Source organism: Comamonas sp. SY3, assembly GCF_041730275.1.
Classification (GTDB): domain Bacteria; phylum Pseudomonadota; class Gammaproteobacteria; order Burkholderiales; family Burkholderiaceae_C; genus Comamonas; species Comamonas sediminis.
This window is the reverse complement of the sequence record NZ_JBGTYN010000019.1, coordinates 1-57,671: the sequence shown is the minus strand read 5'-3', so window position 1 is coordinate 57,671 and position 57,671 is coordinate 1. Positions and strand designations below refer to the sequence as shown.

At 64.7% G+C, this 57,671-nt stretch carries 43 protein-coding genes and 1 tRNA gene (1 of these 44 running past the window's edge); 16 read left to right on the top strand and 28 right to left on the bottom strand.

Annotated features, from left to right (window positions below):
* The 8 genes from fabF to ACCQ08_RS19765 form a co-directional block, all read right to left on the bottom strand.
* On the bottom strand, positions 1–1,154 hold the 5' portion of the coding sequence (fabF, locus tag ACCQ08_RS19800; protein ID WP_373450755.1) for a beta-ketoacyl-ACP synthase II. The gene continues 91 nt to the left of window position 1, outside the view; the window shows 1,154 of its 1,245 coding nt (coding positions 1–1,154); it begins with the start codon at positions 1,152–1,154; its stop codon lies beyond the left edge, outside the window.
* A gap of 84 nt (positions 1,155–1,238) precedes the next feature.
* Positions 1,239–1,478, bottom strand: a complete 240-nt coding sequence (gene acpP / locus ACCQ08_RS19795; protein WP_021027954.1) for an acyl carrier protein — start codon at positions 1,476–1,478, stop codon at positions 1,239–1,241.
* A 105-nt stretch (positions 1,479–1,583) separates the two neighbouring features.
* A complete protein-coding gene (gene fabG, locus ACCQ08_RS19790) occupies positions 1,584–2,330 on the bottom strand; it encodes a 3-oxoacyl-ACP reductase FabG (protein ID WP_313331008.1) in 747 nt (248 codons plus the stop codon).
* Positions 2,327–3,271: an ACP S-malonyltransferase gene (gene fabD / locus ACCQ08_RS19785; RefSeq protein WP_373450754.1), complete on the bottom strand. Its 945-nt coding sequence runs from the start codon at positions 3,269–3,271 to the stop codon at positions 2,327–2,329. Before fabD ends, fabG begins: the two co-directional genes overlap by 4 nt.
* Before the next feature lie 66 nt (positions 3,272–3,337).
* Positions 3,338–4,318 carry a beta-ketoacyl-ACP synthase III gene (locus ACCQ08_RS19780; protein ID WP_312461755.1) on the bottom strand — a complete coding sequence of 327 codons (981 nt, stop codon included), beginning with the start codon at positions 4,316–4,318 and terminating at the stop codon, positions 3,338–3,340.
* Between the two features lie 5 nt (positions 4,319–4,323).
* Positions 4,324–5,376, bottom strand: a complete 1,053-nt coding sequence (gene plsX / locus ACCQ08_RS19775; protein WP_239810965.1) for a phosphate acyltransferase PlsX — start codon at positions 5,374–5,376, stop codon at positions 4,324–4,326.
* Between the two features lie 129 nt (positions 5,377–5,505).
* Entirely contained in the window at positions 5,506–5,688 is a 183-nt protein-coding gene (gene rpmF, locus ACCQ08_RS19770; RefSeq protein WP_021027949.1) for a 50S ribosomal protein L32, read from the bottom strand.
* A gap of 155 nt (positions 5,689–5,843) precedes the next feature.
* On the bottom strand, positions 5,844–6,401 hold the full coding sequence (locus ACCQ08_RS19765) for a DUF177 domain-containing protein (protein WP_239810964.1): 558 nt from the start codon (positions 6,399–6,401) through the stop codon (positions 5,844–5,846).
* A gap of 26 nt (positions 6,402–6,427) precedes the next feature.
* Here ACCQ08_RS19765 and ACCQ08_RS19760 point away from each other — a divergent pair, with 26 nt between their 5' ends.
* Both ACCQ08_RS19760 and ACCQ08_RS19755 read left to right on the top strand, forming a co-directional pair.
* Positions 6,428–7,024, top strand: coding sequence for a Maf family nucleotide pyrophosphatase (locus tag ACCQ08_RS19760; protein WP_373450753.1), 597 nt, complete (start codon positions 6,428–6,430; stop codon positions 7,022–7,024).
* Positions 7,021–7,803 (top strand): SAM-dependent methyltransferase, encoded by a 783-nt coding sequence (locus ACCQ08_RS19755; RefSeq protein ID WP_373450752.1) that lies wholly within the window; start codon positions 7,021–7,023, stop codon positions 7,801–7,803. The genes ACCQ08_RS19760 and ACCQ08_RS19755 overlap by 4 nt, the downstream gene beginning before the upstream one ends.
* An 87-nt stretch (positions 7,804–7,890) precedes the next feature.
* Here the strand turns inward: ACCQ08_RS19755 and ACCQ08_RS19750 are convergent, their stop codons facing one another.
* Genes ACCQ08_RS19750 through ACCQ08_RS19735 form a run of 4 tightly spaced genes read right to left on the bottom strand, consistent with a single transcriptional unit; the run spans position 7,891 to position 11,074 of the window.
* Entirely contained in the window at positions 7,891–8,925 is a 1,035-nt protein-coding gene (locus ACCQ08_RS19750; RefSeq protein WP_239810961.1) for a S49 family peptidase, read from the bottom strand.
* A gap of 1 nt (position 8,926) precedes the next feature.
* On the bottom strand, positions 8,927–9,304 hold the full coding sequence (locus tag ACCQ08_RS19745) for a Rieske 2Fe-2S domain-containing protein (RefSeq protein WP_312461751.1): 378 nt from the start codon (positions 9,302–9,304) through the stop codon (positions 8,927–8,929).
* 60 nt (positions 9,305–9,364) lie between these two features.
* The gene (locus ACCQ08_RS19740; protein WP_373450751.1) at positions 9,365–10,021 is read right to left on the bottom strand and encodes an HAD-IA family hydrolase; all 657 of its coding nucleotides are present in this window, start codon (positions 10,019–10,021) and stop codon (positions 9,365–9,367) included.
* 21 nt (positions 10,022–10,042) lie between these two features.
* Positions 10,043–11,074 (bottom strand): RluA family pseudouridine synthase, encoded by a 1,032-nt coding sequence (locus ACCQ08_RS19735; protein WP_373450750.1) that lies wholly within the window; start codon positions 11,072–11,074, stop codon positions 10,043–10,045.
* Positions 11,075–11,661: 587 nt separating this feature from the next.
* Between ACCQ08_RS19735 and ACCQ08_RS19730 the strand changes: the two genes are divergently transcribed.
* The 4 genes from ACCQ08_RS19730 (at position 11,662) to queF (ending at position 17,367) form a co-directional block, all read left to right on the top strand.
* Positions 11,662–14,697 (top strand): Rne/Rng family ribonuclease, encoded by a 3,036-nt coding sequence (locus ACCQ08_RS19730; protein WP_373450749.1) that lies wholly within the window; start codon positions 11,662–11,664, stop codon positions 14,695–14,697.
* 64 nt (positions 14,698–14,761) lie between these two features.
* On the top strand, positions 14,762–15,538 hold the full coding sequence (gene yaaA, locus ACCQ08_RS19725; RefSeq protein ID WP_312417293.1) for a peroxide stress protein YaaA: 777 nt from the start codon (positions 14,762–14,764) through the stop codon (positions 15,536–15,538).
* A gap of 38 nt (positions 15,539–15,576) precedes the next feature.
* A complete protein-coding gene (locus ACCQ08_RS19720; RefSeq protein WP_239810955.1) occupies positions 15,577–16,455 on the top strand; it encodes a 2OG-Fe(II) oxygenase in 879 nt (292 codons plus the stop codon).
* Positions 16,456–16,509: 54 nt separating this feature from the next.
* Positions 16,510–17,367: an NADPH-dependent 7-cyano-7-deazaguanine reductase QueF gene (gene queF, locus ACCQ08_RS19715; RefSeq protein WP_373450748.1), complete on the top strand. Its 858-nt coding sequence runs from the start codon at positions 16,510–16,512 to the stop codon at positions 17,365–17,367.
* Positions 17,368–17,374: 7 nt separating this feature from the next.
* Here queF and ACCQ08_RS19710 read toward each other — a convergent pair whose 3' ends face one another.
* The 4 genes from ACCQ08_RS19710 to ACCQ08_RS19695 form a co-directional block, all read right to left on the bottom strand.
* Entirely contained in the window at positions 17,375–18,604 is a 1,230-nt protein-coding gene (locus ACCQ08_RS19710; RefSeq protein WP_239812635.1) for a DNA polymerase IV, read from the bottom strand.
* Positions 18,605–18,749: 145 nt separating this feature from the next.
* A complete protein-coding gene (locus tag ACCQ08_RS19705; protein ID WP_373450747.1) occupies positions 18,750–20,093 on the bottom strand; it encodes an MFS family transporter in 1,344 nt (447 codons plus the stop codon).
* Positions 20,094–20,193: 100 nt separating this feature from the next.
* The gene (locus tag ACCQ08_RS19700) at positions 20,194–21,105 is read right to left on the bottom strand and encodes an EamA family transporter (RefSeq protein ID WP_373450746.1); all 912 of its coding nucleotides are present in this window, start codon (positions 21,103–21,105) and stop codon (positions 20,194–20,196) included.
* 142 nt (positions 21,106–21,247) lie between these two features.
* The gene (locus tag ACCQ08_RS19695; RefSeq protein WP_256460954.1) at positions 21,248–22,417 is read right to left on the bottom strand and encodes an alpha-hydroxy acid oxidase; all 1,170 of its coding nucleotides are present in this window, start codon (positions 22,415–22,417) and stop codon (positions 21,248–21,250) included.
* 528 nt (positions 22,418–22,945) lie between these two features.
* Here ACCQ08_RS19695 and ACCQ08_RS19690 point away from each other — a divergent pair.
* Positions 22,946–24,607, top strand: coding sequence for an L-lactate permease (locus tag ACCQ08_RS19690; protein WP_369459062.1), 1,662 nt, complete (start codon positions 22,946–22,948; stop codon positions 24,605–24,607).
* A 51-nt stretch (positions 24,608–24,658) separates the two neighbouring features.
* Here the strand turns inward: ACCQ08_RS19690 and ACCQ08_RS19685 are convergent, their stop codons facing one another.
* The 4 genes from ACCQ08_RS19685 to xdhA form a co-directional block, all read right to left on the bottom strand.
* Complete coding sequence (locus ACCQ08_RS19685) at positions 24,659–25,294, bottom strand: YbhB/YbcL family Raf kinase inhibitor-like protein (RefSeq protein ID WP_373450745.1); 636 nt, start codon at positions 25,292–25,294, stop codon at positions 24,659–24,661.
* Positions 25,295–25,415: 121 nt separating this feature from the next.
* Positions 25,416–26,717 (bottom strand): NCS2 family permease, encoded by a 1,302-nt coding sequence (locus tag ACCQ08_RS19680; RefSeq protein WP_373450744.1) that lies wholly within the window; start codon positions 26,715–26,717, stop codon positions 25,416–25,418.
* Positions 26,718–26,814: 97 nt separating this feature from the next.
* Entirely contained in the window at positions 26,815–29,238 is a 2,424-nt protein-coding gene (gene xdhB / locus ACCQ08_RS19675) for a xanthine dehydrogenase molybdopterin binding subunit (protein WP_373450743.1), read from the bottom strand.
* 1 nt (position 29,239) lies between these two features.
* A complete protein-coding gene (gene xdhA, locus ACCQ08_RS19670; protein WP_373450742.1) occupies positions 29,240–30,841 on the bottom strand; it encodes a xanthine dehydrogenase small subunit in 1,602 nt (533 codons plus the stop codon).
* A 197-nt stretch (positions 30,842–31,038) separates the two neighbouring features.
* Between xdhA and ACCQ08_RS19665 the strand changes: the two genes are divergently transcribed.
* Entirely contained in the window at positions 31,039–32,313 is a 1,275-nt protein-coding gene (locus tag ACCQ08_RS19665; protein ID WP_373450741.1) for a lytic murein transglycosylase, read from the top strand.
* Between the two features lie 18 nt (positions 32,314–32,331).
* A complete protein-coding gene (locus tag ACCQ08_RS19660) occupies positions 32,332–32,652 on the top strand; it encodes a heavy metal-binding domain-containing protein (RefSeq protein WP_373450740.1) in 321 nt (106 codons plus the stop codon).
* A gap of 52 nt (positions 32,653–32,704) precedes the next feature.
* On the opposite strand, the gene pbpC is transcribed toward ACCQ08_RS19660, so the two are convergent.
* The 4 genes from pbpC to argH all read right to left on the bottom strand — a co-directional run bounded on the left by pbpC (position 32,705) and on the right by argH (position 43,600).
* Positions 32,705–34,972 (bottom strand): penicillin-binding protein 1C, encoded by a 2,268-nt coding sequence (pbpC, locus tag ACCQ08_RS19655; protein ID WP_373450739.1) that lies wholly within the window; start codon positions 34,970–34,972, stop codon positions 32,705–32,707.
* Entirely contained in the window at positions 34,969–40,938 is a 5,970-nt protein-coding gene (locus ACCQ08_RS19650; RefSeq protein WP_373450738.1) for an MG2 domain-containing protein, read from the bottom strand. Before ACCQ08_RS19650 ends, pbpC begins: the two co-directional genes overlap by 4 nt.
* 175 nt (positions 40,939–41,113) lie before the next feature.
* Positions 41,114–42,100, bottom strand: coding sequence for a Bug family tripartite tricarboxylate transporter substrate binding protein (locus ACCQ08_RS19645; RefSeq protein ID WP_312531452.1), 987 nt, complete (start codon positions 42,098–42,100; stop codon positions 41,114–41,116).
* A 42-nt stretch (positions 42,101–42,142) separates the two neighbouring features.
* The gene (gene argH / locus ACCQ08_RS19640; RefSeq protein ID WP_230772600.1) at positions 42,143–43,600 is read right to left on the bottom strand and encodes an argininosuccinate lyase; all 1,458 of its coding nucleotides are present in this window, start codon (positions 43,598–43,600) and stop codon (positions 42,143–42,145) included.
* A 122-nt stretch (positions 43,601–43,722) separates the two neighbouring features.
* On the opposite strand from argH, the gene ACCQ08_RS19635 reads away from it, so the two are divergent.
* Both ACCQ08_RS19635 and ACCQ08_RS19630 read left to right on the top strand, forming a co-directional pair.
* Positions 43,723–44,757: a sensor histidine kinase gene (locus ACCQ08_RS19635; RefSeq protein WP_239810944.1), complete on the top strand. Its 1,035-nt coding sequence runs from the start codon at positions 43,723–43,725 to the stop codon at positions 44,755–44,757.
* A gap of 65 nt (positions 44,758–44,822) precedes the next feature.
* Positions 44,823–45,611, top strand: a complete 789-nt coding sequence (locus tag ACCQ08_RS19630; RefSeq protein WP_373450737.1) for a LytR/AlgR family response regulator transcription factor — start codon at positions 44,823–44,825, stop codon at positions 45,609–45,611.
* A gap of 21 nt (positions 45,612–45,632) precedes the next feature.
* On the opposite strand, the gene ACCQ08_RS19625 is transcribed toward ACCQ08_RS19630, so the two are convergent.
* Together ACCQ08_RS19625 and polA are read right to left on the bottom strand one after the other, a co-directional pair.
* Positions 45,633–46,604 (bottom strand): ZIP family metal transporter, encoded by a 972-nt coding sequence (locus ACCQ08_RS19625; protein WP_312417269.1) that lies wholly within the window; start codon positions 46,602–46,604, stop codon positions 45,633–45,635.
* Positions 46,605–46,837: 233 nt separating this feature from the next.
* Entirely contained in the window at positions 46,838–49,639 is a 2,802-nt protein-coding gene (gene polA / locus ACCQ08_RS19620) for a DNA polymerase I (RefSeq protein ID WP_373450736.1), read from the bottom strand.
* Between the two features lie 52 nt (positions 49,640–49,691).
* On the opposite strand from polA, the gene ACCQ08_RS19615 reads away from it, so the two are divergent.
* From ACCQ08_RS19615 to ACCQ08_RS19605, 3 genes are all read left to right on the top strand, one after another.
* A complete protein-coding gene (locus tag ACCQ08_RS19615; protein ID WP_239810940.1) occupies positions 49,692–50,066 on the top strand; it encodes a hypothetical protein in 375 nt (124 codons plus the stop codon).
* Positions 50,067–50,190: 124 nt separating this feature from the next.
* Positions 50,191–51,147 (top strand): homoserine kinase, encoded by a 957-nt coding sequence (locus ACCQ08_RS19610; protein ID WP_312417264.1) that lies wholly within the window; start codon positions 50,191–50,193, stop codon positions 51,145–51,147.
* A gap of 137 nt (positions 51,148–51,284) precedes the next feature.
* Entirely contained in the window at positions 51,285–52,082 is a 798-nt protein-coding gene (locus ACCQ08_RS19605) for a BPSS1780 family membrane protein (RefSeq protein ID WP_312462799.1), read from the top strand.
* A 50-nt stretch (positions 52,083–52,132) separates the two neighbouring features.
* Here the strand turns inward: ACCQ08_RS19605 and ACCQ08_RS19600 are convergent, their stop codons facing one another.
* Complete coding sequence (locus tag ACCQ08_RS19600; protein ID WP_373450735.1) at positions 52,133–53,266, bottom strand: FUSC family protein; 1,134 nt, start codon at positions 53,264–53,266, stop codon at positions 52,133–52,135.
* 311 nt (positions 53,267–53,577) lie between these two features.
* Entirely contained in the window at positions 53,578–56,031 is a 2,454-nt protein-coding gene (locus ACCQ08_RS19595) for a UvrD-helicase domain-containing protein (protein ID WP_373450734.1), read from the bottom strand.
* Positions 56,032–56,324: 293 nt separating this feature from the next.
* Between ACCQ08_RS19595 and ACCQ08_RS19590 the strand changes: the two genes are divergently transcribed.
* On the top strand, positions 56,325–57,302 hold the full coding sequence (locus ACCQ08_RS19590) for a GMP reductase (protein ID WP_312417258.1): 978 nt from the start codon (positions 56,325–56,327) through the stop codon (positions 57,300–57,302).
* A gap of 171 nt (positions 57,303–57,473) precedes the next feature.
* Positions 57,474–57,549 (top strand) — tRNA-Lys (locus tag ACCQ08_RS19585).
* Positions 57,550–57,671 lie beyond the last annotated feature (122 nt).

Genomic DNA, 57,671 nt, shown 5'->3' with positions numbered 1-57,671 from the left:
TTCGCACAGTAGTCCAGATCACATTCCGGATCCTGGTCCACCAGGTTGATGGTCGGGGGAATCTTCTGGTCCTTCAATGCCATGACGGTAAAGACGCTCTCGAGGCCGCCAGCACCACCGAGCAAATGCCCGGTCATCGATTTGGTCGAGCTGACCACCATCTTCTTGGCATGGTCACCCATGGCCGCCTTGATGGCATTGGTTTCGTTGAGGTCTCCCAGCGGCGTCGAGGTGCCGTGGGCATTGAGGTAGTTCACCTGGTCGGCATTGACGCCTGCATTGCGCAGGGCAGCCAGCATGGCGCGGCGTGGGCCGTCCATGTTGGGCGCGGTCATGTGACCGGCGTCAGCGCTCATGCCATAACCCAGCAGCTCGGCATAGATCTTGGCACCACGGGCCTTGGCGTGTTCGTACTCTTCAAGCACCACAATACCGGCGCCCTCACCCAGTACAAAGCCGTCACGGCCCTTGTCCCAGGGGCGCGATGCCGCCTTGGGATCGTCATTGCGTGTGGACAGTGCACGCATCGCTGCGAACCCTCCCACACCCAACGGGGAAACAGTGGCTTCGGAGCCGCCTGCAATCATCACGTCGGCATCGCCGTACTCGATCATGCGGCCAGCTTCACCGATACAGTGCAAGCCGGTCGTGCAAGCGGTCACCACCGACAGGTTCGGGCCCTTGAAGCCAAAACGCATCGATACATGGCCTGCGACCATATTGATAATGGACGCGGGAACAAAGAAAGGCGTGATGCGACGCGCACCACGGCGCTCATATTCACCGTGTGTGTTCTCGATCAGCGGCAGGCCACCGATACCCGAACCGATCACACAGCCAATACGAGTTGCGAGCTCTTCATCCAGTGCCTCGCCCGAAGGCAGGCCGGCGTCTTTCACAGCCTCTTGGGCTGCGGCGATGCCGTAGTGAATGAAGGAGTCCATCGTGCGTGCTTCCTTGGCACTCATATAGGACTCAAGATCGAAACCCTTCACCTCACCCGCAATCTTGCAGCTGAAATCCGTGGTGTCGAACTTGGTAATGAGGTCAATGCCGGATTGACCGGCCAAAATGTTGGACCAGGCTTCAGCAACCGTGTTACCCACGGGGCTGATGCAACCCAGACCAGTCACGACGACGCGACGGCGACTCATGCGTTACAACTTTCTTGTTGATCTCTCGGAAGATTGGCAGCAAGACACTTGCGCCCCAGGGGCGCCAAGTGCATGCGCAATCAATTAAGCCTTTTGGTGGCTGTTGGCGTAGTCGATGGCGTTCTGCACCGTCGTGATCTTCTCTGCGTCTTCGTCAGGGATCTCGATCTCGAACTCATCTTCCAAAGCCATCACCAGTTCCACGGTGTCCAGCGAGTCAGCGCCCAGGTCGGCCACGAAGGCCTTTTCGTTCGTTACTTGAGACTCTTCCACGCCGAGTTGTTCGGCGATGATTTTCTTGACACGTGCTTCGATATCGCTCATGGTTTCCCTCTGGGGGTTGTGAATGAACCCGCGATTCTAGCTGCTTCAGCAATACCTGAGTGCAACTTGCCGTCGCGAGGAAACGGCATTCAACTTTCGTCAAATTTACATATACATGCCGCCATTGACATGCAACTCCTGTCCGGTCACATAACCGGCACCGTCTGAGGCCAAATAGACCACAGCGTTGGCAATGTCTTGCGGCTGTCCCAGCTTGCCCAAGGCAATCTGCGACTGCAGTGCTTTCTTCTGCTCTTCGGGCAACTGGGCCGTCATATCGGTCTCGATGAAACCAGGCGCCACGCAGTTGACCGTAATGCCACGGCTGCCCAGCTCCTTGGCCAGCGAGCGCGTCATACCTGCCACACCCGCCTTGGCGGCCGCGTAGTTGGCCTGACCGGCATTGCCGGATGCGCCCACCACACTGGTGATGCTGATGATACGGCCAAAACGCTGCTTCATCATCGGACGGATGGCAGCGCGGCTGGCACCGAACACGGCCTTCAGATTGGTACCCAGCACGGCATCCCAGTCGTCATCCTTCATGCGCATGGCCAGGGTGTCGCGGGTGATACCGGCATTGTTGACCAGCACATGCAGACCGCCCTGGGTCTTGACCAGGCTGTCGATCAGCGCTTCGACGGCAGCGCCATTGTTCACATCCAGCGCAACGCCGCGCGAGCCGGCAAAGGCCGACAGCGCTTGCGAGATCTTGGCAGCGCCGTCTTCGGTCGTTGCCGTGCCGATCACCTGGTAGCCGGCTGTGCCGAGCGCCTGGGCGATGGCCGCGCCAATACCGCGCGATGCGCCGGTAACCAGGGCGACTTTGGCTGTGGAGGTGGTTTCAGTCATGCGATGGCTTCTTTGGTTTCTTGCAAGGTGGCGGGGTCGTACAGAGCCACACCGACGAGTTCAGGGTCAATGCGCTTGGTCATGCCGGTCAGCACCTTGCCCGGGCCGCACTCGACCAGGTGGGTGGCGCCCAGCGCACGCAGGCGCTGCACACACTCAACCCAGCGCACGGGGCCAAAGGCCTGGCGGTACAGCGCATCACGGATGGCATCGGCCTCGCTGGGCATCGCCACATCGATATTGTTGAGCACAGGAATCCGGGGCGCAGCCAGTTGCAGCTCGGCCAGCGCCAGCTTGAGCTTTTCAGCAGCGGGCTTCATCAGGCTGGAATGGAAAGGTGCCGACACCGGCAGCGGCAGCGCGCGCTTGGCACCCGCTTCCTTCACGGCCAGGCTGGCCGCTTCCACCGCGGCCTTGGAGCCGGCGATGACGGTCTGACCGGGGTCGTTGAAGTTCACCGCCTCGACGACCTCAGCGCCACCCAGCTGGGCAGTCACCTGGGCGCACACGGCCTTGATCTTCTCGGCATCCAGACCCAGCACCGCAGCCATGGCACCGGCGCCGACGGGCACGGCCTCCTGCATCGCAGCACCACGCAGGCGCACCAGCGGCGCGGCCTGGCTCAAGGTCAGCACACCTGCAGCCACCAGTGCCGAATACTCGCCCAGCGAGTGGCCTGCAACGGCCATCGGCTGTGGGCCGCCTTCGGCCTGCCAGACACGCCATGCGGCAACACCCGCGACCAGCATCACCGGCTGGGTGTTGGCGGTCAGTGCCAGCGTTTCCTTGGGGCCGTTCTGGATCAGCGCGCCCAGGTCCTCACCCAGCGCATCCGAGGCTTCTTGCAAAGCCTGGACAACGGCGGGGTGGCCACCCCAAGCATCGAGCATGCCCACGGACTGCGAGCCTTGGCCCGGAAATACAAATGCAAAAGCGCTCATGTCTCGGTTCAAATCAGTTTTTTATCAATCGGCGGATGGCAGCAGTCTCGGCAAAGCCGAGCCATGCTACATCGTCAGCAGCACGGCGCCCCAGGTGAAGCCACCGCCCACGCCTTCAAGCATCACATTCTGCCCAGGCTTGACCTGGCCGCTGCGCACCGCATGGTCCAGCGCCAACGGGATCGAAGCTGCCGAGGTGTTGCCATGCTGGTCCACCGTGACGACGACCTTCTCAGGGGCAAGCTTGAGCTTGCGTGCCGTGCTCATCATGATGCGCAGGTTGGCTTGGTGCGGGATCAGCCAATCGATATCGGCTTCCTGCATATGGGCTTTTTCGAGCGCAGCGCGCGCGGCCTTATCCAGAACGCCCACGGCGAGCTTGAACACGGCCTGGCCATCCATGCGCAGCAGCGGCGAGCCAATCACCTGGCCGCCCGAGACATTGCCCGGCACGCACAGAATGTCGACATGGCTGCCATCGGCATGCAGCTCGGTGGCCAGAATGCCGGGCTTGTCAGAGGCTTCGAGCACCACGGCGCCGGCACCATCGCCAAACAGCACACAGGTGGTGCGGTCATTGAAATCAAGAATGCGGCTGAACACCTCGGCACCCACCACCAGCACACGCTTGGCGCTGCCGGACTTGATCATCGAGTCCGCCACCGTCAGCGCATAGACGAAGCCGCTGCACACCGCCTGCATGTCAAACACCGGGCAGCCATTGGCAATGCCCAGCTTGTTTTGCAGGATCGCGGCAGTCGACGGGAACACCATGTCCGGCGTCGAAGTGGCGACGATGATCAGGTCGATATCGGTGGCCTGGATGTTGGCAGCCTGGAGGGCGTTCTTCGAGGCCTCCAGCGCCAGATCGCTGGCTACCACATCGGGCGCTGCAAAATGGCGCGCCTTGATGCCAGTGCGCTCCACAATCCACTCGTCGGAGGTTTCCAGACCGCGCGTGGCCATTTCAGCGGCCAACTCATCATTGGTGACACGACGGGGCGGCAGGTAGCTGCCAGTGCCGATAATGCGGGAATAAATACTCATCGAATTCAGGTAGGAGACGTCACGGTTTTGGCAGCAGCAGCGCTGTCTGCCGACATCAGCAGGGGCGCTGCCGTCTGAATCTTGGTCTGCACACGCCCCAGCAAATCATTGCGGGCGGCATCATAGGCGCGCCGCAAGGCATGCTCATACGCCACCGCATCGGCCGAGCCATGGCTTTTGAAAACCAGGCCGCGCAATCCGAGCAATGCAGCCCCATTGTAGCGGCGGTGGTCCACCCGCTTCATCAAGCGCGCCAGCACCGGGTAAGCGATCACTGCGGCGATCTTCGTGAGCAGGTTGCGCTTGAACTCCTGCTTGAGCCCGTTGCTGATCATGCTGGCCACGCCTTCGCTGGCCTTGAGCGTGACATTGCCGACAAAGCCATCACAGGTCACGATATCCACCGTGCCCTTGAAGATGTCATTGCCTTCGACATTGCCGTAAAAGTTGAGATAACCCGATTGGCCAGCCGTGCGCAGCAGCTCGCCGGCACGCTTGATGACCTCGCTGCCCTTGATGGCTTCTTCACCAATATTGAGCAGGCCGACGGTGGGGTTTTCGGTGTTTTCGAGGGCGCTGACCAACGCAGAGCCCATGACAGCAAACTGCAGCAGATGCTCTGCCGTGCAGTCCACATTGGCGCCCAGGTCCAGCACCGTTGTGGCGCCGCCCTTGGCGTGGGGAAGTTGGGTGGCGATAGCCGGGCGGTCGATGCCCTCCATCGTCTTGAGCACATAACGGGCAATGGCCATCAGCGCGCCGGTATTGCCCGCCGATACGGCCGCCAGTGCGGCGCCTGTCTTCACCTGGCTGATGGCCACCCGCATCGAAGAATCCTTCTTCTTGCGCAGCGCCACTTCCACCGGGTCATCCATAGTGACCACTTCGCTGGCAGGCACGATGGTCGCACGCTCGTGCTGAAAAGACTGCAATGCCTCCGCCTGCCCGACCATCAGCAGATGGGCATCTGGGTGGCTATCCAAAAACTTCCTGCATGCGGGCAGCGTGACACGGATACCTGCGTCTCCACCCATGCAATCGACGGCCAGTGTGATCATTCGTTCGGTAATTCTTTGACGTTGTTCGCACCGAGTTCCAGTCCGCCGCGCCCCGCGCCGCTTCCTGGCAAGCAATAAAAAAGGCCCGCGCTACTATGTAGCTGCGGGCCTTTTTTATACAGCTATGGCTTAGGCTTCCGACTTGTTCTTCAGCACTTGGCGGCCACGGTAGAAACCGTTGGGGCTGATGTGGTGGCGCATATGGGTTTCGCCGGTGGTAGGCTCCACAGCGATACCAGGCACGTTCAGTGCGTTGTGCGAACGGTGCATGCCGCGCTTGGAAGGGGATTTCTTGTTTTGTTGAACAGCCATGATGGCTCCTGAGTCTTGAAAGGGTTGGTGACATGGCCTGCGCAATCACAAACGCATGCCCTAAATTTACGCGACTAGCCCATTAAAGACACGAGGGATTCGCGCGAAGCCTCAAATTATAGCAAAGATCGCAAGCAGGCTTCAAGCCACCCACACTAGGATTGGTTTTTATCGATACGCAGCGATGCCAGCGCCGCAAAAGGATTGGCTTTTTCCGCAGGGCGGTCGTCGAAATCCTGGGTGGCGGACTCCAGCTTCACATCGACCGGGCAGACATCGTGCATGGGCACCATGGGCAAGGCCATCAGCAGCTCGTCCTCGATCAGCTCCAGCGCATCGATCTGGGGCGCCAGCACCAGCACGTCCTCTTCGCTTTCATCGTCCAGCGCGGCCGCCGTAGCCTCGTCCTTCACAAAGCGGAAGGAGCGGCTGCTCTCGACGGCCACATCCACCGGGCGCATGCAGCGCTGGCACTGCAGCTGCATCCCGGTTTCGGCATGCAGATGCAGCCAGGCCTGGCCTGCGCCACCAGCCGATTCCACCCATTCACCATCCAGCACCCAGCGCACAGGCTCGGCCGCAGCAGCCTGGCCGCGCTGGTCTTCGGCCAGCAAACGGGCCAGCTGCCCCAGGGGCAGCTCGCCTTCCAGCGCCGCGTTTTGGTGGGCAAAGGCCTTGATCTCAAGGCGATTGACTGAAAATTCCTTTGTCATGCGCGCCAGTGTAAGAGAATCTGGGCATGTCTGAATCCCTGATGCCCCGCGCCCTTGTACTGGGCTCCACCTCCCGCTACCGGCGAGAGCTTCTGTCGCGTTTGCGCCTGCCCTTCGAGACGGCCGCCCCCGATGTGGACGAAACCCCACAGCCCGGCGAGAGCCCGGCCGCGCTGGCGCTGCGGCTGGCGCTGGCCAAGGCCCATGCGGTGGCCGCCCAGTACCCCGATGCCATCGTGATCGGCTCGGACCAGGTGGCCGACCTGCATGGCCAGCCCTTGGGCAAACCGATGGTGCATGACAAGGCCGTGGAGCAGTTGCGCGCGATGAGCGGGCAAAGCATGCAGTTCCACACCGCCGTGGCCGTGGTTTGCAAGGCCAGCGGCTTTGCGCAGGCCGATACCGCCGTGGTGCGGACCGTGTTCCGCCCGCTCGATGATGCCGAGATTGAGCGCTACCTGCGCGCCGAAACCCCCTATGACTGTGCCGGCAGCGCCAAGAGTGAAGGCCTGGGCATCACCCTGCTCGACGCCATCGAAAGCGACGACCCCACCGCCTTGATCGGCCTGCCCCTGATCCGCACAGCCAGTTTGCTGCGCGCTGCCGGATTGCTGTTGCCATGACCCAACAAACCACCAAAGGCCGCCTCTTCCTGGTGCCCACTCCCCTCGATTTCGGCTGCGCCACCGAAGCGCCGCTGACCGATGTGCTGCCGCTGCACACCGTGCAAGCCGCCGCCCGCATCACCCACTGGGTTTGCGAGAACGCCAAAAGCTGCCGCGCTTTTTTGAAGCGGGTGGATGCCGTGGCGCCGCTGGCGCTGCCACTGCAACAGCAAAACATTGCCGAGCTGCCGCGCGAAGCCCATAAAAAAGGCGACCACAACCCACAGACCGCCGCCAGCAGCGACAGCAGCAGCCTGGTTGCCGCCGCACTGCAAGGCCATGATGTCGGCCTGGTCAGCGAGGCGGGCATGCCTGCGATTGCCGACCCAGGAAGCTCCGTGGTACGCGCCGCCCATGATGCGGGCATCGACGTGGTGCCGCTGGTCGGCCCCACCTCGCTGCTGTTGGCACTGGCCGCCAGTGGCCTCAATGGCCAGAACTTTGCGTTTGTCGGCTATGTACCCAGCGATGCCTCCGACCGCAGCGCCCGCCTGCGCGAGCTCGAGCAGCTGGCGCTGCGCCAGGGCCAGACGCAGATCTTCATCGAGACCCCCTACCGCAACCAGGCCCTGCTGGGCGCGCTGCTGCAAACCTTGCAGCCCAACACGCGCCTGTCCATCTCCAGCGGGCTGACCTTGGAGAGCGCCAACACACAAAGCCGCCTGGTCAAGCAGTGGAAGCCGCTCAACACCAGCCTGGACAACCGCACCCCGATGGTATTTGCGATTGGCCGTTGAAGGCCGTTAAAGGCTGCAGCCCTTGCGGCTGCGACCATGAAAAAAGCGGTGCCAAGGCACCGCTTTGTCATTCAACCATGGACCTTGTCAGCGCACACTGGGCAGCAGCGACATGGAACGCAAGGTACCCACGGCCCCCGCGCCCACCGAGGCACCAAAACGCTTGGCAAAGCGCTCGGCCACATTGTCGCGGCGCGTGTAGTCGACGACCTCTTCGGCACCAACGACATCGCGGGCCACCTGGTCGAGACTGCCCAGTCCATCGGCCAGGCCCAGCTTCACGGCCTCTTGCCCGGTCCAGAACAGGCCGCTGAAGGTGTCATCGGTTTCCTTGAGACGGTCACCCCGGCCCTGGCGCACCACCTGGATGAACTGCTGGTGGATCTGGTTGAGCATCTGCTGCGCATAGGCCTTTTGCTTGTCATTCATCGGGCTGAACGGGTCCAGCATGCCCTTGTTCGCGCCAGCGGTGAGCAAGCGGCGCTCCACACCCAGCTTGTCCATCGTTCCGGTAAAGCCAAAACCATCCATCAGCACACCAATGCTGCCGACGATGCTGGCTTTGTCGACATAGATGCTGTCGGCCGCAGAGGCGATGTAGTAGGCGGCCGACGCACAGGACTCCTCGACCACGGCGTACATGGGCTTCTTGTACTGGGCCTTGAGGCGCACGATCTCGTCATTGATCATGCCCGCCTGAACGGGGCTGCCACCAGGCGAATTGATCAACAGCACCACGGCCTTGGCGCCATCGTCCTCGAAAGCGGTGCGCAGCGCGGCAATGACAAATTCGGCACTGGCGTCCGCACCGGAAGCGATCTCACCCTTGAGTTCCACCACCGCAGTGTGCTCGGAGGAGGTTTTGGCGGCCGAGCCATCCGAGCCAAACAGATAGCTGCCCAATGCAATCACCAAACCCAGCCAGACCAGGCGGAAGAAAATCTTCCAGCGCCGAGCGGCGCGCTGCTCCTTGAGCGTGTCAAAAGCCAGGCGCTCCAGCACTGAGCGTTCCCAGCCCGGGCTGGGAGCTGCGGCAGCGGCGGGCGCCGCAGCGGCCGTCTGCCCCCACAGGTCGGGCGCCGGCGGCGGATTGTGCTGAGGATGGTTATCCATGGGGTTCATCTTAAAAATCAACAGGTTGGAGACGGTTATCCGGGTGCCAATAGACCACGCCATCGCTCTCACTCAGCGCAACCTTGACCAAACCGCCACGACAGGGACCGCCGGCACAGGCTCCAGTATCGGGCACATAGGCCGCGCCGTGGGTAGCACAGAGCAACCAGTTACCTGTGTCGTCGAAAAAACGCCCCGGCTGGTAGTCCATCTCCATCGCCACATGGGTGCAGCGGTTCAAGTAGGCGTGCACGCCATCGTGGTAGCGGATCGCAAAGGCCTGGCAGGCCTGACCGGCGTACAGAACATCAAAGGCAACCGCCCGTCCGCCGTGCACCAGCGCATCGCTCTGGCACAGGGCCAGCATGGGGGCCGGAACTTCTGCCATCACCACACCTGTTCACCGCGTCTCATCTGACTGTACATACAGACAGTGATTGCACCATAGCTAGGCATGATTCGCCATCCATTGTTGCAGTTCAGCAACGGAATGGGCCACATACAAAGGCTTGAAAGCCTCAAACCCACCGTAATGGTGCGCCCCATAGCTCACACCCACGCTGGCACAACCGGCATTGACGGCCATTTGCAGGTCATGCGTGGTGTCGCCCACCATCAACAGCCGCTCAGGCGCCACATCCAGCTCGGCCATCAGCTCCTGCAGCATCAGCGGGTGGGGCTTGCCTGCTGTCTCGTCCGAGGTGCGCGTCGCATGGAAGCGCCCCTTGAGCAAGGTCGTATCCAGCACCCGGTCCAACCCATGGCGGTTCTTGCCGGTGGCAACGGCCAACAGGTGGCCGCTGGCGGTCAGCTGGTCCAGCAGTTCCAGAACGCCCTCGAACAAGGTCACCTGCTCCTGGCGCTTGAGGAAATGCAGGCGGTAGCGATTGGTCAGCGCCACCATCTGGTCCTCCGGCACATCGGGCGCGGCATGGCGCAGTGCGCTTTGCAGGCTCATGCCGATGACATACTGGGCTTCTACCAGGCTGGGCACCGTACCGCCCACATCCCGCACCGCGTCCTGGATCGACAGCGCAATCGCCGCCGTCGAATCAAACAAGGTGCCATCCCAGTCAAAGGCGATCAGGTCAAATTGGCGGGCCATCGGGTGTTCTTTCTATATCTGTCACAAAACTGATTCACCGGCCGCCGAGGCTGCCGCCACAAAATCCCCCAGCTCCGGCGGTAACTCTGCGCCCAGTTGCACACGCTCTGCCGTCTGCGGGTGGTTGAACTGCAGGCGCCAGGCGTGCAGAAACATGCGCTTGAGGCCGTGCTTGGCCAGGCGCTTGTTCAGATCGAAGTCGCCATATTTCTCGTCGCCGGCAATCGCATGGCCACTGCTGGCCAGGTGCACGCGAATCTGGTGGGTGCGGCCGGTCTTGATCGTCACCTCCAGCAGGCTCATCGCCGGCAGGCCCAGCGGGTGCCGGGCTGCAAACACCTGCTGCACCTTGACCAGCGAGACCGAGCGCATACCCTCGGGGTCGTCGGCCGTCGTGGCGCGCACGCGGCGCTCGCCGTCGGGCAGCAGGTATTTGCGCAGCGGTGTATCGATCACCTTCTTGTTGGCTGGCCATTCACCGATGACCAGGGCCAGATAGGTCTTGCCCGTCTCGCGCTCACGGAACTGGTCCTGCAGATAGGTCAGGGCCGAGCGCTTCTTGGCCACCAGCAAAATGCCCGAGGTTTCGCGGTCCAGCCGGTGCACCAGCTCCAGAAAGCGGGCATCCGGGTGGGCACGGCGCAGCTGCTCGATGACGCCAAAGCTGACGCCCGAGCCGCCATGCACCGCCACACCGGCGGGTTTGTTGATCGCCAGCATGACATCGTCATCGAGCAACAAGGGAAACTCCCTAGCTGGCACGGCGCGCTCGGCTTCCTCGGGCTTGGCCGCGACGCGTACCGGTGGAATCCGGACCACATCGCCCGGTTGTACGCGAGTGTCCGCTGTCGTGCGGCCCTTGTTGATACGGACTTCACCCTGGCGGATGATGCGGTAGATATGGGTCTTGGGTACGCCCTTGAGGTGGCGCATCAGAAAATTGTCCAGGCGCTGGCCTGCGTCGTCGGGGTGGACCTCGACCAGCCTTACAGCCACTGGGGGTGCTTGTGGACTACGGGGCTCGCCCGGTTTGCCCCCTATAATATGTTTCACCTGCGCGATAGAGTTATTGGTTTACCGGTGAGCAGTTTAATTCACCCACCAGTACCCGCACAGGCCGGTCGATGTCTGGCTGATCGCCTTGCCGCCCCACCTGCATACCAAAAGATTGCGCAGGGGACGCCAAGTGAATCAGGCGGACAGACACATTGAAACAACGAAAAAACAGATTTTTGGCGACCGCTGTCGCAAAGGCCTGCAACCAGGCCCCGCTCAGCTGATCGTCTTCACACCAACATGTTGATTTTGTGGGCTTGGATGGCAACTCTCTGGCACAGCAGCAGCTGTGCGCCAGTGCGTCTTGCCGTGCCCGCTGTGCGCATGTTCTCAGGGCAGATATCCCAGCCGGAGGCAGCCCAGCGCTGGCTGGCCGGGTATTTACATGCCCTCTCCCGCGTGCCTAGATCCCCTGTGCTGACATAAGTATTACCAGCAAACATGACACGCTCTGTGAATTCTTTCGTTTCTCTGCGTCTGTCCCGGCATCTGTGGCTCCAGTAAGAGCCTGTTTATTGTTGGGATTGGAGACAGGTGCCTGACTGACAAAGGCAGCCTGTCCCGCATTACGAAGGACGCGCATCATGAAACGGATGCTGATCAACGCCACGCAAGCTGAAGAGCGCCGCCTCGCCATTGTTGATGGCCAAAAGCTGCTGGACTACGAAATCGAAATCGAAGGCCGCGAACAACGCAAAGGCAATATTTACAAAGCCGTTGTTACCCGGGTCGAACCCTCCCTGGAAGCCTGCTTTGTCGACTACGGCGAAGACCGCCACGGCTTTCTGCCCTTCAAGGAAATCTCCAAGCAGTATTTCGCCGAAGGCGTCTCCCCCAGCCAGGCCCGCATCAATGATGTGATCAAGGAAGGCCAGGAGCTGATCGTTCAGGTCGAAAAGGAAGAACGTGGCAACAAGGGCGCGGCCCTGACCACCTTCATCTCGCTGGCCGGCCGCTATGTGGTGCTGATGCCCAACAACCCCCGTGGTGGTGGTGTCTCGCGCCGCATCGAAGGCGACGAGCGCGCCGAGCTCAAGGAGGCGATGGACCAGCTGGACTACCCCAAGGGCATGTCCATCATCGCGCGCACCGCCGGCATCGGCCGCAGCGCACCCGAGCTGCAATGGGATCTGAACTACCTGCTCAAGCTCTGGGGCGCCATCGACGGCGCAGCCAAGTCGGGCAAGGGCGCCTTCCTGATCTACCAGGAATCGAGCCTGGTGATCCGCGCGATCCGCGACTATTTCCACAATGACATCGGCGACATCCTGATCGACACCGATGACATTTATGAACAAGCCCAGCAGTTCATGGCCCATGTGATGCCTGAGCATGCTGCCCGCGTCAAGCGCTACCGCGATGACGCGCCGCTGTTCAGCCGCTTCCAGATCGAGCACCAGATCGAGTCGGCCTACTCCCGCACCGTGACCCTGCCTTCGGGCGGCGCCATCGTGATCGACCACACCGAAGCGCTGGTCTCCATCGACGTGAACTCGGCCCGCGCCATCAAGGGCGGCGACATCGAGGAAACCGCCACCCGCACCAACCTGGAAGCGGCCGACGAAGTGGCCCGCCAGATGCGCCTGCGCGACCTGGGTGGTCTGATCGTGATCGACTTCATCGACATGGAAGAGTCGAAGAACCGCCGCGATGTGGAAAGCCGCCTGCGTGACGCGCTGCGCCAGGACCGTGCCCGTGTGCAATTCGGCACCATCAGCAAGTTCGGCCTGATGGAAATGAGCCGCCAGCGCCTCAAGCCTGCGCTGAGCGAAGGTGCCCACATCAACTGCCCACGCTGCGGCGGCTCCGGCCACATCCGCGATGCGGAAAGCTCGGCGCTGCAGATCCTGCGCATCATTCAGGAAGAGTCGATGAAGGACAACACGGCAGCCGTCAACTGCCAGGTGCCGGTCGAAGTCGCCTCCTTCCTGCTCAACGAAAAACGTACCGAAATCCAGAAGATCGAGCTCAAGCAGCGCGTGTCCGTCACCATGGTGCCCAACAAGGCGCTGGAGACCCCGCACTACAAGCTCGAGCGCATGAAGCACGACGACCCCCGTCTGGACTCGATGGAGGCGAGCTACAAGCTGGCTGACCCCGAAGAGGAAAGCCTGGGCTTCACCCGCCGCTCGCAAGAGCCGACCAACAAGCAAACTCCGGTCATCAAGGGCGTGCTGCCCGATGCACCGGCGCCGATTGCCGAGCCACGCCCGGCACCTGCTGCACGTACCGCCAATCCGCAAAACGGCAAGCCGGCAGGCGCCCCCGCCGCAGCGCCCGCTGCAGCTCCTGTGGCCGCACCGCAAAAGGGCTTCTTCGCCTGGCTCAAGCGCTTCTTCGGCATGGCCCCTGAGCCAGCACCGGCTCCCGTGCCTGCACCAGCAGCAGCACCGGCTGCCGACGCCCGCCGTGAAAGCCGCGATGGCCGCAACGCCAACAACCGTGGCGGCCGTGGGGACCGTGCAGAGCGCGGCGACCGTGGTGACCGCAAGGACGGCAACCGCCCGGCCCGTGGTGAGCGCGCCGAAGGCGAACAACGCGGTGAGCGCAATGGCCGTGGCAACAACGGCTCGGCCGACGGCAGCCGCAGCCCCCGTGGCGGCGACCAGGAAGGCCGCAACCGCCGTGGTGAGCGCGGTGACCGCCAGGAGCGCAGCCGCCGTGACGACGCCCCGCTGAACCCGCAAGCCGGCGATAACGCCGCCGCCAACGGCGAGCGCCAGGAGCGCGCACCCCGCCCCGAGCGCGCTCCCCGCGAGCCGCGTGAAGGCCGCCGCGACCGTGGTGAGCGCCAGGACCGCCGCAACAACAACGGTGAAGAGGCGGCCCAGCCCCTCAACGCCGTCGCACCGGCACCCCTCAACGCTGATGCGGTGATTGCCTCCCTGCCATCGCTGGACCTGGATACCGGCAACCAAGCCGCACCAGGCGCTGCTGATGCAGACGGCGCAACGCCAGAACGCCGTGAGCGCCGCTCGCGTGACCGCTATGGCCGCGACCGCCGCAACCGTGGTGAGCGCGAGCGCAATGGCCGTGACGAGCAGGCCGAAGGCGACAACGCCGCCGCCGACTCGGGCTTTGGCGCCGATGCTGCCCCTGCCGTGCCGCAAGACACCGACGAGGCACCACGCCGCAGCTACTTCAACGCAGCGCCTGCCGCCGCACCGGTAGAAGCCCCAGCGCCCGCCGTGGCCGATGTGGTACCGGCTCCTGCCCCTGTGGCGCAAGCCGAGGTACCGGTTGCTGCCCAGGAAGCTGCACCCGTGGCCACTGTGGCCCCAGCCGTGCCTGCCGCCCCCGTCGCAGCAGCACCGGTGGTTGCAGCCCCTGCGCCAGTTGCTGCCGAGCCCGCCAAGGCCGGTCTGCCAGCGATTGCCAGCTACAGCCTGCCGCTGGATGCACTGCACCAGATCGCCAGCACCGCAGGTCTGCAATGGATCAACTCCGATGCCGACAAGATCGCCGCCGTGCAAGCGGCCATCGCCGCCGAGCCCAAGCCGGTGCATGTGCCGCGTGAGCGCCAGCCCGTGGTGCAGATCGACCAGGGCCCGCTGATCCTCGTCGAGACCCGCAAGGATCTGACCGACCTGGTCCTGCCCTTTGAGCGCGAAACCGCTTAAAAGACGCTGACCCAGCAACCCTCAGGCCGGAGCGATCCGGCCTGTTTCATTGATGGAGCCCCTGATGCTGTTTCTGCTCTCGCCCGCCAAATCTCTGGACTATGAAACCCCGCTGCCTGCCGGCCTGCCCAGCACGCAGCCCCAGTTCATCCCCCAGTCCAAGGCCTTGATCGCGGTGCTGCGCACCCAGTCGCCGCAGCAGATCGCCAGCCTGATGGACATCAGCGACAAGCTGGCCGCGCTGAATGTGGCCCGCTATGAGGCCTGGTCGCCCAAGTTCAGCAGCAAGAACGCGCGCCAGGCCATCATGGCCTTCAATGGCGATGTCTATGACGGCCTGCAGGCCTCCACCTTGAGCGCCAAGCAGCTGGACTGGGCGCAGTCCCATCTGTGCATGCTCAGCGGCCTCTACGGCGTGCTGCGCCCGCTCGATCTGATGCAACCCTACCGGCTGGAGATGGGTACGCGCCTGGCCACCGAGCAGGGCAGCAACCTCTACCATTTCTGGGGCACGCAGATCGCCGACTACCTCAATGCGCAGCAGGCCGGCGAAGACAAGCCGGTGGTCGTCAACCTGGCCTCGCAGGAGTACTTCAAATCGGTCGACCGCAAGGTGCTGCGCGCCCGCGTCATCGACTGCAGCTTTGAGGACTACAAGAACGGCCAGTACAAGACCATCAGCTTCTTTGCCAAGAAGGCCAGGGGCATGATGGCGCGCTACGCCATCGAGCACCAGACCAAGACGCCGGCGGCGTTGAAGAAGTTCGGCACTGCAGGCTACGCCTTCACGCCCGAGGCCTCGAGCGAAGACCATTTCGTGTTCAGGCGCAAGGTCGATTGATGGCACTTTGATGCACAATGGGCCGCGAAAGGAATCTGATGACAGCCTCGCAACCCCTCACCCCGGAACTGCGCGCCTGGATCATTGATCAGGCGAGCGCAGGCGTCAGCGCCGACCGCGTATTCAAAGCCATGTGCGATGCCGGCTGGAATGCCGATGTCGCCGAGTCTGCGATGGAATCGGTGCTGACCGAGCACCTCGCGCAGTTGCAGGCGAGCAGGGAGACCGTAGCGGCTGCCTCTGCGCCTGCCGTCTCGTCCCGTCCGCTGCCCGAACCCAACCTGGCGCAATCGCCCTCCACCATTGATGTCGGTGACCGCGAAGTCAGCGTGCTGCTGTCTCTGCAGCACCCGCGTGTCGTCGTCTTCGGCAACCTGCTGTCCGACGAGGAGTGCGATGCCATCATCGCCGCCGCTGAGCCGCGCATGCAGCGCTCGCTGACCGTCGAGACGCAGACCGGCGGCGAAGAAGTCAATGCCGACCGCACCAGCGATGGCATGTTTTTTCAGCGTGAGGAAACACCTGCCGTCGCCGCGCTGGAGCGCCGCATCGCCAAGCTGGTCAACTGGCCCGAGAACCATGGCGAAGGCCTGCAGGTGCTGCACTACCGGCCCGGTGCCGAGTACAAGCCGCACTACGACTACTTCGACCCGACCCAGCCCGGCACGCCGACGATCCTCAAGCGTGGCGGCCAGCGCCTGGCCACCCTGGTGATCTACCTGAACAACCCGCAAGCCGGCGGCGGCACCAGCTTCCCCGATGTGGGGCTGGAAGTCGCACCGCGCCGTGGCAATGCCGTGTTCTTCAGCTACCCCGCGCCCGACCCTGCAACCAAGAGCCTGCATGGCGGCTCACCGGTGATCGCCGGCGAGAAATGGATCGCCACCAAGTGGTTGCGCGAGGGCGAATTCAAGTAAACCGCAGCCGCCGCCTGGCCCCGCGCAGGCAGCGGCCGCTTTTTGTTCCACAGCATGACCGTCTCCCCTTCGCCCGAGCAATCGCCCCTGGGCCAGCGCTCCGCCTACATCGACCAGTACGACCCTACCCTGCTCTTCCCGCTGCCCCGCCAGGCCAAGCGCGACGAGATCGGCCTGCAGCCCGACAAGCTGCCCTTTTTTGGCGCCGACCTGTGGACGGCCTATGAAGTCTCCTGGCTCAACCTGCGCGGCAAGCCCCAGGTCGCGCTGGTGAGCTTCACCATCCCCTGCGAAACACCCAACATCGTCGAGAGCAAGTCCTTCAAGCTCTACCTCAACAGCTTCAACAACAGCCGCTTTGGCTCGGCCGATGAAGTGCGGGCCAAGCTGCTGGCCGATATCAGCGAAGCCGTATGGCGCGGCGCGCCCTACCAGGCCTCGGTCGGCGTGCAGATGATCGACCCCGAGGTGTTCGACACCCTGCCACTGCAGGAGCTCGATGGCCTGAACCTGGACCGGCTGGACATCGACTGCGAGCACTACCTGCCCCAACCCCAGCTGCTGCGCGCCGCCTTTGACGAGGCGCCCGTCACCGAGACCCTGTGCAGCCGCCTGCTCAAGAGCAACTGCCTGGTCACCGGCCAGCCCGACTGGGGCAGCGTGCGCATCAGCTACACCGGCCCGGCAATCGACCAGGAGCGCTTGCTGCAGTACATCGTGAGCTTTCGCAACCATAACGAGTTCCACGAGCAGTGCGTCGAGCGCATGTTTGTCGACATCTGGAAGCACTGCAAGCCGATCCGCCTGACGGTCTACGCCCGCTACACGCGCCGGGGTGGCCTGGACATCAACCCGCTGCGCACCAGCCAGCCGATGGCCCTGCCGGCCAACATCCGCATGGCACGGCAGTAGTCGCACCTCAATCCAGATCGTCGAACAGCGGCAAGGTGTAGGGGTCGGCCTTTGGCTCCGCAACACCCAGGCGGCCTTGGGCTTGGCGCATTGCCTGCCCGTCGCCCACCAGCCCTTGGGCCAAGGCCTGCTCCAGCGGCAGCAGGCCGCCTACCCGCACCCCCAAGAGCCGCAGGCGCTGGTCCAACGGTGCGCGCTTGAGGCACTGGCCCGCCGCATACCGGATGGCAGCGGCATCCTGGGTGTAGAGCGGCAGGCTGTGGTCGCGCGTGGCAATGCGAAAGTCCGGGTAGCGCAGCTTGATGCCAATCGTGCGCCCCACATAGCCCTTGCGCTGCAAATCAGCGGCCACCATCTGGCACAGCTCGGTAAAGATGGCCCCCAGCTCGGCCTTGTCGCGCACCGCATGCAGATCGCGGTCAAACGTGGTCTCGCGGCTCATCGATACCGGCTCGCTCTCGGTCACCACGGGCCGGTTGTCCCGCCCCCAGCTTGATGCATGCAGCCAGGCGCCGTAGCTGCGGCCAAAATGCTCCACCAACCAGGGCAGGTCCTTGGCGGCCAGATCGCCCAGCGTGTGGATGCCCAGCGCCTGCAGCTTGGCATCGGCCTTGGGGCCCACGCCATTGATCTTGCGGCAGGCCAGCGGCCAGATCATCGTTTGCAGATCGCTCTCGAGCACGATGGACACGCCATTGGGCTTGTTGAACTCGCTGGCCATTTTGGCCAGTTGCTTGTTGGGGGCCACCCCCACCGAGCAGGTCAGCCCGGTGGCCGCATGGATGGCCGCCTGCATCCGCAGCGCCAGGCTGCGGCCATGGTCGTCCTGACCGCCTTCGACATGGGTGAAGTCGATGTAGACCTCGTCCACGCCCCGATCCTCCATCTGCGGCGCCATCGCGGTGATGATGGCCTTGAACTGGCGCGAAAAATGCCGGTAGCGCGCAAAATCCACCGGCAGCAAGATGGCCTGCGGGCACAGCTTGGCCGCCTTCATCATGCCCATCGCCGAACCCACGCCAAAGGCGCGCGCCGGGTAGGTGGCCGTGGTGATCACGCCCCGGCCCACATAGTCCTTGAGCTGCGGAAATGCCTCGGGCGGGATCGCGTCGAGCCGGTCGCCATAGCGCGCTTTCAGCGCTTCATCTTCGGCCCGGCGGCCCCCGCCGATGATGACCGGCAGGCCCTTGAGCTGCGGGTAGCGCAGCAGCTCGGCCGAGGCATAGAAGGCATCCATGTCCAGATGCGCAATGCGGCGGCGCGGAGGCAGAACAGGCGGCGATGGCGAGGGGGCGGAGCACACCTGGCTATTGTCTCCCAGCGCGGCGCGGCTTGCAGCCGCCCCCGGTGCAGATGCCGCCGCTGTGGGGCTATCGTGTGGCTCAGTGGTCGTGGTGCAGATAGGCGGCCTGCTTGGGCAGGCGCAGACTGAACAGGAAGGCAATCACCATCATCACCGTCACATACCAGAAGAAGGCATTTTCATGGCCGGCATTCTTCAGCGCCAGCGCGACGAACTCGGCCGATCCACCAAAAATCGCATTCGCCACCGCATAGGCCAGGCCCACGCCCAGCGCACGCACTTCCGGCGGGAACATCTCCGCTTTGACGATGCCCGAGATCGAGGTGTAGAAGCTCACAATCGCCAGCGCGACAAGGATCAGCAGCCCGGCCGTGACCGGCGACGAGGCCTGGTGCAGGGTCGTCAGAATCGGCACCGTGCCCAGGGCACCCAGCGCGCCAAACAGCATCATGCTGGTGCGCCGGCCAATGCGGTCGGACAGCGCGCCAAACAGCGGCTGCATGCACATGTACACAAACAGGCAGACGGTCATCACATAGCTGGCCGTCTTGATCGGCAGGCCCACGCTGTTGACCAGGTACTTCTGCATGTAGGTGGTGAAGGTGTAGAAGATCAGCGAGCCGCCGGCGGTATAGCCCAGCACGGTGACAAAGGCGCGCCAGTGGTGCTTGAACAGGTTGCCCAAGGTGCCGGTTTCCTTGTTCTGCATGGCCTCGGTGGACTGGGTCTCATGCAAGGTGCGGCGCAGCAGCATCGCCACAACCGCCGCAGCAGCACCCACGACAAAGGGAATGCGCCAGCCCCAGGCACGCAACTCGGCGTCGCTCAGTACCGCTTCCAGAATCACGATCAGCAGCACGGCCAGCAACTGGCCGCCGATCAGGGTGACATACTGGAACGACGAGAAAAAGCCGCGCTGGCCCTTGAGGGCCACTTCGCTCATATAGGTGGCCGTGGTGCCATATTCACCGCCCACCGACAGGCCCTGGAACAAGCGGCAGAGCAGCAGCAGGAAAGGCGCCCAGGCGCCAATCTGTGCATAGGTCGGCAGGCAGGCAATCACCAGCGAGCCGGCGCACATCATCGTCACCGAGATCAGCATCGATTTCTTGCGGCCGTACTTGTCGGCAATGCGGCCAAACAGCCAGCCGCCGATCGGGCGCATCAAAAAGCCGGCAGCAAAGACGCCGGCGGTGTTCAGCAGCTGTACGGTGGGATCGCCCTTCGGAAAGAAGGCCGCGGCAAAGTAGATGGCCGAGAAGGCATAGACATAGAAGTCAAACCATTCCACCAGGTTGCCCGACGAGGCCGCCATGATGGAGAAAATGCGGTGGCGCTTTTCTTCCGGGCTGTAATGGGGCGGTGTAGTAGCCGAAGCCTGGGCCGCCGGCGGCCCAGCGCTTGGCGTGGAGGGTGTTGTCATTGGAGTGGTCCCGTATAGCAATGCAGACCATGATGCGCCGCCCGCAAGACCCCCTGATGTCAGACGGGCGCTGAATTTCCAGCGCGCAGCCCCTTCAGGATTAAAGTTGAGTGCAGATCACCACAATGCCGACCAGCATCAGCGCAATGCCCCACTTCTCGTTGCGGCGCAGCTGCTCCTTGAGCACCCGGCGCGAGACCAGGTAGCTGAACACCACCTCAACCATACCCAGGGTGCGCACCGAGGCGGCGCTTTGCAGCGCATAGGCGCTGAACCAGGCGAGAGACGCCGCACTGCCCATGCAGCCCGCCAACAGCGACACGCGCCAGGCCTTGGCAATGCGCAGCAGCACGCCGCGGTCACGCCAGAGGAACCAGGCGCCCATCGCCAGGGTCTGCATGCACTGCGCAATGAACACGCCCCAGGCGCCCGACAGCAGCGCGCTGGGCGCATTGAGCGCCAGCGCGGCACCCCGAAATCCCACGGTCGCAATCGCAAAGCAGGCGCCGCAAATGAGGCCATACATCGCGGCCTTGCTGCGCCAGTCGAGCTTGGCGCCGATCTGGCGCGGCGGCAGTGACAGCAGCGCCACGCCCAGGGTGGCAATGGCCATCGCCGCCAGCGCCCAGTAGGTGGGCAGCTCGCCCAGAAAGACCGCGCCAAACAGCGCCACCTGCAGCACCTCGGTTTTGGACAGGGTCACGGCGACGGCAAAATTGCGCTGCTGCATCGCCAGCAGCAGGGCGCCGGTCGCGGCGATCTGGAAGAACGCGCCCAGCGCCAGCCAGCCAAAATAGGCGCCCGTCCAATGTGCAATCTCAGGCGCTTTTGCAGGCAAGGTGTAGAGCAGCACCAGCGCCAGCGCGGCCAGCGGCAGGCCATAGAGAAAGCGCACCAAGGTCGCAGCCCAGGTGCCCAGGTCGCGGGTCAGCGAGCGCTGCGCCGCATTGCGCGCCGTCTGCGCGATGGCGGCAAATACCACCAGTGCCATCCACCAGCCACCCCATTGCATTCCCGCTCCGTCAGCCATCACCGCATCCACTTCATCACTAGGGCCCCGATGGTAGGCGATCACTGCCCTTTGTGCGCCTGCATTTGGCGATGCGAGCCTGCGGCATCAAGAGGGGCCAGCACCCGGCCTGCTCCTGCCTCACTCAATAAGGCTGGGGATAGGTGCCGGGCACCAGAATCCGCTGGTCCACGTTGTTGATGTTGGTGTGGCCGCAGAAGGCCATCGACACATCCAGCTCCTTGTGGATGATCTGCAGCGCGCGCGTCACCCCTTCCTGGCCATAGGCACCCAGGCCGTACAGAAAGCTGCGGCCGATCAACGTGCCCTGGGCACCCAGCGCGCGGGCCTTGAGGACATCCTGGCCACTGCGGATACCGCTGTCCAGCCAGACCTCGATGTCCTTGCCGGCAGCCTGCACGATCGATGGCAGTGCATCGATGGTCGCCGGTGCGCCATCGAGCTGGCGGCCCCCGTGGTTGCTGACGATCAGCGCGTCCGCGCCGGTCTCTGCAGCCAGCCGCGCATCCTCGGCTTCCATCACGCCCTTGAGGATCAGCTTGCCGCCCCAGCGTTTCTTGATCCACTCCACATCGCCCCAGTTCAGGCAGGGGTCAAACTGGTCAGCCGTCCAGGACGACAGCGAACTCACATCGGCCACGCCATCGACATGGCCGACGATATTGCCAAAGGTGCGGCGCTTGGTGCCGAGCATGCCCATGCACCAGCGCGGCTTGGTCGCCAGGTTGAGGAGGTTCTTCAAGGTGGGCTTGGGCGGGGTGGACAGGCCGTTCTTGATGTCCTTGTGGCGCTGGCCCAGGATCTGCAGATCCAGGGTGAGCTGCAAGGCCGAACAGTTCGCCGCCTTGGCCCGGTCGATCAGGCGCTCCATGAAGCCCCGGTCGCGCATCACATAGAGCTGGAACCAGAACGGGTGGCGGCCGGTGTGCTCGGCCACATCTTCGAGCGAGCAGATGCTCATCGTCGACAGGGTGAACGGAATGCCAAAGGCCTTGGCCGCGCGGGCCGCCAGGATCTCGCCATCGGCATGCTGCATGCCGGTGAGGCCCGTCGGCGCCATGGCCACCGGCATGCTGACCTCCTGCCCCACCATCGTGCTGCGCGTGCTGCGGCCTTCCATATTGACGGCCACACGCTGGCGCAGCTTGATCTTGTGGAATGCTGCCTCGTTGTCCCGGTAGGTGCCCTGGGTGTAGGAGCCCGAGTCCGCATAGTCGTAAAACATCCGGGGCACGCGCTTTTCAGCCAGCACGCGCAAATCTTCAATACATGTGATTTTGGATAAATCAGCCACAAATCTTCCTTGTTATCAAGCCACTGCAGCGGCGCTGGCGGCCAGGCCACTGTGTAACGCGCCCTTCGCTGCGTCCCTGTCGCCCAGGGGGCACAGCCGCCGTCATAGGCGTGTGGACTACGGGTTTTACAGGACTGCAGGCAAACAGTTAGGCCGACATTATGTCGATGTTCTATCCATCCAGGTGTATAGAACCTGCTTGCGATCTCTACGCAGCCGCGTTGGAGTGCAATCGGGATGAGTTCGAAGCGATGGTCCGCAGCTTGCTCCGGGGTGCAAGCAAGGGCCAGCGCGCAGAAATCGCCCGATTTCACTCCAACCCTTCGGGACAGTGGTTTTGCGGGCGGTCTGCGTTGTTGCAAATCCTCGCAATAGCGCGGCTATTGCTGCGGTGTTGCGCCTCGCATCCCATCCCGCAAAGCCACTGTCGCGGCGCGAGGAGATCACAAGCAGGTTCTCAGTCATAACTGCAGTCTATAGCCCGACCATCCGCCGGCGCTTGCGCTGCGCTACAACGAGGAGTCAGGCATGGTTTGGCAACAGATCTACAACCCGGTGGGCAATATGGTGCTCTCCACCCTGCTGGCGGCGCTGCCGGTGGTCGTCATGCTCGTCGGGCTGGGCTTCTTGCACCTCAAAGCCCATATCGCGGCCGGCGCCGGCCTGGTCTGTGCCTTGCTCATTGCCATCGTGGTCTATGGCATGCCGGCCGATATGGCCGGCCGCGCAGCGGTCTTTGGGGGCCTCACGGGGCTGCTGCCCATTGGCTGGATCGTGCTGAACATCATCTTTCTGCACCAGCTGACCGAGCAGAACGGCAGCTTCAAGATCCTGCAGGACTCGATTGCCGGCATCACCGAGGACCGGCGCATCCAGCTGCTGCTGATCGCCTTTGCCTTTGGCGCCTTTTTCGAAGGTGCGGCGGGCTTTGGCACGCCGGTGGCGGTCACGGCGGCGATCCTGATCGGCCTGGGCTTTTCGCCGCTGGCCGCCTCGGGCCTGTCGCTGATTGCCAATACCGCGCCCGTCGCCTTCGGTGCGCTGGGCACGCCGGTGATCACCTTGGCCAAGGTCCATGGCTATGACGTGATGGAGGTCACCGCGATGGTGGGCCGCCAGCTGCCGTTTTTCTCGGTGCTGGTGCCCTTCTGGCTGATCTGGGCCTTTGCCGGCCGCAAGGCGATGATGGAGATCTGGCCGGCCATCCTGGTCACCGGCCTGTCGTTTGCGATCCCGCAGTACCTGGTGTCCAACTTCATCGGTCCGGAGCTGGTCGACATCATTGCCGCCATCGTCTCGATGGGCTGCCTGATCGGCTTTCTGCGCGTGTGGCAGCCCAGGACCATCTGGCGCAGCACCTCGCTCAAGGGCCGCGACACCAGCGAAGACACCACGGCCCAGCCACGTGCCGTGGTGGCACATGCCCGCGCCGATGTGATCCGCGCCTGGACGCCCTGGGCCATCCTGACCGTGTTCGTGTTCATCTGGGGCCTGCCGTCGGTCAAGGCCGCGCTCAACGGCCTGTTTGCACCGTCGTTCCCGATGACCGGCCTGCACAACATGATCGAGAAGGTGCCGCCCGTCGTGCCCCAGCCGACCAAGGAAGGCGCGGTCTATGTGCTCAACCTGCTGTCGGCCACCGGCACCGGCATTCTGCTGTCGGCCATCGTCGGCGGCCTGGTGATGAAGTACAGCCCATTGGGCCTCATCAAGCAGTTCTTCAAGACGATCTGGCTGGTGCGTTTTTCGCTGCTGACCATTGTGCTGATGCTGGCGCTGGGCACCCTCACCCGCTACTCCGGCACCGACACCACCTTGGGCCTGGCCTTTGCGAACACCGGTGTGCTCTACCCCTTCTTTGGCACGATGATGGGCTGGCTGGGCGTGGCGCTGACCGGTTCGGACACCGCGTCGAACGTGCTGTTTGGCGGCATGCAGAAGGTCGCTGCCGAGCAGCTGGGCCTGTCGCCCAACCTGATGGGCGCGGCCAACAGCTCGGGCGGCGTGATGGGCAAGATGATCGATGCCCAGTCCATCGTCGTGGCCTCCACCGCCACGCGCTGGTTCAACCATGAGGGCGACATCCTGCGCTATGTGTTCTTCCACTCGGTGGCTCTCGCGACCTTGGTGGGCATCTTTGTCACCTTGCAGGCCTATGTCTACCCCTTCACGTTGATGGTGGTGAAGTAAGGTCAACAAAACGGGGCTCGCTAAGGAGCCCCGTTCACCGCAACCGGTCCGTTAAACGGCAGGCACCGCAGGGTTGAGGCTGTACAAGCCGGTGATGCTGGCCTGGCCCAGCACGGAGGCCTGGGCCAAGGCCGCGCGCACCCGGGCGCCGGTCAGTTCGCCCTCGATGGCCAAGGTCGGCGTGGCCAGCGCATAGACGGTGAACACATAGTGGTGCACCAGGCTGTCGTTCCACGGTGGGCAGGGGCCGTCATAGCCGTAGTACTCGCCTTGCATCTGCGCATCCTCGGCAAACCAGCCGGTGTAGTCGTTGATGCCATGGCGCAGGCCCTGGGGCGCAGCGGGGCCGGGCTTGCCATGGGCGGTGATGCCGTCCGACTGCGCACCAGCGGCGATCTCGGTGGTGGTGGCTGGAATGTCCAGCAGCAGCCAGTGGTAGAAATCGACCCGTGGCAGATCGGCTGGCACGGTGCGGCCCTCCTGGTTCACATCATCGCCCCGGCTGGGCACATCCGGGTCATGGCAGACGATGACAAAGGACTGGGTGCCGGCGGGCACATCGCGCCAGGCCAGGTGCGGGTTGCGGTTGGACGACAGCAGGACATGGGCGGTGGCGTCGGGCACCGCAAAAGCGAACTCGCCAGGAATGGCCTGGCCGTCTTGAAAGCTGTGGCTGCTGAGCTGCATCTGATAAATCCTTTGCGGGTATGAAAAAAGCCAAAGGGCCTCGGCCGGGGCCGGGACACTTTGGCAAATTCTAGGTTGCTGCCGCGCAGCTGTCAGTCAGGCGGCCTCTGACAGGCGAGGCTCAATGCCCGCCGATATAGGCGAACTTGAACAGGAACAGCGCCGCAATGATCCAGACCATCCAGTGCACCTCGCGGGCCCGGCCGGTGAACAGCTTGATGGCGGCGTAGGAGATGAAGCCAAAGGCCAGGCCGTTGGCGATCGAGTAGGTAAAGGGCATCATCACCGCAGTGATGGCGGCGGGAATGGCCTCGGTGGTGTCGGCCCAGTCGACCTCGGTCAGCTCCTTGAGCATCAGACAGGCCACAAACAGCAGCGCGGGCGCGGTGGCGTAAGCGGGCACCGAGCCGGCCAGCGGCGCGATGAACAAGCAGGCCAGGAACAGCACGGCCACCGTCACGGCGGTCAGGCCCGTGCGGCCACCGGCCTGCACGCCCGATGCGCTCTCGACATAGGCGGTTGCGCTGGAGGTGCCCAGCAGCGAGCCGGCAAAGATCGCGCCACTGTCGGCCAGCAGCGAGCGGTGAAAGCGCTCCATCTTGCCGGGCACCAACAGGCCTGCGCGCTTGGCCACACCCATCAGGGTGCCGGTGGCATCGAACAGATCGACCAGGAAGAACACCAGCACCACGTTCAGAAAACCACTGGACAGCGCGGTCTTGATATCGAGCTGCAGGAAGGTCGGCGCAATCGACGGCGGAGCCGAGAACACCCCTTGGAACTGGTTGCCGCCAAAGATGAACGAGGCCACCGTCACCGCCAGGATGCCGATCAGGATGGCGCCGGGCACGCGCAGGCGGTCCAGCACGACGATCAGGAAAAAGCCCAAGGTGAACAGGATCACCGACGGCGAATGCAGATCACCCAGGGTCACCAGGGTGGCCTTGGATTCCACCACCACGCCGGCGCTCTTGAGCGCAATCAGCGCCAGAAACAGACCGATACCCACGGTGATGGCCACGCGGATGGAGGCCGGTATGCCGTTGATGATCTGATCGCGTATGCGAAAGATGGTCACCAGCAGGAACAGGCACCCGGAGACGAAGACCGCCCCCAGCGCCGCCTGCCAGGTATAGCCCATGCCCAGCACCACCACATAGGCGAAGTAGGCGTTCAGCCCCATGCCGGGCGCAATCGCAATCGGGTAGTTCGCATACAGGCCCATCAGCACCGAGCCCAGCGCCGCGATCAGGCAGGTGGCGACAAACACCGATCCCTTGGGCATGCCCGCATCCCCCAGGATGGAGGGATTGACGAACATGATGTAGGCCATGGTGAGAAAGGTCGTGAGCCCCGCCAGCACTTCGGTCCGTACCGTCGTGCCATGCTCACCCAGCTTGAAATAGTTATCCAGCACACTCATGGCTGCTCCTTGTGGTTATGCATCGTTCAATGGAAGCTGTTTCAGATCGAAGGCGGCGAGTATCGCAGTTGCGGGCGCAACCTGCCGGACACCGCCGTCAAAGCCCTGCCTGCACGGCCGCGATGGCGTCCAGCATCGCCTCGGCCGTGGCCGGTGCCCGCAGCGGCGGGCAACAGCCGGGCGCGCCGGTCGCGGCCACCGCATCGCGTATCGCAAACAGCACCGAGAACGGCAGCAGCAGCGGCGGCTCGCCCACCGCCTTACTGCGGTGGATGGTCTCGTGCGGGTTGGCACCGTCGAACAGTTGCACGTTCAGCACCGGCGGGCAGTCGTTGGCGGTCGGGATCTTGTAGGTGCTGGGGGCATGCGTCATCAAGGCACCGGTCTTGGGGTGCCAGACCAGCTGCTCCATCGTGAGCCAGCCCATGCCCTGGATAAAGGCGCCTTCGACCTGGCCGATGTCCACGGCCGGGTTCAGCGACTGGCCCACATCATGGATCACATCGGCGCGCAGCAGCTTGCTCTCGCCAGTCAAGGTGTCCACCACCACCTCGCTGACGGCTGCGCCGTAGGCAAAGTAGAAGAAAGGCCGGCCACGCATCGCCGCGCCATCCCAGGACAGCCCGGGCGTCGCATAGAAACCATCGGACCAGAGCTGTACCCGCTCCAGATAGGCCTGTTTGACCAGGGCCTCAAAACGCAGGGTCTGGCCCGCGCAATGCACCTCGTCATTGACAAAGCGTACCGATGCCGGGTCTGCCCCATGCCGGGCCGCCAGGCAGGCGGCCAGGCGCTCGCGAATCTGGCGCGCCGCGTCCTGCGCGGCCTTGCCGTTCAGGTCGGTGCCGGTCGATGCGGCAGTGGCCGAGGTGTTGGCCACCTTGGTCGTGTCGGTGGCCGTCACCCGCACCCGCTCAAAAGCCACGCCCAGCTCATGCGCCACCACCTGGGCCACCTTGGTGTTCAGGCCCTGGCCCATCTCGGTGCCGCCATGGTTGACCAGGATGGAGCCATCGTTGTAGACATGGACCAGTGCGCCAGCCTGGTTGAAATGCTTGACGTTGAACGAGATGCCGAACTTGACCGGCGTCAGCGCCAGGCCGCGCTTGAGCACCGGGCTGCTGGCATTGAAGGCATCGACCTGCGCGCGCCGGGCCCGGTAGTCGCTGCGCGCCTCCAGCTGCGCGACCAGCTCGTCGATGATGTTGTCGTCCACCTCCTGGCCATAGGGCGTGCACTGCCCGCTGTCCTTGGCATAGAAGTTGGCGCGGCGCACATCGAGCGCATCCTTGCCCAGCTGCCGCGCGATGGAGTCCATGATGTTCTCCATCACGATCGCGCCCTGCGGCCCGCCAAAGCCGCGAAATGCGGTATTGCTCTGCGTATTGGTTTTGCCCATGAAGCCGCGCATGCGCACATTGGGCAGCCAGTAGGCATTGTCGAAATGGCACAGCGCGCGGGTCATCACCGGCGCCGACAGATCGGCCGAATGCCCGGCGCGCGACACCATGGTCACCTCGGCCCCCAGGATGCGGCCGGCATCGTCATAGCCGATGTCGTACTCGTACCAGAAGCAATGGCGCCGTCCGGTGACCATGAAGTCATCGTCGCGGTCCAGCCGCAGTTTGACGGGCCGGCCCAGCTTGCGCGCCGCCACCGCAGCCACGCAGGCAAACAGCGCCGATTGCGATTCCTTGCCGCCAAAGCCGCCGCCCATGCGCCGGCATTCGACATGCACCGCATGGGCCTGAACCCCCAGCGCATGGGCCACCAGGTGCTGCATCTCGCTGGGGTGCTGGGTGGAGCAGAACACATGCATCGCGCCCCCCTCCTTGGGGATCGCGTAGCTGATCTGGCCTTCGAGGTAGAACTGCTCCTGGCCGCCCACTTCCCAGCTGCCCTGCAGCCGGTGCGGAGCCTGGGCGATGGCCTGGCTGGCGCCGCCGGCATCGGTCTCGCGCACCAGCTGCATCGGTGGCATCACATACTGGCCCAGTGCATGGGCCTGCTGCGGCGTCAGCACCGGCTCGGCCTCTTCCACCGTGGCCAGCTTGCGCGCCATCGCGGCCACGCGCCGCGCGGTGTACCGGTCGGCGGCCAGCACCGCAAACATCGGCTGGCCCAGGTAGCGGATCTCGCCATCGCAGAGGATGGGGTCGTCATGGATGATGGAGCCGCAGTCATTGACGCCGGGAATATCGGCGGCCGTCAGCACCGCCACCACCCCGGGCTGCGCACGCAGCGCGTCCAGGTCCAGCGACAGCAGCCGGCCATGGGCCACGGGCGACAAGCCCAGCGCGCAGTGCAGGCTGCCGGCCAGCTCGGGCATATCGTCAATGTAGGCGGCTTCGCCAGCCACATGCAAAGGCGCCGATTCATGGCTGCGGCTGATGCCGACCTGGTGGCCCTGCTGGCGCGCCCGGGCTTCCTGCGCCACATCGATGCGCGCCTTGTGGTTGTCGCGGTAACCGGCAAAGGCTTCGGCGCCGGCCAGTACATGCTTGGGGATCGAGGTGTTCATATCAGGCTCCGGTGGCTGCGGCCTGCGGGGCTGGGGCGCTGCTGACGAGGTGCGGCATCGCTGCCCAGACGCTGGTGGCATCGGCAGTCAGCGGGGCGTCGGCCCGGGTCTCCAGCCACAGGCGCTGCAGCAGGTTCTGCGCCACCTTGAGGCGGTAGGCCGCGCTCGCCCGCATATCGGTCATCGGTTGAAAATCCTCGGCCAGCGCGGCCTGGGCGCGCTGCACAGCCTGCGCCGTCCAGGCCTGGCCCAGCAGTGCGGCCTCGGCCTTGGCGGCGCGCCGCACGGTGGCCGCCATGCCGCCAAAGGCCAGGCGCACGGTCTCCACCTGGCCCTGGGCATCGAGCTGCAGCGAAAAGCCGGCGCACAGCGCCGAGATGTCACAGTCAAAGCGCTTGCTGATCTTGTAGGCCCGCACCTGGCGCGCCTGCACCGCCAATGGCACGCGCAGGCCTTGCACCCACTCGCCGGGCTCCAGCTGGTTCTTCATGTAGTCCAGGTAGAAGTCGGTCAGTGGCATGCGCCGCAGGCGCTCACCCAGGCGCAGTTCGATCTCGGCATCCAGCGCCATCAGCACCGGCGGGGCATCGCCAATCGGCGAGCCATTGGCCACATTGCCGCCCATGGTGCCGGCATGGCGCACCGGCGGCGATGCAAAGCGCAGCCAGACCTCCGTCAGCGGCGGAAAGCGCTGGGCCAGTGCGGCCCAGGCCGATTCCAGCGAGGCACCGGCGCCGATGCAGAGCATGCCATCGCGCTCTTCGATGCGGCGCAGCTCCGCGACCCGCCCGACGGCAATCAAATCGCCCAGCGGCCGGAACTGCTTGTTGATCCACAAGGCCACATCGGTGGTGCCTCCGATCATGCGGGCATCGGGCAGCGCGGCGCGCAACTGCGCCAGGCTGGCTATGCTGGCCGGCGCATGGAAGTGCTGGGGCTGGCCGCCGCTGGGGCTGTAGGCATAGCTCCAGTCGGCATCGCTGCGCAGCGCCTGCAGGGCCGACACCACGGGCGCCGCATCCAGCTGGCGGGCGGGCAGGTCCAGCATCTGCTGGCCGGCATCCAGAATGGGCCGGTAGCCGGTGCAGCGGCAGAGGTTGCCGGACAGCGCATCGGCCAGCTGCTGGCGGGTGGGTGCAGGGCCTGGGTGCGCTTGCTGCTGCTCATAGACGGACCACAGCGACACCACAAAACCGGGCGTGCAAAAGCCGCATTGCGAGCCGTGGCAGTCCACCATGGCCTGTTGCACCGGGTGCAGCGCGTTGCCGGGCTGGCCAGCCTCCTTGGGTCGGCAGCTGGTCTTGAGGTCTTCCACCGTGAACAGCGCCTTGCCATGCAGGCTGGGCAGCAGCTGGATGCAGGCATTGACGGTCTGCAGCTTGAGGCCTTGCACGGCCTGCGGATCACCCGGCTCCGCCAGCTCGGCCAGCATCACCGTGCAGGCACCGCAATCGCCTTCGTTGCAGCCTTCTTTGGTGCCGGTGCAGCGCGCGTCCTCGCGCAGCCAGTCCAGCACACTGCGCGTGGGGGCCAGGCCTTCAACTTCGGTGATACGGCCTTGGTGGTAGAAACGGATGGCTTGTGGGGCGGTCATGGGGCTCATGGTGGGGCCCGGTCGCGCATTGCCGCGCCGGGTCTTCAAAACTGTGTACAAGCGTAGTGTGCCGCGCAGCGCCAGCCATAACAAGCCAGCGATAGGCGCTATGGTGCAGCGCATATATTTTTGGGTTTACCCGCATCTTGCGCCCGCCAAAAACGTAAGCAATGGTCGTGACTTGCGGGTTTACCAGGGCTGCGGCCATGGCAAGCAGGTATATTGCCTGGATGATGTTCCGCCGCCCCCACCCTGCGATGCGCCAGCTCGCCACCGCCGTCAGCCTGGGCCTTGCCGCCTGCGCCGTATTTGCCCAGACCAGCGCGCCGCAAGAGCCGCCGAACCTGAGCCAGGCCGAGTTCCAGTCCTGCCTCAGCGAGCTGCGCAGCAGCAAGGCCTTTGCCGCGATCACCCCCGCCACCTTCCACCAGTACACCGCCCAGCTCCAGCCCGATGCCACGGTGCTGCCGCTGCTCAACCGCCAGCCGGAGTTCACGATGCCCGTCTGGGACTACATCGCCGTGCTGGTCGACGAGCAGCGCGTGGCCGAAGGCCGCGCCGCCTATGCCAAGTGGAAGGACACCTTGGACAAGATCGAACAGAGCACCGGGGTCTCCCCGCAGATCGTCATCGGCGTCTGGGGTGTGGAGAGCAACTTCGGCCAGAACCTGGGCGGGCGCTCGCTGGTGCAGTCGCTGGGCACCTTGTCGTGCTTTGGCCGCCGCCAGGCCTATTTCCGCGGCGAGTTCGCCAGTGCGCTGCGCATTCTGCAAGAAGGCCATATTGCCGAGTCCAAGCTGGTGGGCTCCTGGGCCGGCGCCTTTGGCCAGACCCAGTTCATGCCCTCGACCTTCTTCCGCAGCGCGGTGGACTTTGACGGCGATGGCCGCCGCGACATCGTCGACAGTGTGCCCGATGCACTGGCCTCGACCGCCATGTTCCTGAAGAACGCCGGCTACCGCCCGGGCCAGCCTTGGGGCTTTGAGGTCAAGCTACCCAGCGGTTTCAGCACCGCCGATGCCGGCCGCAAGAACAAGAAGCCGCTGGATTTCTGGCGCTCGGCTGGCGTCACCTTGGCCAATGGCGATCCGCTGCCGGATTCGCTGCCATCGGCCGGCCTCATGATTCCCGCCGCCGGTGGCCCAGCCTTCCTGGTGGGGCGCAATTTTGATGCGCTCTACAGCTACAACGCCTCGGAAAACTATGGCCTGGCCATTGCGCAGCTGTCCAACCTGGTGGCCGACAGCCAACAAAGCCGGATCAGCTTTGTCACCCCCTGGCCGACCGATGATCTGGGCCTGTCACGCGCGCAGAACAAGGAGCTGCAGCAGGCGCTGCTGACCCGTGGCTATGCGATTGGCGAGCCCGATGGAATGATCGGCGCCAAGACGCGCGAGGCCATCAAGGCCGAGCAAAACCGCCTGGGCATGAAGGCCGATGGCCGCGCTGGCCAAAAGCTGCTGCGCGCGCTCGGCAACTGATAGCGCTGGAGTCACACCATGATTGTCACGACCACCCCCAGCGTTGAAGACAAGCGCATCAGCCGCTACTGCGGCATCGTCAATGGCGAGGCTATCCTGGGCGCCAACTTTTTCAAGGACTGGTTTGCCGGCATCCGCGACATTGTTGGCGGCCGCTCGGGCACCTACGAGAAAGAGCTGCAAAAGGCCAGAGACATTGCGCTGGCCGAGTTGCAGGAGCGCGCCAAGGCGCTGGGTGCCAATGCCGTCGTCGGCATCGACTTGGACTATGAAGTGCTGGGCAAGGACAACGGCATGCTGATGGTGTCAGCCAGCGGCACCGCGGTCGTCGTCGACTAAAAGCCCCTGCCGGTATTGCTGCAGCCCCCTCGCGGATGGCTGCAGCCCCTGCTCAGCGCTTGGCCTGTTTGACACCGGCGCCGCGCACTTCCAGGCGGATGCTGTCCAGCACCTCGCCCTGCGCATTGACCAGCTCCACCTGGTGGCGCCCCGGCCAGGGCAGCCAGGCCCAGCGCGCGCCGCGCGCGACATCCTTGCCATCGATGCGCCAGCGTGCAGCGGCCGAATCGGCGACAAACTGCAGGCGCTGGCGGTCGGGTGGAATGTCCGGGTCCACCGCGACAATCGTGCCGTTCGCGGGGGCCAGAATGCGCACCGCAGCAGGTGCATCGGCGCCACGGGCCTCGGTGGGCCGCCCGGCAAAGCTGCGGCCGCCCACCATCTCGTCGACCCCGGTCGCCTGGCCATCCAGCGCAAAGCGGGACTGCCCGGTGCCGGCCAGGAACCACTCCTCACGCCGCGCCTCCAGCGCAAAGCCGGCGCCCGATTGGCCCGCCGGTGCAGGGCCAAAATCCACCCATTGCTCATGCAGCCCGGGCGGCGGCTTGGGCGCGCGGCTGGGCTGGCCCTGGTGCAAAAAGGCCATGATGCTGGCCCAGACCGGCGCCGCACCGCTGGTGCCGCTGACCGAGTGCATGGCTTCGCCACTGGCATTGCCCACCCAGACGCCGACCGTGTAGCGGTCGGACCAGCCGACTGCCCAGTTGTCGCGCATGTCCTTGCTGGTGCCGGTTTTCACCGCCGCCCAGCTGCGGGTGCCCAGCACGCTGTCCAGCCCAAAGGTGCGCACGCGGGCATTGCCATCGGCCAGCATATCGCCCACCACATAGGCGGCGCCCGCATCCATCGCCTGGCGGAACTGCGGCTTGCCGCCACGCGCATAGGCCACCGGGCTGTAGCGCCCGCCATTGGCCAGTGCGCGGTAGGCATTGGTCAGCTGCACCAGCGGAATGTCGGGGCTGCCCAGCGCCAGGCTGTAGCCAAAATAGCTGCCGCTCTCGCGCATCGGCATGCCCAGGCGCACCAGCTGGTCAAAGAAGTCGTCGACACCCACCATCACCAGGGTGCGTACCGCCGGCACATTGAGCGACGCGCCCAGCGCCGTGCGCACCGACACCCAGCCCTTGAAGCTGCGGTCGTAGTTCTGCGGAATGTAGAGGCCGCTGGCCGTCGGAATGCGGGCCGGCGAATCCTCGATCAAGGACGCAGCGGTGAGCTTGCGCTCGGCAATCGCCTGGCCATAGAGAAAGGGCTTGAGGGTGGAGCCCGGCTGGCGCGGCGCCAGCACCGCATCCACCGCATGGGCCTGGCTCAGTGCGCCCGATGAGCCCACCCAGGCCAGCACCTCGCCGCTGGCGTTGTCTAGCACCAGCACAGCGCCATCTTGCACATTGCTGCTGCGCAACGCCTGCAGGTGCTGGCCCAGAATATCGACCGCATAGCGCTGCAGCGGCGCACTCAAGGTAGTGCGCAGGCTGGCCATGGCCGCCGGCTGGGTTTTTCCATCTGCGCGTTGCCGTGCCTCGCGCAGTGCAATGCGGCTGAAGTGCGGCGCAATGCCTTCGCTGGCATCAAAGGCGCGCTTTTTCAGCGCGATCTCGGTGAAGAACACGATCGCTTCGCAGTCCACCTTGGGATCACGCCGCATCTCCCTGAGCACGCCGCAGGCGCGCTGGCCCACCTGACTGGGCCGCGCATTGGGCGCGCGCACCAGCGCGGCGGCCACCGCCGCCTCACGGTCATCCAGCCCATGGGGGGCCTTGTCGAACAGGGTGCGTGACAGCGCATCAATGCCCACCAGCTCGCCCCGGAAAGGCACCAGGTTCAGGTAGGCCTCCAGGATCTGGGTCTTCTGCCAGCGCCGGTCCAGCACCTGGGCGGCCACCGTCTGGCCGACCTTTTGCACCACCGAGCGGCCACCATTGCTGCGCCGCCAGTCGCCGTCGAGCAAGCCCGCCAGCTGCATGCTGATGGTGCTGGCCCCACGCGTGCGCTGGTTCCAGAGATTGCCCCAGGCCGCAGCGGTCACCGCCGCCCAGTCCACGCCGCTGTGCTCGTAAAAACGCTTGTCCTCGCTCAGCAGCATGGCGGTGCGCAACGCGGCCGATACATCGCCCAGCGCCACCCAGTCGCCCCGGCGCACCGTGCTGTCGGTGCGCACCCTCTGCAGCAACTCGCCTTCGCGTGACAGCACCCGCGTCTCCGACGAGCTGAAGTCCTGGCGCACCTCGCCAAAGCTGGGCACAGCCTGGGCCAGTGGTGCATGCACCAGGCAGGCCAGGGCCAGCAGCCGCCAGCGGGTTATTGCGCGCAGCCTCATGGCGCCACAGGCACAACCGTCACCTTCGGATTGGGTGCCATGCCGAACATCTCGGGCGCATACAGCGCCTCGACGCGGGTCGATGGCAGCGCAAACTCACCGGTGTTGTTGACGCGGTAGCTGTACTGCAGGCTGAGCTTGCCCTGCGGCAGGTAGCCGTAGTAGGCGCGGTAGCTCTCGAACGAGCGCTCCTCGAACGCCTTCCAGCCCCAGCCGGTCGATTTCTCGCCGGCGGTGGACAGCGCCGAGTCCCGGCCCAGGCCGCTACCCAGGATGGTGGCGCCGCCCGGAATCGGATCGGTGATCGCCACCCAGGTCATGTTGGCGCTGGCATTCACCTCCAGGGTCACACGCAGCACATCGCCCCGGGTGTACTGGCCAGCGGGCAGGTTCTTGTTGGCCTGCTCCACGGCCACCACGGTCTTGCTGATGGTGTAGCCGGCCGACAGCGGCTGCTTGAGCGGCACGGCCGCCTGCGACTGCACCGTCAACCAGGGCTTGCCGGTGCCCTTTTGCTGCACCTTCAGGCTCTGGTTGCCACTGGCCCAAGGCAGGTCAATGGTGTTGTTCAACCACTGCGCGACCTGCTCGGTCGGGCCGGGCGTGCGCTTGCCGCCCTGCGCCAGCAGCTCGATGGCGTCCTGCGCCTTGGTCACGCGGCTCCAGTCCACGGTGCCGGACTTGCCGGCCATGCTGGCCTCGGTCGTGCCGGTCACCGGCGTGGATTCATAGGTGCGCGAGAAGCGCTCCAGCGCCAGTGCGCCCCAGAGGTTGGCCGTGGTCGTCGTCCAGGCACCGCTCTTTTGGCGGCTGATGAAGCTGCTGGCCAGGCGCGGCATGTCGTCCTTCCAGGCCGGATCGTCCATCACCACCAGCAGGAAGCGCGCCAGGGTGGTGTCACCGTTTTGCATCAGCCACCACCAGTAGTCGTTGTTCTCGTTGGCGAACAGCACCTTGGTGCCCTGGTAGCTCAGGCGCGCACGCAGGATCTGGTTGGCCTCTTCGAGCAGCTTGCTGCGGTTAGGCACATCCTTCATGTGGCCCAGGATGGACAGCCAGTCCACCACCGTCTGGGTGGGCCAGTCGTTAGGCGCAATCTGGATGCTGGTCAGCATGCGCGGCTGCGCCTTGCCATACAGCGCCAACGCGTTGATGGCAGCGAGCTTGCGCACTTCCAGGTCGGAGCGCGGGCTCCAGAACTTGCGCTCGATGCGGCCATCGATGAAGCGGGCCAGGGCGTCCTGCATGCGGCCCAGCGGCGCGGCGGGGATCGCGAAGGCCGGATCAATGCGCTTCATCTCGAAAGCGGCCTGCAGCAGGTGGGCGGTCAGCGCATCGCTGCCGGTGTTGCTGCTGCCCGGTTGCGGCGAGAAGTAGTTGGCCAGGCCATCGCCATCCAGATAGGTAGGCAGGCGTTCCATCGTGCTCTTCCACAGCGCTGCATCCTGCATGCCGATGGATTTGCTCGTGGTCTGCTCCAGGCAGGCGTAAGGGTAGGCACGCCACCAGTCACGCACACCGGGCAGGCCTTCTGCCAGGCGCGGCACCAGCGACAGCTTCAGGCCGCCACGGCCGGGCAAGGCATCGGCCGGTGCACTCACCGGCATATCCAGACTGCCATCGAGCTGCAGCAACGTGGCCTGCAGGGTCTCCACCGCCACGGCGGGCACCACCCGCTGGCTGACCTTGAGCGCATCGGCGGCATCGCCCTGCTTGTCCTTGGCGCTGATCTCCCAGAGCAGCTCGCCCTGGCGGCTTTGCGACATGTCGGCAGGTGCCGTCACGCTCCAGCTCACGGTGCGGGCCTCGTTGGCCGCCACTTCCACCGTCTGCGGCTCCAGCTGCAGCAACGTGGCCTTGGGGGTCACCAGCACCTGCATGGGCTTGCTGGTGGTGTTGCGCAGGGTGACCTGGGCGTCATAGCGGTCGCCATCGCGCACCAGCGGCGGCAGGCCGCTGATGATCTGCAGCTCCTGCGTGGTGCGGATCTGGGTGGTGCCGGTGCCAAACAGCTCCAGCCCGCTCTCGGCCACGGCGACGATCTTGAAGCTGGTGAGGGCGTCGTTGAGCGGCACATCCACTTCGGCGCGGCCATTCGCATCCAGCACCACATTGGGCTGCCACAGCAGCAGGGTGTCGAGCAGCTCGCGCGTCTGGCCATTGCCACCGCCGCCGCCTGCCGCCACCGCCTTGCGGCCGTAGTGGCGCCGGCCGATGATTTCCATCTGGGCGGTGGAGGTCTCCACACCCCAGGAACGCTTTTGGTACATGGCTTCGAGCAGCGCCCAGGTGTCATTGCTCTTGAGCTCCAGCAAGGCCTGGTCCACGGCCGCCACCGACACAGCCGCGCCCGCAGCCGGCTTGCCATTGGGCAGCTTGGCTTCGATCGTGACCTTGGCGGTGTTGCGGATGCGGTAGCTTTCCTTGTCGCTCTTGACGGTCACTGCCAGCTGGCGGTCGGCAATGCCGACGCGAATCTCGGCCGCACCCAGGCGGTAGGCGGGCTTGGACAGGTCCACCAGCGCGGTGGGCGCCACATATTCCTTGCCCTCGTACCAGAACGAGGTCCACCATTCACGCGGCGACTTGAAGCCCCAGGTAAAGAAGCTGTACCAGGGCACTTCGCGCAGGCGGCCACGCAGCGCCATCACGCTGACGTAGACATTCGGGCCCCAGCCCTCTTGCACCTTCAGGTTGACCGTGGGGTCATCGCCGCGCAGGGTGATCACCTGGCTGGACAGCACGCCTTCACGCTCCACCGTCACCAGCGCCGTTGCCTCGCGGAAGGGCATGCGCACCTGGAAGCGCGCAGTGTCGCCCACCTTGTAGGATTTCTTTTCCGGTAGCAGGTCCATGCGGTCGGTGTCTTCTCCGCCGAACCACAGCTCGCCCTGCTTGGTCACCCAGACCGAGGTCGCGGCCTTGGAGCTGCGGTTCTTGTCATCGGTGGCCTCGGCGATCAGCTCGGTCTCGCCGCCTTCGCTCAGCTGGGTGCTGCAATCGAGCAGGCCCTTGGCATCGCTCTTGCCGCTGCAGACCACGCCCAGGTCCTTGTAGCTCTCATGGTTCTCGTAGCTGTAGAAGCCGCCCACCATGCGCTTGCGCGTGGAGGTGACAATACGCGCCACCGCCCGCACCTGCAGCTTGACGCCGGAGACGGGTTTGCCCGACGGCGTCAGCGACAGCGCCTGGAAGCTCAGCTTCTTGTCGGTGGAGGCCCAGTTCTCGGCCTTGATGCCGGCGACCACCGACGCAGGCCAGATCACGCTGTGGTTGCTGATGGTCTGCACCTCGCCATTGGGGTCGGAGAAGCTTGCCTCCAGCAGCAGATCCTGCGGCGCCACGGAGCTGGGCACCTGCGCGATCTCGGCCTTGCCCACGCCATTGGCATCCAGGGTCAGCGCCAGCTTGTCGGCAATCACACGGCGGTCATTGCTGTAGTCTTCTCCGTCGTTACCCGCGCCGGGCAGCTTGCGGCTCAGATAGGGACGGCCGAACGAGAACGTGTCGTAGTCCTCAAAGCTCACCGCATGCGACTGGATCGCGGCCGATACCTTGACGGCCTCCTTGGCCGCTGCGCCGCCCGAGAGGTAGGACAGCTGCACCTGGGCACCGAGCTTGCCCGGTTGCACGATGGGCGCTGGCTGGTCCGGCGTCACACTGCCCTTGAACACCGGCAGGCGGTACTCTTCCACCCGGAACGAGGTGGTCTGCATCTCGGTCGGTCCCCACTTGCCCTTGCCGCCCTTGAGCGTGATGTTGTAGGTGCCCAGCTTGGCAGACTTGGGAATCTTGAACTCCGACACGGCCGACAGGCCCTGGCCCGGGCGCTGCCAGCTCAGCGGCAGCTCGAACTCGTCATTGCTGCCCACATGGGTGATGACCACCTGGTCGGGCAACTGCTCCTTGCCGGGCAAGCCCAGGCCGCCCATGGTCTGGCTGCGGATCAGGTGCTTCATCGACACCGTTTCGCCGGCGCGCAACAGGCTGCGATCGAGCACGGTATGGGCGACCACATCCTGCACGGGGCTGCTGTCGGTCTCCAGGTTGAAGCGCCAGCTCTCGATGCCACGCTGCCAGTCGCTCCAGACAAAGGCCATGTCCTGCTTGCCATCGACCGTCGCGCGCGCGCTCACAAAGTAGGCCGAGCTGGTGTCGCTGTCAGCGCCTCCCTCGCAGCGCACCTGCGCCTGGGTGTCGAGCTTGTCGAAGCGGGCCACGCCGTCCTTGTCGGTGGTGCCCTGCACCAGGGTCTTGCCGTCGCAGGTGGAGATGCGCACCTGGGCATTGGCCACCGGCTTGCCCTTGTCGAGGCTGGTCACCCAGGCCATCGCGTTCTCACGGCCGAGCTTGAAGTGCACGCCCAGGTTGGTCACCAGCGCCGAGCTGCGCACATACATCACGCGGCGGGCGCTGTCGTAGTCGGTGTTGAGCAGCGCATCGCCCAGCATCGGCGAGGCAATCTCGACCACATGGAAACCGGTCTCCAGCGGAATACCCACCACCTCGAACGGGCGCGGGTCCTTGCTGTCGGTCTTGGGCAGGGCCAGCTTCTTGCCAGCGGCCTGGCCTTCGAGCAGCGACAGCATGCGGGTTTCGACATTGTTCTTGTCGCCATCGGGCAGCACATTGGGCAGCGGGATCTTGCTGTCCTGCGCCGCCTGCTTGCGGCTGACCTGCCAGTTGTCATAGCGCTGCAGCTTGCGGTACCAGCGGATGATGTCGGCATCGCTTTGCAGCTGCAGGGTTGCGACGGTGCCCTTGTCCTCGATCGACAGGCCCTTGATCTGCAGGTCCTGCTCCACATTGCGCAAGGTCACCGGGAACATGGCCGGTCCCTTGTCGCCTTCGGCAAAGCGCTCGACCACGCCGAAGGGCGAGGCGGCAAACTTGGCCAGCGGCGGCATCAGGCCGCTTTGCACTTTCAGCGGGAACAGGTTGGCATTGGCCAGCGGCCGGTCGGACTCGTCCTTGAAGCCCTGGGGCAGCACGATGCGCATCGTCTCCTTCTCGGCAAACGGCGGCGCAAACTGCAGGCGGTTGACTTCGCCGGCATCCCCGTCATCGGGAAAGCTGGGCTTGACCTTGCCCTTGGAGGTTTCGAGGAAAACGCCTTCGGCCAGCTTGCGGTCCACCCCGGCGCTGAAAAACACATTGAGCGGGCGGATCGGCAGGCAGCCCGCCTGCGCATTGGCGCGCTCGCAGCTGAACTCGGCGGTGAATGGCTGGCGCACCTGGTAGTCAAAGCGGCGCTCCCGGGTCTGCTTGACCCCGTTGTCCGTGCTCACCCCTGCGCCCACCACCAGGCTCATCTGCGCACCCTCGGGCAGCGCGCGCTGGCACTGCAGGGCCACATGGCGGCGTGGCCGCTGCTGCAAGCTATCGCGGCCAAACTGGCTTTGCATGAAGTCGTCGGACTCCGAGGCGCTCAACAGGCGCACCGGAATGCGCTCACCAATGCCCTTGACGGTGCACCAGGTGCTGGCCTCTACGGTCGAGGTCACGACATCGGCATTGAACTGCAGGCCGAAGAACTGGCGGCTGTCCAGCGCCTGGTAGCTGCCGGGAACAATGCGCGTCACCGACGGGCCACCGGTGCCAAAGCTGTACCTGGCCGCGCCTTTGACGGGCTCGCCAGCGGCATCCTTGAGGTTGGCGACCTTCTCGACGGTGCAGCGCACCCCGGGCGGCAGGTCATCGGCCAGGTCGAACACCCATTCGCGGGGCCCCGTCCAGCGGCCGGTGCCCTGGCTCTGGGCCTGCTTGTTGTCGCAGTCCAGCTTGACCGGCGCGGCCGCGCGCAGATCGCCCATCGGCACCACGGCCGCATCGAACTTGACCACGATTTGCCGGACCCGGGCCACCTCGCCCTGCGGTGACACCGATGTGATGCTTGTGGCATGGGCCGACAGGCCCAGCGCAGCCCAGCCGGCGCCCGCCAGCCAGCGTTGTAATGTTGTATTCACGGAGCTCTCCCCTAGGATGGTGAGAGCGTACCAAAATTAGCCTGCGCCAGTGTTGGCTGGCCGCCCAGGGCAGCCAGGTGTTTCATTTGGCAACAAGAAGATGCTATTTATTAGGCTAATGGCTTGCCGGGGCTCTGCCGATGGATGCCTTGCTGTCCAGCAGCGCCAGCGAAGGTCACTGCGGCTGGAAGCCGCTGTCGCGGATGATGCGGGCCCAGACGGCCGAATAGGCGCGCTCGCGTGCGAGCAGCTGCTCGGGCGTCATGTAGCCCACGCTCAACCCCATGCCGACCAGCTGCTCCTGCACATCGGGGGCGGCCACGGCCTTGGCAACCGCCTGCGATACGGCCTGCACCATCTCGGCTGGCGTGCCGGCCGCAGCGTACATGCCGTAGTAGGGCATGTCTTCGAGGCCCGGCAAGCCCAGCTCGCTGAAGGTGGGCACATCGGGCAAGGCCTGCTGGCGCTTGCCGCCCAGTACCGCCAGCACACGGATCTTGCCGGCCTTGTGGCTTTCGATGAAATCCTGCACGGAACCAATGCCGGCGGGGATCTGGTTGCCCATCATGTCGGCCAGCATCGGCGCGCTGCCCCGGTACGGCACGGACACCAGATCGGTCTTGAAGCGCTGGTTCAGCACCCGCACCAGGAACTCCGGCGTCGATGCCGGGGCTGGAATGCCCACCGCACTCTTGCCGCCCTGCTTTTTGAGCCACTGCAGATAGGCCTCGAACGTGCGCACGCCCAGGCCGTCGGAGACCGCAATCGCATTGACAAAGCTGGCAAATCCCGCCACCGGCACAAAGTCCGCATGCGGGTCAAACCCCGGGTTCTTGACGACCTGGGGGAGGATGGAGATGGTGTGGTCGTGGGTGACGAAGAAGGTGGCGCCATCCGCAGGCGAGGCCTTGAGGATCTGGGCCGCAATCTGGCCGCCCGCGCCGGGCTTGTTCTCCACCACCACCGAGGTGCCCAGGCTGTCCTTCATCTTCTCGGCCAGCAGGCGTGCAATCACGTCGGTGCCGCCGCCCGGTGGAAAGCCCACCAACAGCCGCACCGGCTTGCCCTTGTTGTAGCCCGCCGCCCAGCTGGGGCTGGCCAGCCACCCGGCCGCAGCAGCGGCCAGCAATTGTTGGGAGAAATGGCGGCGGCGCAGGGACATGCTCAGCTTTCAGGAATCGAAGAAGAACCGTTCAAGCAAGGCTTATGCCAGCCGCGTGCGGTGCTTGGCCAGCTGCGTGCGCACCTGGGCAGGCGCCGTGCCACCCAGCGTATTGCGGGCGTTCAGCGAACCTTCCAGGCTCAGCGCCTCGAAGACATTGGCTTCGATGTTGGGGTTGAAGGCCTGCAGCTCGGCCAGCGGCAGCTCGGTCAGGTCCACACCCTTTTGCGAGGCGAGCTTGACGGCATGGGCCACGGTCTCGTGGGCATCGCGGAAAGGCAGGCCCTTCTTGACCAGGTAATCGGCCAGGTCGGTGGCGGTGGCATAGCCCTTGAGCGCAGCGGCACGCATGTTGTCGGCGTTGACGGTGATGCCGCCCTCCTTGGCGCCGGTCGCAGGGTTCACCTGGCCGCCGATCATCTCGGCGAAGATGCGCAAGGTGTCCTTCAAGGTGTCGACGGTGTCGAACAGCGGCTCCTTGTCTTCCTGGTTGTCCTTGTTGTAGGCCAGCGGCTGGCCTTTCATCAACGTGATCAGGCCCATCAGGTGGCCGACCACGCGGCCGGTCTTGCCCCGTGCCAGCTCGGGCACATCGGGGTTCTTCTTCTGCGGCATGATCGACGAGCCGGTGGTGAAGCGGTCGGCAATGCGCACAAAGCCGAAGTTCTGGCTCATCCAGATGATCAGTTCCTCGGACAGGCGGCTGATGTGCACCATGCACAGCGACGCCGCTGCGGTGAATTCAATCGCGAAGTCACGGTCGCTGACGCCGTCCAGCGAGTTCTGGGACACGCCTTCCATGCCCAGCGTGCGGGCCACGCGCTCGCGGTCCAGCGGGTAGGTGGTGCCGGCCAGCGCGGCGCTGCCCAGCGGCAGCACATTGACGCGCTTGCGCACGTCCAGCATGCGCTCGGCATCGCGCTTGAACATTTCCACATAGGCCAGCAGGTGGTGGGCAAAGCTCACCGGTTGGGCCACCTGCAGGTGGGTAAAACCGGGCAGGATCACGTCGACGTTCTTTTCGGCCACTTCCACCAGGGACAGCTGCAGCTCGCCCAGCAGGCCTTCGATCAGGTCGATCTCGCCGCGCAGCCACAGGCGCACATCGGTGGCAACCTGGTCATTGCGGCTGCGGCCGGTGTGCAGGCGCTTGCCGGCATCGCCCACCAGCTGGGTCAGGCGCGCTTCGATGTTCAGGTGCACGTCTTCCAGGTCCAGCTTCCACTCAAAGCTACCCGCTTCGATTTCCGAGGTGATCTGCGCCATGCCCTGCTCGATGGAGGCCAGGTCCTGCTCGCCGATGATCTTCTGGGCACACAGCATTTGTGCATGGGCCAGACTGCCCTGGATGTCGGCCTGCCACAGGCGCTTGTCGAAAAACACACTGGAGGTATAGCGCTTGACCAGATCGCTCATGGGTTCGGAGAACAGCGCCGACCAGGCTTCGGACTTGGAATCGAGCTGGTTGTGCGAAGGAGACGAAGCGTGTGGTGTAGACATGAAGGTCGCAGTATTCGGGTTAAGCTGCCAGTTGCGCTGCGGAAACACAGCCTCCGGTGCTGTGCCTGTGGCCCGCCGAAGCCCTGGGCGAAAAACCAGGATTTTATCGACCCTGCACGACCATGCCAGCAACATCAACTAATCCAGCACCGCGCGAAGCCATCGTCGGCACGGCCTATGTGTTTGATGCCTGCACCGCCAGTGTGATCGGCCGCACGGTGGCCCTGGTCGAGACCGTGGTGGCGATTGCTGCGGCCTTTGGCACCAGCAGCCTGCTCGATTGGTTCTTTCAGCTGGCACTGCTCACCGCCGTGGTGCTGCCGGCCAGCCTGCTGTGGCTGGTGCTGGCCTGCCAGCAGAAAAAGCAGCTGCAGCGCTGCAGCACGCGCGTGCAGTACCTGGCCGGCGCCGCGCTGGGCGTGGCCTGCGGGCTGCTGGCGGCCATGCTCTACCAATGGGCGACGTTGTCGTCACACACCGCCTGGCTGGCCAGCGCTGCGGCGGGCGGCTTTTTGGCGGCGATGGTCGTGGTGGGCCTGCAGTGGCGCGCCCAGGCCCGCACGCCGGCGGCCACCACCGCGCGGCTGGCCGAGCTGCAGGCGCGCATCCGCCCGCATTTCCTCTTCAATGCGCTCAACAGCGCCATTGCGCTGGTGCAGGACCACCCGCACAAGGCCGAAGCCATGCTGGAGGACCTGAGCGACCTGTTCCGCCATGCGCTGACCGAAAAGCGCGAGGCCTCGACCCTGGCCGAAGAGGTGATGCTGGCGCGCCGCTACCTGTCGATCGAGCAGATCCGCTTTGAAGACCGCATGGCCGTGCGCTGGAACCTGGATTCGCGCGCCGATGACGCCACCGTGCCGCCGCTGTTTCTGCAGCCGCTGGTGGAGAACGCCGTCAAGCACGGCATCGAGCCCAGCCACGGCCATGGCCGCATCAGCATTGCCACGCGCAGGCGGGGCAATATGGTGCAGATCCAGATCATCAACACCACGCCGCGCCCGTTCAGCGCCCCGCAGCCGGAGCGGCGTGCCGGCACCGGCACCGCCATCCTGAATGTGAAAAAGCGGCTGCGCCTGCTCTATGACCTGGAGTACGACTTCAAGGCGACCAGCAAGGACGGCATCTACATGGTGCGCATCAGCATCCCCGCTTGAGCGGGCGCAAATACACGACGGCCGGTGTTGGCAGCCAGGCCCCGCCTCCGCTAGCATAGGCGCCCATGCGAGTATTGATTGTGGATGATGAAGCCCTGGCCCGCAGCCGGCTGCGGCGCTTGCTGGTCGAGATGACACCAGCGCCAACCGCTGTGCACGAGGCCGCCAATGCGCCCGAGGCGCTGCAGGCGCTGGCCAGTGCCACTGCAGTGGGCCAGGCCTTTGATGTGCTGCTGCTGGACATCCACATGCCTGGGCTCAGCGGCATGGAGCTGGCGCGCCAGCTGCAGCAGCAGCCCCCGGCGCCGGCCGTGGTCTTTGTCACCGCCCACCCCGAGCATGCGCTGAGCGCCTTCGAAGTCAATGCCGCCGACTACCTGACCAAGCCGGTGCGGCGCGAGCGCCTGGCAGCGGCGCTGCACAAGGTGGCCCTGGTCGCCCAGGCCCATGCACTGCGCCAGGCCCCTGCCCTGCCCGAGCCTGACCTGGATGCCGACACCTTGCTGATCACCGACCGGGGCCGTACCGAACGGGTGCGCCTGGCCGATGTGCTGTATTTCAAATCCGAGTTGAAATATGTGACTGTGCGCACCGGTACACATGAGTATCTGTGGTCGGGCAGCCTCAACGATCTGGAGACGCGCTTTGCCAAGCGCTATCTGCGCGTGCACCGCAATGCACTGGTGGCACCGTCCGCCATCCGCTGCCTGGAAAAGGCCTGTGATGCAGACGACAGCGAGGGCTGGCAGCTGCGTCTGTTTGGCATCCCGGATGTGCTGCTGGTCTCGCGGCGTCAGCTGCCGGTGGTGCGTGCCTTGCTGGCCAACAAGGGCAGTGGCCTGCGCGCAGGCTGACAGCTGCCGTCCTCACCCGTCTCAGTGCTTGTGCCCGTCGTGGTCGCCATGCGCGTCATCGGCGCCATGGGCCTCATGCTGCCCGGCCGGGCCGTGTGCATGGCCTGGGTGGTCATGGTCGCCATGCGCCCAGGTGCTGACCGCGCTCACCACCACCATGCCGATGGCCAGCCAGACCACCTGCTGCACCGTCTGCTTGGCCGACAGCTGGCGCTGCAGCTGCGGGATCAGATCGGCCAGCGCCACATAGATGAAGCTGCTTGATGCAATGGCCAGGAAGTACGGCAGAAAATCGGCCAGTGAGCTGACCAGGAAATAGCCGACCACACCGCCCAGCGCGGTCACCGCACCGGCCAGCGACAGCTTGAGCAGCGCCACCTTGCTCTGGCTGCGGCTGCCATTGCCCGACAGCACCACCAAGTCGCCCATATGGTGCGGCACCTCATGGGCCAGCACCGAGATGGCCGCCACAATGCCCAGCCACCTATCGGCCATGAAGGCCGACGCAATCAGGATGCCGTCGCCAAAGCAGTGCACGCTGTCACCGGTCAGCAGCGACCAGCCGCCTGCGCTGTGGTTGTGCGTGTGGCCGTGGTGGTGGTGCGCATGGCCATGCTGGCCATCGGCGTGCTCGCCATCCGCACGGTCACCTTCCGCATGGCCGCCATGGGCATGGCCGCGCTCTTCAGGCAGCGCATGGCGGTGCTCATGGCCGTGGTGCCAGAGTTCGGCCTTGTCCAGCAAAAAGAAAAATACCAGACCCAGCAGCAGCACCACAAACAGGGCCTTGGGGTTGATCTGGCTCTCGAAAGCCTCGGGCAGCAAATGCACAAAGGCGGTAGCGAGCAAGGCGCCTGCGGCCAGGCTCAGCAGGTGCTGGGCACCAAAGCGGCTGCCCTGGCTGCCGATACCCGTGCGCATCAGCGCTGCGGCCACCCACACGCTGCCCAAACCGGCAGCAAGGGTCGCCAGCACGATTGCGATCAAAGTCATGAAACCATCCTTCAGCGGGGCCGGCTCAACAAACAATGCCATCACCCCAGTGCAGCATCGCGCGCCTGCGCAGCCACCGGGCGCCCTGCCCCATCCAACATGCCGCGCATGGTAGCACTTAGTTGCAACGCAGTTGCATTAACCGCCCCAAATCCTGGACGCATGCCGGGGCTTGGGGCGGTCCATCTGGAACCTCAGCGGCTGCCCTTGCCAGGCAGCGCTGGGTATCCGCATCAGTGCGCTTTTTCCCAGTTCGGGCCAAAACCGATCTCGGCGATCAACGGCACCTTCAGGTCGGCCACACCGGCCATGATGGCCGGGATCTCCGTGCGCACCCAGTCCTGCTCGGCCGCCGGCAGCTCGAACACCAGTTCATCGTGCACCTGCATGATGACCAGCACCTCGGGCTTCTGGGCGTCAAGCTTGGCCTGTACGGCCACCATGGCCTTCTTGATCAGGTCGGCCGCCGTGCCCTGCATCGGCGCATTGATCGCGGCGCGCTCGGCGGCTTTCTTGCGCGGGCCATTGCCGCCATTGATCTCGGGCAGCACCAGGCGGCGGCCGAACACGGTCTCGACATAGCCTTGCGCATGGGCCAGCTCCACGGTCTGGTCCATGTAGCGCTTGACGCCGGGGTAGCGCTGGAAGTACTTGTCGATATAGGCGGCAGCGGCCTTGGTCTCGATGCCCAGGTTCTTGGCCAGACCAAAGCTGCTCATGCCGTAGATCAGGCCAAAGTTGATGACCTTGGCATAGCGGCGCTGCTCGCTGCTGACCTGGTCCAGTGCCACGCCAAACACCTCGGCGGCGGTGGCGCGGTGCACATCCAGCCCATCGCGGAAGGCATTCAGCAGCGCCTCGTCGCCCGACAGATGCGCCATGATGCGCAGCTCGATCTGCGAGTAGTCGGCGCTGGCAATCAGCTTGCCTCCGGGCGCGACAAAGGCTTCGCGGATGCGGCGGCCTTCGGCGGTGCGCACGGGAATGTTCTGCAGGTTCGGCTCGTTGCTCGACAGGCGGCCGGTGACAGCCACCGCCTGCGCATAGTGGGTGTGCACGCGGCCATCGCTGGGCAGCGCCATCTGCGCGAGCTTGTCGGTGTAGGTGCCCTTGAGCTTGGACAGCGAGCGGTGCTCCAGGATCTTGGCCGGCAGCGGGTAATCCTCAGCCAGCTTTTCCAGCACTTCTTCGTCCGTGCTGCGCGCGCCGGTGGCGGTTTTCTTCACCACCGGCAGGCCCAGCTTGTCAAAAAAGATCTCGCCGAGCTGCTTGGGGCTGCTCAGGTTGAATTGCTGCCCGGCGATCTCGTAGGCCTCGGCTTCCAGCGCCAGAATGCGGCGGCCCAGGTCATTGCTCTGGCGCGCCAGCTCGGGCGCATCAATGCGCACGCCATTGCGCTCGATGCGGAACAGCGCTTCGCTGGTCTGCATCTCCAGCGCATAGATATGCGCCAGGCCAGGATGGGCTTCGATGCGCGGCCACAGCACGCGGTGTACATCGAGGGTCTGGTCGGAATCCTCACAGCTGTACGCGGCAGCCTTGTCCACCGGTACCTGGGCAAACGGTATCTGGCCCTTGCCCTTGCCGCAGAGGTCCTCATAGCTGATGCCCGTGCGGCCGGTGTGGCGCAGTGCCAGGCTGCCCAGGTTGTGGGGGCGGTCGGCCTCCAGCACATAGGACTGCAGCATGGTGTCATGCGCATAGCCTTGCACGCGAATGCCGTGGTTGGCCAGCACATGCTGGTCATATTTGACATGCTGGCCCAGCTTCTTTTTGCTGGCGTCTTCCAGCCAGGGCTTGAGCTTGGCCAGCACCAGCTCCATCGGCAGCTGCTCGGGCACGTCCATGCCCTCGTGGCGCAGCGGGATGTAGGCCGCCTCGCCCACCTGCACGCTGAACGAGATGCCGACGATGCGGGCCTGCATTTCATCGAGCGAATCGGTTTCGGTATCGAGCGCCGCCAATTCGGCCGTTTGCAGCTTGAGCAACCAGGCGTCCAGATCGGCCTCGGTCAGGATGGTGTGGTAGACCACATCGCGCTGCTGGGCCTCGATGGCAACCTCGGTCACCGCAGCATCGGCACTGTCAAACAGACCGGCCTGGCCGGCAGGGCCGGCTGCGGCCTTGCCCGCAGCGGGCGCTGCGGCAGAACCCAGCGACCGCGCCAGGCCCTTGAAGCCGTACTGCTCATAGAACGGTGCCAGGCCGGCGGCATCCGGCTCGCCCAGCGTAATGCCATCGAAGGCGGGCAGGCCCGGGATGTAGTCGTCCAGCGCGCAATCGGTTTTCATCGTCACCAGCTGGCGGCTCAGCGCCAGCTGGCCGCTGGCAATCGCATCGCGCAGGTTCTGGCCGGCAACACCCTTGATCGTGTCGGCTTTGGCGATCAGCTGGTCCAAGGAGCCGTGTTCCTCCAGCCACTTGGCAGCCGTCTTGGGGCCTACCTTGCTGACGCCGGGCACGTTGTCCACCGTATCGCCCACCAAGGCCTGGTACTCGACCATCTGCGACGGCGGCACGCCAAACTCGGCCGTGACCCCGGCCACATCGCGGCGCTTGCCGTTCATCGTGTCGATGATGGTCACATGCTCGTTGACCAGCTGGCTCAAATCCTTGTCGCCGCTAGAGACGATGACCTGAATGCCCTGCTGCGATGCCATCCGGGCCAGGGTGGCGATGACATCGTCGGCCTCGACCCCGGGCACCGCCAGAATCTTCCAGCCCAGCAGCTGCACCACCTCATGGATGGGCGCGATCTGCGAGCGCAGGTCATCGGGCATTGGCGAGCGCGTGGCCTTGTACTCGGTGTAGAGATCGTCGCGGAAGGTGGGGCCGCTGGCGTCGAAAACACAGACGGCGTAGTCGGCCTGTATGTCTTTACGCAACGCCTGCATCATGTTGATCATGCCCCGGATGGCCCCGGTAGCCGGGCTGGCAGAGTCGCCGGGAACCGCACGAAGGTCGGGCATCGCATGGTAGGCACGGTACAGATAGCTGGAACCGTCCACCAGCACTAAAGTAGGAGGATTACGCATATTGACATTGTGCCCGGTACGCAAACACCGGGCGACAACTTACAATTGAGCCATGCGCGCAATTACCACTTCTTTCATCGCCCAGGCCCTGGCACTGGTGCTGGCAGCCCCTGCGCTGGCCCAGCAACCCGCCGCTCCTGCCGAGCAGCCTGCAGCCCAGCCCGCTGCACAGCCTGCGGCCCCTGCCGACGCGGCGCCCGCGAACGACAAGTACAACCAGAAGGCCGAATACATCCGGGTGGAAGATGCGGGCAGCCGTATCGACGAGGTGCGCATTGGTGGCCAGACCCAGAGCATCCATGTGCAGCCCAAGATGGGCAACATGCCCGGCTATGAGGTCAAGCCGACCGACGGCGCCCGCGCCCGCCCCGATGGCTTTGGCGACACCCAGAGCAAGAAGCGCGTCTGGAACATCGGCAATTTCTGAGCGCGATACCAGAGCGAAAAGCCCGGCGCCGCCCGGGCTTGCGATAATCGCTTCTTTGCACCCGCCTTGCGGGCCAGGCCAGCCACAGAGGCTGGCCTTGTTTTTGTAGCGACGATATACATCCATGGCTGTTTTCACCGAAGTATCCGACAAGGCTGCCAAGGCCTTGCTCAAGCGCGTCCCACTGGGCGATTTCGTCTCGTTGCGCGGTATTGAAGGCGGTATTGAAAACACCAACTACTTTCTGACCACCAGCCAGGGCGAGTACGTGCTGACCCTGTTCGAGCGCCTGCGCGCCGACCAGTTGCCGTTCTACCTGTACCTGATGAAGCACCTGGCCAAGGCCGGCATTCCCGTGCCCGAACCCCAGGCCGATGGCAAGACCGGCGACATCCTGCTGCAGGTCGAGGGCAAGCCGGCGGCCATCGTTGGCAAGCTGCCCGGCAAGAGCCAGCTGGCGCCCCAGGCGGCGCATTGCCAATCGCTGGGCGAGGTGCTGGCCCGAATGCACCAGGCCGCGCTCGACTACCCACGCCAGCAGCCCAATCTGCGTGGCCTGCCCTGGTGGAACGAGACCGTGCCGGTGGTGCTGCCCTACCTGGACACCGCCACCGCCGAACTGCTGCGCAGCGAGCTGGCCTACCAGAACCATGTGGCACAAAGCTCGGCCTATACCGCGCTGCCACGCGGACCCGTCCATGCCGACCTGTTCCGCGACAACGCCATGTTCGAGGGCGACACCCTGACGGGCATCTTTGATTTCTATTTCGCCGGTGTCGATACCTGGCTGTTTGACCTGTCCGTGGTCATCAACGACTGGTGCATCGACCTGGCCACCGGCGCCATCGACAAGGCCCGTGCCGATGCACTGCTCGCCGCCTACCAGGCGGTGCGCCCGCTGCAGGCCTGCGAGCGCGAGCTGCTCAATGCCATGCTGCGCGCAGGCGCGCTGCGCTTCTGGATCTCGCGCCTCTGGGACTTCTACCTGCCGCGCGAAGCCTCGCTGCTCAAGCCCCATGACCCGACCCATTTCGAGCGTGTGCTGCGCGAACGCCTGGCCACGCCATACCAACTGGTCTAAGAACCGGTTCCAAGCCACCGGGGGCCCGCCCGCGCACGCCATGCCCACATGGGCTCCTGCCCCTTGGGCGCATGGGTTACAGTGCGCCATCCCCTTTGATTTTTATCGCTGCAGCCTGCGCTGCAGCGCGCTGGTGCATGAAACTTCGTATCGCCACTGCCCGCCAGGGTGTGACCTGGGTGCAAGACGGCTTCAAAACCTTCAAGACCCAGGCCCTGGCCCTGACCTCGCTGTTCTTTCTGTCGATGATGGTGATGTCGCTGATCGGGGCCATCCCGATTGCCGGCACCTTCATCGCACTGGCGCTGCTGCCCGTCTCCACCTTGTGCATGATGATTGGCGCCGCGCTGACGGCGCAGGGCACGCGCCCCACGTTGCCGGTGGTACTGGCAGCGCTGCGTGTCGACAAGGAACGGCGCAATTCCTTTGTCGTGCTGGGCGTCTTCTATGCGCTGTCGTTCCTGTTGGTGCTGGGCTTTTCCGCGCTGTTCGATGGCGGCCAGTTTGCCCGCCTCAACCTGATGGGCGGCGAGATCACGCGTGAGATCGTCGAGCAACCGGCCTTCCAGCAGGCCATGTTCGCCACCATGCTGCTGTACATCCCGCTGTCGCTGCTGTTCTGGCATGCGCCGGGCCTCATCTACTGGCACCGTGTGCCTGCCATCAAGGCGGTGTTTTTCAGCCTGATTGCCTGCAGCCGCAATATCGGCGCCTTCACGATGTTTGGCCTGGCCTGGATGGCTGTCGGCATTGGCTTTGGCATTGCCATGGCCTTGCTGTCTGCACTGCTGGGCACCTTGCTGGGTGCCTGGGCAGCGGCAGCCATCGCCATTGCCGGCTCGCTGATGCTGGCGACGATGTTTCTGACTTCGGTGGTGTTCAGCTTCCGCGACTGCTTTGAAGCGCCCGAGCAGTTGGACAGCGTCGCACTTTAAAACTGCCCCACCCATCCCCGCCCGGCCTGTGCCCTACAGCCGGGCTTTTTTCATGGCTGCGGGCCTTCGCCATGGTGCAGGCGGTGCAGGTGCGCCCGGTCTTCCACGCTGGACAGGGCCAGCGCAAACACAATGCCCAGCGCTGCACCCAGCACGGTATCGAGTACCCGCTCCACCGGCATGCCCAGCGGCGCCTGGAGCGATGAGGCCAGATGCGTCATCAGCAAGGCCATCGGCGTGACCGTGATCTGGCCCAGCGCGTAGTTGTAGCCAATGCTCACCTCGGTGATGAACTGCAGCACGACGATGCAGGCGGCGATCCACCAGAAGGACGGCTCCAGCGACAGAATCAGACCCGCCACCAGCGCGCCGAGCATCGTACCCACCATGCGCTGCAGCGCGCGGTTCATCGTGATGTGCAGGTGGCTGCCCTGCATCACCGCCGTCGCGCCGATTGCCGCCCACGCCGGATGCTGCCAGCCGGCAGCCTGGGCCACCCAGGCCGCCAGACCGGCACCCAGCACCATGCGGCCGGCAGCAGCCAGCTCGGCGGGCCAGGGCCGCAGCGGCTGCGCAGGAAGCTGCACCCGCTGCACCGCCTGGTGGCGCAGGCCATCGGTGGCCCAGCAGACCAGGGCCGCCAACAGGCCACCGGCCAAGGTACCCAAGGTGCGTTCCAGCAGCTGCTGCCCGCTGTGTACCGGCGCCAGCGAGGCACCGGCGGCGAACACCACAATCACCGCGCCCGGCCCACCCAGGCGCCAGTGGCTGACCGCCAACGTGGCCGCGCCGGCCACCAGCGCGAGCACCCAGACCATGCCCTGGGCGGGCAGCCCGGCCCAGGACGCGAGGGACGGCAGAAACACCGCGGCACACAGCATGGCCGCGCAGATGCCGACGATGCGCATGCGCCGGCCCGGCGCCGCAAAGCGGCCAAACAGCGCCGCCAATGCGCCCAGCCCCAACGGGCCGACCAGTTGGGGCCAGGGCGACAGACGCGCCACCACCAAGGCCAGCAGCACCGCCAGCGCCGCCTGCATGGCCGCAATCAGCGCAATATGCAGCGACGGCAGCGGCTGCAGACGGGCGCTGTCGCGCAGCTGGCGCGGCGACAGCAGATGGCGCAGCGCCTGGGGGCGGCCCATGGAAGGGGTGGAAACGTCAATCTTGCGGACAGGGGTCATGGGCATTCTCGTCTACCCAGCGACTGGCGAACGCGCAGACCGGCCGGCGGTGCGGCCAGCGCATGTGGCTGGGACATGGAAGTGGCGGCTCACCCGCCGGAAAGCAGCACGGGCGCCGCCCCCTGCGCGGATGGGGGACGGCCAGCGCCGCCTGGGCAGCAGGGGTGCACCAGAATGCGGCGGGGCTGCTCAAGCGGATGAGCAGCCCATATAGTATCCTATGCAACTATTAAATGCAAGCCTGAGGTTGGCGCCCACTATCACCCCAACACCTGCCAGCCTTGCACTTTGGACTGAGAACCGCGCGCAGCTCAGACCACCGTGAGCTTGGCCACCGACAGCGCCAGCCACTTGGTGCCGTGGCGCGGAAAATTCACCTGGGCGCGGGCATCGTCGCCCGTGCCTTCCACCGCCAGCACCTTGCCTTCGCCAAACTTGTTGTGGAACACATTGGCGCCCTTCTTGATGCCATGCGCGGGCTCGGCCTTTTGCACCGGCACGGGGGTTTTGCCCCACATGCTGGGCGCGGAATCACCATAGCCACCGCCCGACGAGCGACCACCGCCGCCGCCCCCGCCGTAAGCCAGGCTGCCCATGCCGCTGCCAAAGCCGGAGTGCCTGGGCGTGAGCCATTTGAGTGCTGTCTCGGGCAGCTCATCCAGAAAGCGGCTGCGCACGTTGTAGCGCGTGGTGCCGTGCAGCATGCGCGTCTGCGAGGTGCTCAGGTAGAGGCGCTTGCGCGCCCGCGTGATCGCCACATACATCAGGCGGCGCTCCTCCTCCAGCCCGCCGGTGTCGGTCATCGCGTTCTCGTGCGGGAACAGGCCCTCCTCCAGCCCGCCGATGAACACCACGTCAAACTCCAGACCCTTGCTGGCATGCACGGTCATCATCTGCACGGCGTCCTGGCCCGCCTGCGCCTGGTTGTCGCCCGCCTCCAGCGCCGCATGGGTCAGAAAGGCCACGAGCGGCGACAAGGTCTCGCCGGTGTCCGGGTTCACGATGGCCGGATTGGCGGCGTCGGGCAGCGGGGTGTCGAGCAGCGGCGCATCCGGGTCCAGCCCCTGGCTGACGGGGCTTTGGCCGCTGGCTGGCACGCCCATGGCCTGTTGCTCATCGAGCGGAATGGCCACGGCATCCCTGCCAAAGCCTTCCTGGGTGACAAAGCTTTCGGCTGCGGTCACCAGTTCGCCCAGGTTGTCGATGCGGTCGGCGCCTTCCTTTTCGGTCTGGTAGTGCTCGATCAGGCCGCTCACCACCAGCATGCGCTCGATGGTCTCGCGCAGGGTCTTGCCCTGGGTCTCCTCGCGCAGCACATCGATCATCGCGACAAAGGACTGCAGCTTGGTGCCCGCCTTGCCAGCCACGGCCGTCACCGCGTCGTACAGCGAGCAACCGGCAGTCTGCGCCCCTTCCTGCAGTTGCTCGGTGGTGCGGGCGCCAATGCCGCGCGGCGGAAAGTTCACCACCCGCATGAAGCTGGTGTCGTCATGCGGGTTCTCCAGCAGGCGCAGATAGGCCAGCGCATGCTTGATTTCCGCACGCTCGAAAAAGCGCAGGCCGCCATACACGCGGTAAGGCACGCCGGCGTTGAACAGGCTGGTTTCCAGAATCCGGCTTTGGGCATTGCTGCGGTAGAGCACGGCGATCTCGCTGCGCGCAAAGCCATCGCTCTTGATCAGCGACTTGATCTCCTCAACCATCCACTGCGCCTCGGCCATGTCGGTGGCGCTCTCGGACACCCGCACCGGCTCGCCCGGGCCCTGGTCGGTGCGCAGGTTCTTGCCCAGCCGGTTGCTGTTGTGGCTGATCAGCGCGTTGGCGCTGTCGAGGATATTGCTGTAGCTGCGGTAGTTCTGCTCCAGCTTGATCTGCTGGCGCACCTCGAACTCGCGCACAAAATCCTGCATGTTGCCCACCCGCGCGCCACGGAAAGCATAGATGCTCTGGTCATCGTCGCCGACGGCAATCACGCTGCTGTGGGACTGGAATTGGCCGCCCACCATCTCGCCCGCCAGCTGCTTGAGCCACAGGTACTGCAGGCGGTTGGTATCCTGGAACTCGTCGACCAGCATGTGGCGAAAGCGGTGCTGGTAGTGCTGCCGGATGGGAGCGTTGTCGCGCAGCAGCTCGTAGGAGCGCAGCATCAGCTCGCCAAAATCCACGACACCTTCGCGCAGGCATTGGTCTTCGTAGAGCTGGTAGAGCTCGACCTTCTTGCGCTCGGCCATGTCGCGCGCCTGCACGTCGGAGGGGCGCAAGCCCTCTTCCTTGCAGCCGCTGATGAAGTACTGCAGCTGCTTGGGCGGCAGCGCTTCCTCATCGACCTGGAACTGCTTGCACAGGCGCTTGATCGCCGAGAGCTGGTCCTGCGTGTCCAGGATCTGGAAGGTCTGCGGCAGGTTGGCCGACTTGTAATGCGCGCGCAGCATGCGGTTGCACAGCCCGTGGAAGGTGCCGATCCACATGCCGCGCACATTGATGGGCAGCATCGCCGACAGGCGGGTCAGCATTTCCTTGGCCGCCTTGTTGGTAAAAGTGACCGCCAGAATACCGCCCGGCGTGGCACGGCCCGTCTGCAGCAGCCAGGCAATGCGCGTGGTCAGCACCCGGGTCTTGCCCGAGCCGGCACCGGCCAGGATCAGCGCATGGCCCCCTTCCAAGGTGGCAGCGGCCAGTTGCTCGTCGTTGAGGCCATTGAGAAGCGGCAAATGCCCGTCGCCGCCCGCATCGGACGGCAGTGCAAACAAATCATTCGAATCCATCCCCCCATTGTAGGGAGAACGTCAAGCTGGCGAGCTGCCGGCACGCGATGCGCCCAGGGGCCGCGCGCAGCGAGGGCGCATACTGCAGCGGCCGGCAAGGCTTTTGCAAAGCCGGTGCTTGCTGCTAGAATCAGTCACCGGGCCCAAGTTTCTTGTGACCCGGTTTTTTTGTGTCTGCAACAGCGCAAAAGAGGGTCTTCCAACGCGAAGCGCCCTGCCCGACCGGTCTCCAAGCCAAGCGCCCCATCGCCGCGAAATGGTTCGCTGCGACCTTTTATGGAGCTTGGAATCAAATGGAAATCTTCGACTACGACAACATTCTTCTGCTGCCCCGCAAGTGCCGCGTGGAAAGCCGCTCCGAATGTGACACCAGCGTGGTCCTGGGCAACCGCACCTTCCGCCTGCCGGTGGTGCCTGCCAACATGAAGACCGTGCTGGACGAGAAGATCTGCAAGTTTTTGGCGCAACACGGCTATTTCTATGTGATGCACCGCTTTGACATCGACAATGTGGCCTTCACCAAGGCCATGCAGTCGCAAGGCCTGTTCGCCTCGATCTCGCTGGGCGTCAAGCAGGCGGACTACGACGTGGTGGACCGCTTTGTTGCCGACGACATCTGCCCCGAATACATCACCATCGACATCGCCCATGGCCATGCCGACAGCGTGAAGAACATGATCATCTACCTCAAGGACAAGCTGCCCGAGGCCTTTGTGATCGCCGGCAATGTGGCCACCCCCGAGGCGGTCATCGATCTGGAAAACTGGGGCGCCGATGCCACCAAGGTGGGCGTGGGCCCGGGCAAGGTCTGCATCACCAAGCTCAAGACCGGCTTTGGCACGGGCGGCTGGCAGCTGTCGGCGCTCAAGTGGTGCGCACGTGTGGCGACCAAGCCCATCATTGCCGATGGTGGTATCCGCAGCCACGGCGACATCGCCAAGAGCATCCGCTTTGGCGCGACGATGGTGATGATCGGTTCGCTGTTTGCCGGCCATGAAGAATCGCCCGGCAAGACGGTCGAGCTCGATGGCGAGCTGTTCAAGGAGTACTACGGCTCGGCCAGTGACTTCAACAAAGGCGAGTACAAGCACGTCGAAGGCAAGCGCATCCTCGAACCCATCAAGGGCAAGCTGCAGGACACGCTGACCGAGATGGAGCAGGATGTGCAGTCCTCCATCAGCTACGCAGGCGGCAAGCACCTGATGGACATCCGCAAGGTCAACTATGTGATCCTGGGCGGCGACAATGCGGGCGAACATCTGTTGATGTAAACCGCGCGCCGCAGACAGGCACGGCCCGGCAGCGTACGGGCCGTTTTTGCCTCTGCGGCACCCGGCCTGCCGGAAAAAATCAGGGTTGATATGGGGATTTTTCCGAGCAGGCGTAAAAATTAGTGCATAATACAAGGCTTGCTGCAGCGCACTGCTGACAGCAGAAAATGTGGGCTCTTAGCTCAGTTGGTAGAGCAGCGGACTCTTAATCCGTTGGTCGAGTGTTCGAATCACTCAGGGCCCACCACATTTTTCTGGCTTGCGAAGAACCCGCAGGCACACGAAACAAAGCATTTCCAAGGTGCGACAGTTTCGGGCTCTTAGCTCAGTTGGTAGAGCAGCGGACTCTTAATCCGTTGGTCGAGTGTT

Bases quoted from the DNA above. Each gene is read 5' to 3' on its own strand.
- acpP (WP_021027954.1), bottom strand. From the start codon at position 1,478: ATGAGCGATATCGAAGCACGTGTCAAGAAAATCATCGCCGAACAACTC.
- fabG (WP_313331008.1), bottom strand. From the start codon at position 2,330: ATGACTGAAACCACCTCCACAGCCAAAGTCGCCCTGGTTACCGGCGCA.
- fabD (WP_373450754.1), bottom strand. From the start codon at position 3,271: ATGAGCGCTTTTGCATTTGTATTTCCGGGCCAAGGCTCGCAGTCCGTG.
- ACCQ08_RS19780 (WP_312461755.1), bottom strand. From the start codon at position 4,318: ATGAGTATTTATTCCCGCATTATCGGCACTGGCAGCTACCTGCCGCCC.
- plsX (WP_239810965.1), bottom strand. From the start codon at position 5,376: ATGATCACACTGGCCGTCGATTGCATGGGTGGAGACGCAGGTATCCGT.
- rpmF (WP_021027949.1), bottom strand. From the start codon at position 5,688: ATGGCTGTTCAACAAAACAAGAAATCCCCTTCCAAGCGCGGCATGCAC.
- ACCQ08_RS19765 (WP_239810964.1), bottom strand. From the start codon at position 6,401: ATGACAAAGGAATTTTCAGTCAATCGCCTTGAGATCAAGGCCTTTGCC.
- ACCQ08_RS19760 (WP_373450753.1), top strand. From the start codon at position 6,428: ATGTCTGAATCCCTGATGCCCCGCGCCCTTGTACTGGGCTCCACCTCC.
- ACCQ08_RS19755 (WP_373450752.1), top strand. From the start codon at position 7,021: ATGACCCAACAAACCACCAAAGGCCGCCTCTTCCTGGTGCCCACTCCC.
- ACCQ08_RS19750 (WP_239810961.1), bottom strand. From the start codon at position 8,925: ATGAACCCCATGGATAACCATCCTCAGCACAATCCGCCGCCGGCGCCC.
- ACCQ08_RS19745 (WP_312461751.1), bottom strand. From the start codon at position 9,304: ATGGCAGAAGTTCCGGCCCCCATGCTGGCCCTGTGCCAGAGCGATGCG.
- ACCQ08_RS19740 (WP_373450751.1), bottom strand. From the start codon at position 10,021: ATGGCCCGCCAATTTGACCTGATCGCCTTTGACTGGGATGGCACCTTG.
- ACCQ08_RS19730 (WP_373450749.1), top strand. From the start codon at position 11,662: ATGAAACGGATGCTGATCAACGCCACGCAAGCTGAAGAGCGCCGCCTC.
- yaaA (WP_312417293.1), top strand. From the start codon at position 14,762: ATGCTGTTTCTGCTCTCGCCCGCCAAATCTCTGGACTATGAAACCCCG.
- ACCQ08_RS19720 (WP_239810955.1), top strand. From the start codon at position 15,577: ATGACAGCCTCGCAACCCCTCACCCCGGAACTGCGCGCCTGGATCATT.
- queF (WP_373450748.1), top strand. From the start codon at position 16,510: ATGACCGTCTCCCCTTCGCCCGAGCAATCGCCCCTGGGCCAGCGCTCC.
- ACCQ08_RS19710 (WP_239812635.1), bottom strand. From the start codon at position 18,604: ATGGATGCCTTCTATGCCTCGGCCGAGCTGCTGCGCTACCCGCAGCTC.
- ACCQ08_RS19705 (WP_373450747.1), bottom strand. From the start codon at position 20,093: ATGACAACACCCTCCACGCCAAGCGCTGGGCCGCCGGCGGCCCAGGCT.
- ACCQ08_RS19700 (WP_373450746.1), bottom strand. From the start codon at position 21,105: ATGCAATGGGGTGGCTGGTGGATGGCACTGGTGGTATTTGCCGCCATC.
- ACCQ08_RS19690 (WP_369459062.1), top strand. From the start codon at position 22,946: ATGGTTTGGCAACAGATCTACAACCCGGTGGGCAATATGGTGCTCTCC.
- ACCQ08_RS19685 (WP_373450745.1), bottom strand. From the start codon at position 25,294: ATGCAGCTCAGCAGCCACAGCTTTCAAGACGGCCAGGCCATTCCTGGC.
- ACCQ08_RS19680 (WP_373450744.1), bottom strand. From the start codon at position 26,717: ATGAGTGTGCTGGATAACTATTTCAAGCTGGGTGAGCATGGCACGACG.
- xdhB (WP_373450743.1), bottom strand. From the start codon at position 29,238: ATGAACACCTCGATCCCCAAGCATGTACTGGCCGGCGCCGAAGCCTTT.
- xdhA (WP_373450742.1), bottom strand. From the start codon at position 30,841: ATGAGCCCCATGACCGCCCCACAAGCCATCCGTTTCTACCACCAAGGC.
- ACCQ08_RS19665 (WP_373450741.1), top strand. From the start codon at position 31,039: ATGGCAAGCAGGTATATTGCCTGGATGATGTTCCGCCGCCCCCACCCT.
- ACCQ08_RS19660 (WP_373450740.1), top strand. From the start codon at position 32,332: ATGATTGTCACGACCACCCCCAGCGTTGAAGACAAGCGCATCAGCCGC.
- pbpC (WP_373450739.1), bottom strand. From the start codon at position 34,972: ATGAGGCTGCGCGCAATAACCCGCTGGCGGCTGCTGGCCCTGGCCTGC.
- ACCQ08_RS19645 (WP_312531452.1), bottom strand. From the start codon at position 42,100: ATGTCCCTGCGCCGCCGCCATTTCTCCCAACAATTGCTGGCCGCTGCT.
- argH (WP_230772600.1), bottom strand. From the start codon at position 43,600: ATGTCTACACCACACGCTTCGTCTCCTTCGCACAACCAGCTCGATTCC.
- ACCQ08_RS19635 (WP_239810944.1), top strand. From the start codon at position 43,723: ATGCCAGCAACATCAACTAATCCAGCACCGCGCGAAGCCATCGTCGGC.
- ACCQ08_RS19630 (WP_373450737.1), top strand. From the start codon at position 44,823: ATGCGAGTATTGATTGTGGATGATGAAGCCCTGGCCCGCAGCCGGCTG.
- ACCQ08_RS19625 (WP_312417269.1), bottom strand. From the start codon at position 46,604: ATGACTTTGATCGCAATCGTGCTGGCGACCCTTGCTGCCGGTTTGGGC.
- polA (WP_373450736.1), bottom strand. From the start codon at position 49,639: ATGCGTAATCCTCCTACTTTAGTGCTGGTGGACGGTTCCAGCTATCTG.
- ACCQ08_RS19615 (WP_239810940.1), top strand. From the start codon at position 49,692: ATGCGCGCAATTACCACTTCTTTCATCGCCCAGGCCCTGGCACTGGTG.
- ACCQ08_RS19610 (WP_312417264.1), top strand. From the start codon at position 50,191: ATGGCTGTTTTCACCGAAGTATCCGACAAGGCTGCCAAGGCCTTGCTC.
- ACCQ08_RS19605 (WP_312462799.1), top strand. From the start codon at position 51,285: ATGAAACTTCGTATCGCCACTGCCCGCCAGGGTGTGACCTGGGTGCAA.
- ACCQ08_RS19600 (WP_373450735.1), bottom strand. From the start codon at position 53,266: ATGACCCCTGTCCGCAAGATTGACGTTTCCACCCCTTCCATGGGCCGC.
- ACCQ08_RS19595 (WP_373450734.1), bottom strand. From the start codon at position 56,031: ATGGATTCGAATGATTTGTTTGCACTGCCGTCCGATGCGGGCGGCGAC.
- ACCQ08_RS19590 (WP_312417258.1), top strand. From the start codon at position 56,325: ATGGAAATCTTCGACTACGACAACATTCTTCTGCTGCCCCGCAAGTGC.